This window comes from Sporosarcina sp. (assembly GCF_029257255.1).
Lineage (GTDB): Bacteria > Bacillota > Bacilli > Bacillales_A > Planococcaceae > Sporosarcina.
Genome location: NZ_JARICI010000011.1, coordinates 1 through 48019, shown reverse-complemented (window position 1 = coordinate 48019; position 48019 = coordinate 1). Strand labels below are relative to the sequence as shown.

56 protein-coding genes, 3 tRNA genes, 1 pseudogene and 1 riboswitch are annotated in these 48019 nt (G+C 42.1%); of the genes and pseudogenes, 16 read left to right on the top strand and 44 right to left on the bottom strand.

Annotated elements, in window-relative coordinates:
- Positions 1-267 precede the first annotated feature (267 nt).
- The 3 genes from Q1J64_RS03280 to Q1J64_RS03270 all read right to left on the bottom strand — a co-directional run bounded on the left by Q1J64_RS03280 (position 268) and on the right by Q1J64_RS03270 (position 2650).
- Positions 268-633, bottom strand: coding sequence for a DUF5412 family protein (locus Q1J64_RS03280; protein ID WP_301107666.1), 366 nt, complete (start codon positions 631-633; stop codon positions 268-270).
- Positions 634-1095: 462 nt separating this feature from the next.
- Positions 1096-2148, bottom strand: a complete 1053-nt coding sequence (locus Q1J64_RS03275; protein WP_301107665.1) for a hypothetical protein — start codon at positions 2146-2148, stop codon at positions 1096-1098.
- Positions 2129-2650 (bottom strand): RNA polymerase sigma factor, encoded by a 522-nt coding sequence (locus Q1J64_RS03270; protein WP_301107664.1) that lies wholly within the window; start codon positions 2648-2650, stop codon positions 2129-2131. The genes Q1J64_RS03275 and Q1J64_RS03270 overlap by 20 nt, the downstream gene beginning before the upstream one ends.
- 144 nt (positions 2651-2794) lie before the next feature.
- Here Q1J64_RS03270 and Q1J64_RS03265 point away from each other — a divergent pair, with 144 nt between their 5' ends.
- From Q1J64_RS03265 to Q1J64_RS03250, 4 genes are all read left to right on the top strand, one after another.
- On the top strand, positions 2795-3244 hold the full coding sequence (locus Q1J64_RS03265) for a hypothetical protein (protein ID WP_301107663.1): 450 nt from the start codon (positions 2795-2797) through the stop codon (positions 3242-3244).
- A 23-nt stretch (positions 3245-3267) separates the two neighbouring features.
- The gene (locus Q1J64_RS03260) at positions 3268-3669 is read left to right on the top strand and encodes a hypothetical protein (protein WP_301107662.1); all 402 of its coding nucleotides are present in this window, start codon (positions 3268-3270) and stop codon (positions 3667-3669) included.
- Between the two features lie 209 nt (positions 3670-3878).
- The gene (locus Q1J64_RS03255; RefSeq protein ID WP_301107661.1) at positions 3879-4157 is read left to right on the top strand and encodes a GNAT family N-acetyltransferase; all 279 of its coding nucleotides are present in this window, start codon (positions 3879-3881) and stop codon (positions 4155-4157) included.
- 4 nt (positions 4158-4161) lie between these two features.
- Positions 4162-5049, top strand: coding sequence for a DUF6843 domain-containing protein (locus tag Q1J64_RS03250; RefSeq protein WP_301107660.1), 888 nt, complete (start codon positions 4162-4164; stop codon positions 5047-5049).
- Between the two features lie 85 nt (positions 5050-5134).
- On the opposite strand, the gene Q1J64_RS03245 is transcribed toward Q1J64_RS03250, so the two are convergent.
- From Q1J64_RS03245 to Q1J64_RS03235, 3 genes are all read right to left on the bottom strand, one after another.
- Entirely contained in the window at positions 5135-6502 is a 1368-nt protein-coding gene (locus Q1J64_RS03245; protein WP_301107659.1) for a leucyl aminopeptidase family protein, read from the bottom strand.
- A 44-nt stretch (positions 6503-6546) separates the two neighbouring features.
- A complete protein-coding gene (locus Q1J64_RS03240; protein WP_301107658.1) occupies positions 6547-6702 on the bottom strand; it encodes a hypothetical protein in 156 nt (51 codons plus the stop codon).
- Between the two features lie 122 nt (positions 6703-6824).
- The gene (locus Q1J64_RS03235) at positions 6825-7061 is read right to left on the bottom strand and encodes a hypothetical protein (protein ID WP_301107657.1); all 237 of its coding nucleotides are present in this window, start codon (positions 7059-7061) and stop codon (positions 6825-6827) included.
- Between the two features lie 88 nt (positions 7062-7149).
- Between Q1J64_RS03235 and Q1J64_RS03230 the strand changes: the two genes are divergently transcribed.
- Complete coding sequence (locus Q1J64_RS03230) at positions 7150-7587, top strand: YaiI/YqxD family protein (RefSeq protein WP_301107656.1); 438 nt, start codon at positions 7150-7152, stop codon at positions 7585-7587.
- A gap of 284 nt (positions 7588-7871) precedes the next feature.
- On the opposite strand, the gene Q1J64_RS03225 is transcribed toward Q1J64_RS03230, so the two are convergent.
- The 3 genes from Q1J64_RS03225 to Q1J64_RS03215 all read right to left on the bottom strand — a co-directional run bounded on the left by Q1J64_RS03225 (position 7872) and on the right by Q1J64_RS03215 (position 9975).
- Positions 7872-8405: a GNAT family N-acetyltransferase gene (locus Q1J64_RS03225; protein ID WP_301107655.1), complete on the bottom strand. Its 534-nt coding sequence runs from the start codon at positions 8403-8405 to the stop codon at positions 7872-7874.
- 257 nt (positions 8406-8662) lie between these two features.
- A complete protein-coding gene (locus tag Q1J64_RS03220) occupies positions 8663-8962 on the bottom strand; it encodes a cupin domain-containing protein (RefSeq protein ID WP_301107654.1) in 300 nt (99 codons plus the stop codon).
- Positions 8962-9975, bottom strand: a complete 1014-nt coding sequence (locus tag Q1J64_RS03215; RefSeq protein WP_301107653.1) for an LLM class flavin-dependent oxidoreductase — start codon at positions 9973-9975, stop codon at positions 8962-8964. The genes Q1J64_RS03220 and Q1J64_RS03215 overlap by 1 nt, the downstream gene beginning before the upstream one ends.
- A gap of 92 nt (positions 9976-10067) precedes the next feature.
- On the opposite strand from Q1J64_RS03215, the gene Q1J64_RS03210 reads away from it, so the two are divergent.
- Positions 10068-11147 carry a type III polyketide synthase gene (locus tag Q1J64_RS03210; RefSeq protein ID WP_301107652.1) on the top strand — a complete coding sequence of 360 codons (1080 nt, stop codon included), beginning with the start codon at positions 10068-10070 and terminating at the stop codon, positions 11145-11147.
- A gap of 1 nt (position 11148) precedes the next feature.
- Entirely contained in the window at positions 11149-11679 is a 531-nt protein-coding gene (locus tag Q1J64_RS03205; RefSeq protein ID WP_301107651.1) for an isoprenylcysteine carboxyl methyltransferase family protein, read from the top strand.
- Between the two features lie 45 nt (positions 11680-11724).
- On the opposite strand, the gene Q1J64_RS03200 is transcribed toward Q1J64_RS03205, so the two are convergent.
- From Q1J64_RS03200 to Q1J64_RS03135, 14 genes and pseudogenes are all read right to left on the bottom strand, one after another.
- Positions 11725-11895 carry a DUF305 domain-containing protein gene (locus tag Q1J64_RS03200; RefSeq protein WP_367183435.1) on the bottom strand — a complete coding sequence of 57 codons (171 nt, stop codon included), beginning with the start codon at positions 11893-11895 and terminating at the stop codon, positions 11725-11727.
- 139 nt (positions 11896-12034) lie between these two features.
- Entirely contained in the window at positions 12035-13528 is a 1494-nt protein-coding gene (locus Q1J64_RS03195; protein ID WP_301107650.1) for a multicopper oxidase family protein, read from the bottom strand.
- 149 nt (positions 13529-13677) lie between these two features.
- Positions 13678-14412, bottom strand: coding sequence for an urease accessory protein UreH domain-containing protein (locus Q1J64_RS03190; protein ID WP_301107649.1), 735 nt, complete (start codon positions 14410-14412; stop codon positions 13678-13680).
- Between the two features lie 15 nt (positions 14413-14427).
- Positions 14428-15348 (bottom strand): F510_1955 family glycosylhydrolase, encoded by a 921-nt coding sequence (locus Q1J64_RS03185; protein ID WP_301107648.1) that lies wholly within the window; start codon positions 15346-15348, stop codon positions 14428-14430.
- A gap of 12 nt (positions 15349-15360) precedes the next feature.
- The gene (locus Q1J64_RS03180; protein ID WP_301107647.1) at positions 15361-16038 is read right to left on the bottom strand and encodes a response regulator transcription factor; all 678 of its coding nucleotides are present in this window, start codon (positions 16036-16038) and stop codon (positions 15361-15363) included.
- Between the two features lie 21 nt (positions 16039-16059).
- Entirely contained in the window at positions 16060-17412 is a 1353-nt protein-coding gene (locus Q1J64_RS03175; RefSeq protein WP_301107646.1) for a sensor histidine kinase, read from the bottom strand.
- A gap of 287 nt (positions 17413-17699) precedes the next feature.
- A pseudogene (gene arsC / locus Q1J64_RS03170) lies at positions 17700-18091 on the bottom strand (arsenate reductase (thioredoxin)).
- A 21-nt stretch (positions 18092-18112) separates the two neighbouring features.
- A complete protein-coding gene (locus tag Q1J64_RS03165; RefSeq protein ID WP_301107645.1) occupies positions 18113-19411 on the bottom strand; it encodes an arsenic transporter in 1299 nt (432 codons plus the stop codon).
- Positions 19412-19426: 15 nt separating this feature from the next.
- On the bottom strand, positions 19427-19774 hold the full coding sequence (locus tag Q1J64_RS03160; RefSeq protein WP_301107644.1) for an ArsR/SmtB family transcription factor: 348 nt from the start codon (positions 19772-19774) through the stop codon (positions 19427-19429).
- Between the two features lie 308 nt (positions 19775-20082).
- On the bottom strand, positions 20083-20385 hold the full coding sequence (locus Q1J64_RS03155) for an AraC family ligand binding domain-containing protein (protein ID WP_301107643.1): 303 nt from the start codon (positions 20383-20385) through the stop codon (positions 20083-20085).
- 35 nt (positions 20386-20420) lie between these two features.
- Positions 20421-21152, bottom strand: coding sequence for a thermonuclease family protein (locus Q1J64_RS03150; protein ID WP_301107642.1), 732 nt, complete (start codon positions 21150-21152; stop codon positions 20421-20423).
- An 18-nt stretch (positions 21153-21170) separates the two neighbouring features.
- Positions 21171-21512: a fluoride efflux transporter FluC gene (locus Q1J64_RS03145; RefSeq protein ID WP_301107641.1), complete on the bottom strand. Its 342-nt coding sequence runs from the start codon at positions 21510-21512 to the stop codon at positions 21171-21173.
- On the bottom strand, positions 21509-21886 hold the full coding sequence (locus tag Q1J64_RS03140; protein ID WP_301107640.1) for a fluoride efflux transporter FluC: 378 nt from the start codon (positions 21884-21886) through the stop codon (positions 21509-21511). The genes Q1J64_RS03145 and Q1J64_RS03140 overlap by 4 nt, the downstream gene beginning before the upstream one ends.
- Before the next feature lie 29 nt (positions 21887-21915).
- On the bottom strand, positions 21916-22704 hold the full coding sequence (locus Q1J64_RS03135; RefSeq protein ID WP_301107639.1) for an alpha/beta fold hydrolase: 789 nt from the start codon (positions 22702-22704) through the stop codon (positions 21916-21918).
- A 113-nt stretch (positions 22705-22817) separates the two neighbouring features.
- Between Q1J64_RS03135 and Q1J64_RS03130 the strand changes: the two genes are divergently transcribed.
- Entirely contained in the window at positions 22818-23333 is a 516-nt protein-coding gene (locus Q1J64_RS03130; protein ID WP_301107638.1) for a gamma carbonic anhydrase, read from the top strand.
- A 20-nt stretch (positions 23334-23353) separates the two neighbouring features.
- Here the strand turns inward: Q1J64_RS03130 and Q1J64_RS03125 are convergent, their stop codons facing one another.
- A complete protein-coding gene (locus tag Q1J64_RS03125) occupies positions 23354-23779 on the bottom strand; it encodes a YhfM domain-containing protein (protein WP_301107637.1) in 426 nt (141 codons plus the stop codon).
- Between the two features lie 188 nt (positions 23780-23967).
- Positions 23968-24825: a YitT family protein gene (locus Q1J64_RS03120; RefSeq protein WP_301107636.1), complete on the bottom strand. Its 858-nt coding sequence runs from the start codon at positions 24823-24825 to the stop codon at positions 23968-23970.
- Positions 24826-25112: 287 nt separating this feature from the next.
- Between Q1J64_RS03120 and Q1J64_RS03115 the strand changes: the two genes are divergently transcribed.
- Positions 25113-25277 carry a Fur-regulated basic protein FbpA gene (locus Q1J64_RS03115; RefSeq protein ID WP_301107635.1) on the top strand — a complete coding sequence of 55 codons (165 nt, stop codon included), beginning with the start codon at positions 25113-25115 and terminating at the stop codon, positions 25275-25277.
- Between the two features lie 58 nt (positions 25278-25335).
- Here Q1J64_RS03115 and Q1J64_RS03110 read toward each other — a convergent pair whose 3' ends face one another.
- From Q1J64_RS03110 to Q1J64_RS03100, 3 genes are all read right to left on the bottom strand, one after another.
- Entirely contained in the window at positions 25336-26499 is a 1164-nt protein-coding gene (locus tag Q1J64_RS03110) for an MFS transporter (RefSeq protein WP_301107634.1), read from the bottom strand.
- Positions 26496-27116, bottom strand: a complete 621-nt coding sequence (locus Q1J64_RS03105; RefSeq protein WP_301107633.1) for a TetR/AcrR family transcriptional regulator — start codon at positions 27114-27116, stop codon at positions 26496-26498. The genes Q1J64_RS03110 and Q1J64_RS03105 overlap by 4 nt, the downstream gene beginning before the upstream one ends.
- Positions 27117-27235: 119 nt before the next feature.
- On the bottom strand, positions 27236-27469 hold the full coding sequence (locus tag Q1J64_RS03100; protein WP_301107667.1) for a YkuS family protein: 234 nt from the start codon (positions 27467-27469) through the stop codon (positions 27236-27238).
- Positions 27470-27579: 110 nt separating this feature from the next.
- On the opposite strand from Q1J64_RS03100, the gene Q1J64_RS03095 reads away from it, so the two are divergent.
- Together Q1J64_RS03095 and Q1J64_RS03090 are read left to right on the top strand one after the other, a co-directional pair.
- A complete protein-coding gene (locus tag Q1J64_RS03095) occupies positions 27580-28164 on the top strand; it encodes a hypothetical protein (RefSeq protein ID WP_301107632.1) in 585 nt (194 codons plus the stop codon).
- A gap of 17 nt (positions 28165-28181) precedes the next feature.
- Positions 28182-28949: a DUF3891 family protein gene (locus tag Q1J64_RS03090; RefSeq protein WP_301107631.1), complete on the top strand. Its 768-nt coding sequence runs from the start codon at positions 28182-28184 to the stop codon at positions 28947-28949.
- Here Q1J64_RS03090 and Q1J64_RS03085 read toward each other — a convergent pair.
- On the bottom strand, positions 28938-30377 hold the full coding sequence (locus Q1J64_RS03085) for an amidase (RefSeq protein ID WP_301107630.1): 1440 nt from the start codon (positions 30375-30377) through the stop codon (positions 28938-28940). The genes Q1J64_RS03090 and Q1J64_RS03085 overlap by 12 nt on opposite strands.
- Before the next feature lie 111 nt (positions 30378-30488).
- Entirely contained in the window at positions 30489-31700 is a 1212-nt protein-coding gene (gene metK, locus Q1J64_RS03080; protein ID WP_301107629.1) for a methionine adenosyltransferase, read from the bottom strand.
- A 299-nt stretch (positions 31701-31999) separates the two neighbouring features.
- A riboswitch (SAM riboswitch) is annotated at positions 32000-32120 on the bottom strand.
- 170 nt (positions 32121-32290) lie between these two features.
- On the opposite strand from metK, the gene pckA reads away from it, so the two are divergent.
- Positions 32291-33877 carry a phosphoenolpyruvate carboxykinase (ATP) gene (gene pckA, locus Q1J64_RS03075; RefSeq protein WP_301107628.1) on the top strand — a complete coding sequence of 529 codons (1587 nt, stop codon included), beginning with the start codon at positions 32291-32293 and terminating at the stop codon, positions 33875-33877.
- A gap of 49 nt (positions 33878-33926) precedes the next feature.
- Here the strand turns inward: pckA and Q1J64_RS03070 are convergent, their stop codons facing one another.
- The 6 genes from Q1J64_RS03070 to Q1J64_RS03045 all read right to left on the bottom strand — a co-directional run bounded on the left by Q1J64_RS03070 (position 33927) and on the right by Q1J64_RS03045 (position 37778).
- Positions 33927-34718: an alpha/beta hydrolase family protein gene (locus Q1J64_RS03070; RefSeq protein WP_483315962.1), complete on the bottom strand. Its 792-nt coding sequence runs from the start codon at positions 34716-34718 to the stop codon at positions 33927-33929.
- Positions 34708-35175: an NUDIX hydrolase gene (locus Q1J64_RS03065; RefSeq protein WP_301107626.1), complete on the bottom strand. Its 468-nt coding sequence runs from the start codon at positions 35173-35175 to the stop codon at positions 34708-34710. Before Q1J64_RS03065 ends, Q1J64_RS03070 begins: the two co-directional genes overlap by 11 nt.
- Before the next feature lie 47 nt (positions 35176-35222).
- Positions 35223-35537: a transposase gene (locus Q1J64_RS03060; protein ID WP_301107625.1), complete on the bottom strand. Its 315-nt coding sequence runs from the start codon at positions 35535-35537 to the stop codon at positions 35223-35225.
- 110 nt (positions 35538-35647) lie between these two features.
- Positions 35648-36970, bottom strand: a complete 1323-nt coding sequence (locus Q1J64_RS03055) for an NAD-dependent malic enzyme (RefSeq protein WP_301107624.1) — start codon at positions 36968-36970, stop codon at positions 35648-35650.
- Positions 36971-37080: 110 nt separating this feature from the next.
- The gene (locus Q1J64_RS03050; RefSeq protein ID WP_301107623.1) at positions 37081-37263 is read right to left on the bottom strand and encodes a putative motility protein; all 183 of its coding nucleotides are present in this window, start codon (positions 37261-37263) and stop codon (positions 37081-37083) included.
- Positions 37264-37328: 65 nt separating this feature from the next.
- Positions 37329-37778 carry a Dps family protein gene (locus Q1J64_RS03045; protein ID WP_301107622.1) on the bottom strand — a complete coding sequence of 150 codons (450 nt, stop codon included), beginning with the start codon at positions 37776-37778 and terminating at the stop codon, positions 37329-37331.
- 95 nt (positions 37779-37873) lie between these two features.
- Between Q1J64_RS03045 and yidD the strand changes: the two genes are divergently transcribed.
- Both yidD and Q1J64_RS03035 read left to right on the top strand, forming a co-directional pair.
- Entirely contained in the window at positions 37874-38104 is a 231-nt protein-coding gene (gene yidD, locus Q1J64_RS03040; RefSeq protein WP_301107621.1) for a membrane protein insertion efficiency factor YidD, read from the top strand.
- A 208-nt stretch (positions 38105-38312) separates the two neighbouring features.
- The gene (locus Q1J64_RS03035; protein ID WP_301107620.1) at positions 38313-39290 is read left to right on the top strand and encodes a metal ABC transporter solute-binding protein, Zn/Mn family; all 978 of its coding nucleotides are present in this window, start codon (positions 38313-38315) and stop codon (positions 39288-39290) included.
- A 25-nt stretch (positions 39291-39315) separates the two neighbouring features.
- Here the strand turns inward: Q1J64_RS03035 and Q1J64_RS03030 are convergent, their stop codons facing one another.
- Genes Q1J64_RS03030 through Q1J64_RS03010 form a run of 5 tightly spaced genes read right to left on the bottom strand, consistent with a single transcriptional unit; the run spans position 39316 to position 45545 of the window.
- Complete coding sequence (locus tag Q1J64_RS03030) at positions 39316-40743, bottom strand: o-succinylbenzoate--CoA ligase (protein ID WP_301107619.1); 1428 nt, start codon at positions 40741-40743, stop codon at positions 39316-39318.
- Positions 40744-40803: 60 nt separating this feature from the next.
- Complete coding sequence (gene menB / locus Q1J64_RS03025) at positions 40804-41622, bottom strand: 1,4-dihydroxy-2-naphthoyl-CoA synthase (protein WP_153721739.1); 819 nt, start codon at positions 41620-41622, stop codon at positions 40804-40806.
- Between the two features lie 12 nt (positions 41623-41634).
- Complete coding sequence (menH, locus tag Q1J64_RS03020; protein ID WP_301107618.1) at positions 41635-42465, bottom strand: 2-succinyl-6-hydroxy-2,4-cyclohexadiene-1-carboxylate synthase; 831 nt, start codon at positions 42463-42465, stop codon at positions 41635-41637.
- On the bottom strand, positions 42455-44176 hold the full coding sequence (gene menD, locus Q1J64_RS03015) for a 2-succinyl-5-enolpyruvyl-6-hydroxy-3-cyclohexene-1-carboxylic-acid synthase (protein WP_301107617.1): 1722 nt from the start codon (positions 44174-44176) through the stop codon (positions 42455-42457). The genes menH and menD overlap by 11 nt, the downstream gene beginning before the upstream one ends.
- On the bottom strand, positions 44169-45545 hold the full coding sequence (locus tag Q1J64_RS03010) for an isochorismate synthase (RefSeq protein ID WP_301107616.1): 1377 nt from the start codon (positions 45543-45545) through the stop codon (positions 44169-44171). Before Q1J64_RS03010 ends, menD begins: the two co-directional genes overlap by 8 nt.
- 222 nt (positions 45546-45767) lie before the next feature.
- On the opposite strand from Q1J64_RS03010, the gene Q1J64_RS03005 reads away from it, so the two are divergent.
- Together Q1J64_RS03005 and Q1J64_RS03000 are read left to right on the top strand one after the other, a co-directional pair.
- A complete protein-coding gene (locus tag Q1J64_RS03005; protein WP_301107615.1) occupies positions 45768-46679 on the top strand; it encodes a 1,4-dihydroxy-2-naphthoate polyprenyltransferase in 912 nt (303 codons plus the stop codon).
- Positions 46680-46825: 146 nt separating this feature from the next.
- A complete protein-coding gene (locus Q1J64_RS03000) occupies positions 46826-47566 on the top strand; it encodes a TraR/DksA C4-type zinc finger protein (RefSeq protein WP_301107614.1) in 741 nt (246 codons plus the stop codon).
- Between the two features lie 123 nt (positions 47567-47689).
- Here the strand turns inward: Q1J64_RS03000 and Q1J64_RS02995 are convergent.
- From Q1J64_RS02995 to Q1J64_RS02985, 3 genes are all read right to left on the bottom strand, one after another.
- Positions 47690-47761, bottom strand: a tRNA-Glu gene (locus Q1J64_RS02995).
- Positions 47762-47769: 8 nt separating this feature from the next.
- A tRNA-Ser gene (locus Q1J64_RS02990) sits at positions 47770-47860 on the bottom strand.
- A 7-nt stretch (positions 47861-47867) separates the two neighbouring features.
- A tRNA-Asn gene (locus Q1J64_RS02985) sits at positions 47868-47942 on the bottom strand.
- Positions 47943-48019 lie beyond the last annotated feature (77 nt).

Below are 48019 nucleotides of genomic sequence, written 5' to 3'. Positions count from 1 at the left end.
CAATAATTTTAGCAGTAGATGTAGAAGTTAGTATTGTCTCAATAAAATCAATTTCTGTATGAGATAACCCTTTATCTCCCATCCATTTACTAGCAGTTTTGTGCGTCATATCATCGCCTCTTTTTGGATGTAGATCTTAATCAATGTGGCCCGAATATAGAAATAGAGTACAAATCCTTTTTACAGAATTGCACCCGATTACGGAAGTTCAATAAGAACCCTTTATTTCTATTCATCATTCGATCCTCTACAATTGTTTGGATTTTTTTATTTCTTCCTAAAATCATAGGTATCGTCAATAGCAATTTCTATATCATTAACAACAATATTTTCATTATTTACCCATCGTACTTCTTTAACATTTGGCATCACTAGAAAAATGTTCTTTCTTAAACCAGTGTTAGTATCTTCAAGCACTCCCACATAGGTTAAATCGTTACCGAATATTAGCCCACCGTTAAAATAAACCGTTATAATTTTCTCTCCGTCTGGTGAGATGTAAGTTCCTTCTTCATTTTCCTCATTCACTTCAATGCTACTTAGTTTTGGGTTTAATAACTGATAAATAAATATTATGCCAAACAAAATTGTGACTGCAAAGACCATTAGTAAAAGCTTTATTAACTTACTCATTCTTCTCAAACCTTTCCATAAAATCATTCTTACTTATAATATTTTATGGACGAAATCGGTGCAAAGAAGTTCGAATTTTCTTTTCACTTAGAATAATTAGGTTTTTAATATTCCTTATTCGATTATTTTGACCGTTTATTGAATAAGCACTCTACTCACAATCAATTTTAACACAAAATCCTTTTCTTACATAAAGTATCCATTTATTTCAGGTACATCTTTTATACAATGACCATTCAGTTAAATAAGTAACAATGTCCTTAACAAAGTCAAATAAAATGTATGTGAAGGTGTAAATCACTCACCGATAGTAGTGCGAATTCCTTCTGATAAGTGTCTTACACATGGATAGCACAATAAAATAAGGGACACCGATTCATATGCGAATTGTGTCCCCGAATGCTGTGTTATTTCATGTTTTCTCCCGGTCAACCTACCTCGTTAACAAATTCTAACGGTTAATCAGTTTTTTATTTCAACTACTAATTCTTCACTCACATTCACTAATTGTATCGAATAGTTGTCGTCCACAATAAGCTCTTGTATCTCCGGCAACGCCAAATACTTACGAATCGCTAGTTCAATTTCTTCCAATGTTTCGTTAGACGTCTGCTGCTCCAGTTCGGTTTCGATATACACATAGGAACGCCCTTCTTTTACCTTATATGATATCCCCGCCATTTTATAAATGGATCTTCCTTCCAGCGCCGCATTTATGTCTGATACAATATAAGCCCAGCGATTATCCTGCTGACGATGTTTTAGATTGAATGGAGTCACTTCAATTTTTTTCACCTTCAACTTTTGTGTCTTAATTTCATTTTCGATATCTGCGACAATTTCGTCATTCTCTTTAATATGATCGGGCATCTCCAGTGTGACAGCATTTGAAAATAACGTGGTTTTCAATCCTGCCAGTTCATAATCTGCTTCTTTCGCATATCCATACGATGTAAATACCTCTTTGACAATTTCGCGTACCTGATCATAAAGATCAGTATTTTTAGCGAAACGATCCGGTAAAACTTCATCATTTGCTTTCAGAATTTTTATTGTGTAACTGTCATAACCATTTTCATAGAGAAAGTTCATGATTATCGGTTCCAGTTGCTGTTCCGCCTGATGCAATGACAATTCATTTAGCACCAATGAAATTTCAATTGTATCAGGAGAAGGCAATACCCCTACAGAACTCACCTCATACCCTTCCCCTTCCACTAACTTATACAAACGAGATGTTAGACTAGAGGTATCTTCACTGTCTGAAATACTTGGTGTAATCGATATCGGATAAATTTTAGCAGTCAAATTCGCCATTGTAGCCGAATAGAATGGGGACATGATGAAGACAGCCATGCATATTGCTGCTGCAGCCCATAGATACGGTTTCGGTTTATGCTGTTTGCGACTATGTACGCTATTCATAATTTTATTTCGTAACTCACTTTTAGATGGCTCCGTTATTTTAAGTTCTTCCTGCAGGTCACTAAGTTTTTCATCCAATAAATCTTTCATATGAAAATCCCCCCTTCACCAGTTCAGCCTTCAACTCTGTTAATGCCCTTTTCAATGTCATTTTGACTTTACTTTCAGACCATCTTAAAATGTCCGCTGTTTCTGCTGTAGAAAATTCTTTTAGTTTCCGCAATATGATGACATGCCGGTAAGATGGCTTTAATTGTTGAATAGTCCGATACAGCTGTTCCGTTTGATCATGCATGGCTGCAATCTGTTCAGGCAACGGCCTATAATCTTTCTCCGACATCGTTAATCCTAGGTAATATTGCAACGGATGCTTTTTTCTAAAATGATCCTGTGTCACATTGTAGGCAATCGAGAACAGCCATGTTTTCACAGACGATCTGTTTTCGAATGAATGATGATTCTTATAAGCTTTTAGAAATGTTTCCTGTGTTAAATCCTCTGCTTGCTGATAATCTCTCACCATCAAGAGTATGTAGCTTAAAATGGATTCCCCGTATTCATCAAACCATATACTCAGCACTTCTTCTTCCAAGATGTTCACCTCTTTCTTACTACTTAGACGTAAACAAAAAAAGATCCGTCACGTTTTTCACTACACATTTTCCTGACGTGGAAATAAATTTCTTTTGCTATAGTTTTACGATAAACTAAACAAAAGCGTTTGAGGAGATGAAATATGAATGCTGCGTTGAAATTATGTATCGCAATTATATGTGCATTCCTTTTAACCGCATGTTTTGGGGAGAATTATGACTTTTCACCACCTACTGTTCTAGTAATGGATCCGAGCAGTTTAGAAGATGAAGAATTGACCGAAACGAATATTGATTGGGATTCTGATGAGCATTATAAAAAGACGACCGATGATTACGTTACGTTCGCCAACAGTCTGGAAGCCCTGCAGTATGAAGCGGAACAGCAACTAACTATTGAATTCGACAGCCAGGATTTTGCTATTAGTGAACTGCTAGTGTCTGTCTGGAAAAATGGCGAAAAGACCGAATTGGAATTGCGTGATGACCGCAGCTTCCATTTGCCGGCAGAACCAGGTGAATATATATTGGAAGTAGAATTGGTATCCGATACAGGGGAAGCACAATACGTAGGGAATATTTTATTGAAATAATTTTTCTATGAGGAGTGATTGTTTTGAAGAAATATCTTTTGGTATGGTTGACAATGTGTCTGTTGTTCCTGGCAGGATGCACAGAAAAGCCCCAGGTAAAACAAGTAAAAGCGGATTACTTCGATATTGGCTTAGGACAGGAACTTTTTGAGGCGCGTGAAAATGTGCACCAGAAAACCATTCAGTCACTTGTCGATGCATATAACCAGATTGAGTATACCGGACAAACTGATGAACCGCTCGACAATGATCAATCGATCTTCATAAATTTCATTCATAATGACCAATTTTCAGGTCATATACAAATTGACAAGACGGGTAAGTTTACTTTAGGCGTCGCAGATGAAACGTACGAAATTGATCGTGAAAGTGACTTTTATGACAAGGCTCTTGTGGTTTACCAAGAGGTAAAAAAACAATACTAAATGCGTTTATTGCAGGAAGAGAGAATACTATTGATCAAACATATTGATATCACAAATAAAAAGTTGGCTGAAGATGTATTGCGTGTTCAGCTGGTTTCTTATCAAGTAGAGGCAGAGTTAATAGACAGCTATGAAATTCACCGTTAAAAGACACTGTTAATAAGCTAAGACAATGCGGGGAACAATTCTATGGCTATTACTCAGATGGAATGCTAGGCGGAGTTATTTCATTTAAAGTAGATCATGACTTACTGGATATTCATCGGTTGATGGTGCATCCTGATTATTTCAGACAAGGCATCGCTCAGATACTACTTGATTTTGTTGAAGCCGAAAATACAGATTGTGAAACATTGATCGTCTCGACAGGCTCACGTAATGCACCCGCTGTACGTTTTTACGAGAAGAACGGATTCGTTACAACTGACGAAATATCTTTGTCAGAAGGTATATTGATCACTTCATTCAAAAAACACCATAGGAGGTGAATGTATGAGAAAGTTTCTGGCAGCACTGTGCGCAGCCGTTGTTTTTGCCGCTATCTATTCTTCTATTTCTTATGTACCTGTTTCCCGACAAGAATCAAATGTGTATTATTTCGGATTCTTTGAGACTTTCGCTTTTGTATTATTGTATTCGGGACCCGTATATTTTCTATTAGGAATTCCTCTGTCGATAATGATTGAAAAGTTAGCGGAAAGCAGCAGTACTATTTTGAATAAAAGGCTTTATTTAAAAAAACTTGCATATTATGCAGTTGCAGGACTGATCGTAGGTGCAGCATTTATACTGATACTCATGCCTGTCTCCCACTCTGCAACATTTATTCTTTCCTATGCATTAATAGGTTTGCTGGCATCAATTATTTATTACCATTCCCTGTTGTTATTCGATCGGGGCAAACAGTTGCAAACAAAAGTGAGTTCTACAGAAACACCCTTTTTCAAACCGGCAGTCGCCGTTGCAACAGTCCTAGCCATCATCGGTGTGATCTATTTTTCGGTAAACTATCATCAAGATGGAGTAGATCAAACTTATATTTTGCCTGAAAACTTCACCGGATGTGTGACGATTTATTACAATAAGAAAGACGCGCCTCCGCTAGAAATAAAAGACAATGAAATCGTTTATTACGTTCCGGATGACGGAATAATTGAAACATCATCTCCCGCGGAGTTCGGATGGACCAATAAAAAATCCTCTGGCGCCTATCAATTAACAGCCTACTATGTAGACGAGGAAGGCAAGAAGATTAGAGAACTGAGCCATGAGGAGATGCCATACGGCGGAACTGGTTCTATGCAAGACGAAAAATCGTCACAAGATTATTCCTATCAGGCTTTTGGTACTGATGAAGCAGAGCACGGAACCTGCCCTTAATTTTCCCAATGAACTTCATAATACAATTAGGAACAAAAAAGGACCGTCGCGGATGTGTAGCTTACCGGACGGTCCTGAATTTATCTTATTTACTGACGGAAACTGTGTAATCCGCCAGCAATCGTGCACCATAGCCAGTTGCGGATTTCGTATAATAACCTTTTGATTTCTGCTTATCCATGACGCCTGCCATATCGACATGGAGCCAGTTTTTCTTTGGAGCGAATTTACGCAAGAACAGACCTGCTGTAATCGAACCTGCTACTGACATTGAGCTGATATTGTTGATGTCTGCATATGCGCTGTCGAGTGACTCTTCATATACGTCCACTAACGGAAGCGGCCAGATAAAGTCTCCGTTGTGATCACCGATTTTCTTCATTTTATACGCCAGATCCTCATCTCCGAAGACTCCGCCGACTTCTGTTCCAAGTGCGCTTACTACCGCACCTGTAAGTGTGGCGATATCGACTGTGTATTCAGCGCCTAATTCCTCTGCGCGAATCAATCCGTCAGCTAGAATTAAACGACCTTCTGCATCGGTATTCCCTACTTGTACGCTAATGCCGTTCTTATACTGAATCACTTCACCCGGCATGACTGCGTCCGGTCCCGGTGTATTTTCAACCATTGGAATTAATGCGACAACATTTACCTTCGCATCAGAATATGCAAGAAGTGACATCGCACCGCTGACAGCAGCCGAGCCGCCCATATCCATACGCATGTCGCTGTCGTCACGGCCGCCTTTTAAACTGATACCGCCTGAATCATATGTTACGCCTTTTCCTACTAAAGCAACCAGTGGTTTAGAAGCATCAGTCTGCAATGTCATTTCGACGAATGATGGCTCATACTTACTGCCGCGGCAAACCGTCAGAACGCCATTCATTTGACGTTCCTCAATTTCTTTCTTGCCAAGCACTTCTACTTTCACTTTCGTACCTTTGAAATAATCTTTCAGAACGTCAGGATATGTTTCAGGATTCAGGACGTCAGACAATTCATTCATCAGATCACGTGAAAATTTCATCGCTTCTGCACGAACAGATCCAGACTTCACGCTGTTTTGATCTGCACCCTTCACTTCCAGCTTCGTTACAGGATTTGCTTTTTTAGATTGATAGCGGTCGAAGTGATAAGCTCCGAGTTGCCAGCCTTCCACAAATGCTGTCACTGCTTCGTCAGCTGAAGACCATTTTTGACCTAATTGATCTGCTTTGATTGTTGCAGTTTCAACTTTACGTGCCGCTAAGTCGCGTGAAATTTCGCCCGCAATGCTGCGGATTTCTTCTAATGACTTATAGGTCTTATCTTTAATGACAACAACTTGTTTACCGTCGAGAATAAATGTAGAATGTCCTCCGGTTTGGTTGTCCGTAAATTGTTTCACCAGTTGATTTTTAGTGATCTGGCCATCGTTTGAGAATAAAATTTCTGCATTCATTTGCATGTGTTAGTTGCTCCCCTCACTATTTCGGTTTCCTAAATAGTTTATCACTTTTTATCGAAGAGTGCTAAAATTAGCGTTGCGATTGGGCCAAGCAATAAAGATATCAAGAACCAGTTCAGTCCACTTCGATTCTTTCCCTGTGCCAAGACCGCATTGATCAAAGCCAAAGTTCCCCACCCTACAAAATACCCTTCATTCATGATCATTCACTCCATTATTTTCTTATTATACTATTTATACGGAATCAAATTAAAAATAGTTTCATTTTCAGCACAAAAAAGGAACATCCAGGATGCTCCTCGTGACTACATTATTCGTTTCATTAGCTGTTAATAGAAGTCGGTGCATTGTCATCATTCGCATTTTCATAGTTCTGGTCGCCGACTTTCGCTCTGATTTCCTCTTCTGTTAAAGGCGGTGGAATTTCATGCTCAGCCAGTGCTCTTGTTTCAGCCGGTACTTCGGTATTTTCCATTGCAGCATTTCGCGCATCGACTGCACGACCATATTGCTCACGCTGTTCGGCAGTCGTCCTGTCGTTTTTCGGTAAATCAGCCATTATGTCACCTCAGTCTCCTGTTTTCACTTACCATACCCGAAATTTGCTATACTAAACCTACTAAGATGAATGGAGAGGAGACGAAATCGTGACGACAATTTTAGTGGACGCTGACGGCTGTCCAGTTATTAACGAAACCATTGCGATTGCAAATGAATTCGAAATGCCATGCGTACTGATCTGCGATACAGCGCATGAAATGCATCGGGACGGTGCAGAGACAATTACCGTATCTAAAGGCGCTGATGCAGTAGATTTTGTACTTGTGAACCGAATTAAAAAAGGGGATATTGTCGTAACGCAGGATTATGGACTAGCAGCAATGGCATTAGCAAAACAAGGCCTGCCAATCGACCAAAACGGCAGATGGTATACGAATGATAATATCGACCAATTACTTTATGCAAGACACCAGGCACAGAAGATCCGGCGTGCTGGTGGTCGTTTGCGCGGTCCGAAGAAACGCACGGCTGAGCAATCGGAAGGATTTATTGAAAGTCTGCGAAAGCTGTGCAGCACACTTTAATAATTTCGTGCATACAGGTCTTGTATGCACGCGCTACATCATAAAGGCAGCAATATAAATATAGACAAAGTAGACGACAGGGACGAAAGTGATCACTAATCCTATCATTTTTGTTCTTTCGTTAAACTGCAGAACAAAGCCAAACGCCCAGACTGCTATCCAAATGAGAAAGATCAGTTTGTTTGTCGATCCTTCTCCTATCCCACTGATCCCATAAGCGACTAAGCTATTTAAAACAGTAAAACAACCCGTAAGTATATTGAGGATTATGATTGCAGTCTTTTTCATTGGCCTTCCTTCAAGAGAGAATAGATATACGTATCGTGAGCCTGCCCATTCTGATACATATAATTCCGCAAGATCCCTTCCCTTTCAAATCCTAATTTCATTAATAAATGATTCGAAGCATCATTTTTCAGGAATACGACCGCAGCTATCCTCGTCAATTCCATAACATCAAATCCATAGGAAGCCGCTGCACTTACTGCTTCAGAAGCATATCCTTTCCCCCAATATTGAGGATGAAGCTCATAGCCGATTTCTGCCCGTCTATGTCTCGATGACATCTGATGGAAGCCAATCGTTCCAATCAATTCATTTGTCTCTTTGGATTCTATTCCCCAGCGAATCCCTTTCTTTTCTTCATAGCTCGCCGCAAAAATCCCAATCAAATCTTCTGCCTGCTTTACACTAGTAAATGCATCTTGACCATAATACTGATTTACTTCGTCTTTTGAAAAATAAGCATAGATTTGTTCAGCATCATCCAACTGTATTTTTCTCAAACGCAGTCTGTCCGTTTCAAGTTGTGGAAACATTTATTAGCCCCCTTATAAGTACATGAACTACTTATTCTATTTTCACAGCGTTATTCCTTTAATTTTACTTTCAATATTAGATGAGTAAAATAATTTGCTTCTTCCTTAGGCACGTTGACGTAAGCTAATTTGCTGCTATGCTAAAAACTAAATTCATCATATATAACTCTGAATTTCTTCCATACAAAAAGCCAATCACGACTATACGCAATTGGCCTGTAATTTACTCAATCTGTATTCACAGCAAAAGCCGTTACTTACTTTTGAATCTTCATTACGACTACATCCGAATCTTCCAATGCATGAAGACTGTGCTTTTCTAGCGGCGCCATATGCAGAATATTCTCAGGTGTCACTTCTACTTGTTCACCCTCTACAGTAAAGCGTACTTTACCTCTTCTGACGATAATGAAAACTTCTCTGTCTGCATCATGCTCAGCAATTTCTTGGCCTTTGCGCAGCTGAATATTTAGCACATCAGCATTTTCTACACTTGCGATCTTTCCTACATGCTTTTCCTTCTCCGCCAATTGAAGCTTCGTGTCATTCAATTTCATTACAATTCTCCTTTCAGAATTTCATTCGCAATCAGTTCATACGACTTCAGCTTATCATGAAAGTCGTAGGTAATCGAAACAAGCATAATTTCTTCCGCTTGAAAATCTTCCGCCAGCTGTTCTAGCTGCTGACGAACAGATTCCGGTGTCCCGACAATCATCCGTTCACGGTTCAGTTGGACGAGTTCCCATTCTAGCTGACTGTATGAATACGCTGCCGCCTGCTCTGGACTCGGCGTGCCGTCAACCGGCATTCCCTGCTGCTGCTTAATTAATAACAAATCTAATGAAGACGCTACACGGTCTGCTTCTTCTTCTGATTCTGCACATATACAGAACACCGCCACGCCTTGCTGGGACTTCGAATTATAAACCGATAGCTGAAAACGATCCGCATAATGTCTCGCTGCATTCTTACCGCCTTCATTGTTAATAAATTGAGCAAACATATAGGGCAGTCCCTTTTCTGCTGCCAGTCTGGCGGAACCTTCACTCGTACCTAAAATCCACACAGGCGGCGCGCTCTCCGTAACCGGCGTAGCCTTCAAACCTTCATACAGATGATCTTCAGGCAATGTGTCATTGAGATACATCAGCAATTCATCGACTTGATTCGGAAATTGATCTTTGTTCTGGTACTTTCCGTTATTCAGCGCATACGTAGCACGCGGCATACCCGCTGGCGCACGCCCCATTCCCGCATCAATCCGTCCCGGAAATAATGCTTCCAGCACTTTAAAGTTTTCTGCCACTTTATAAGGGGAATAGTGAGGTAACATGACTCCGCCGGACCCGATTCGAATTGTAGAAGTCACAGTGGCCAAATGTGCCATCAATACTTCAGGAGATGACCCTGCCAACGTGACTGCATCATGATGTTCCGACACCCAGAATCGCGTATACCCCCATCCCTCCGCTTTTTCTGCCAGGATGGCGGTTTGTTGAAGTGCTTCACGTGCATCGCTTCCTGATGTAATAGGAGATTGATCTAGTATACTTAATTTATACTTCAAGACAAGTCCTCCTTCCCTGTTGCATATAGTTTACAAGAAGCCGTTGCATAACTCACGACTCGAGCTCACTACTATTTTTACGGAGGTTGCCTATGCCAACTATTCATTCTGTCAGTACAGTCAGTCCGCCTGTTGAGATCAAACAGGTAGACGCCATGTCTTTCGCGCGTTCCTTATTTTCGGATTCATTCAAAGATATCGACCGCCTGTTAAAAGTATTCCGAAACGGCGAAATCGAGACCCGGCAAGTATGCATGCCAATTGAATGGTATGCGGGAACACATGATTTTGAAACAAAAAACGATTTATACATCAAACACACAGTAGAATTAAGCAAAACAGCGGTCGAACAGTGCCTGAATGATACTTCAACGCTGGAACGCTCTGTGGACCCGGCAGAGATTGACGCTATTTTTTTCATTTCCAGCAGTGGTATTGCCACACCTAGTATTGATGCACGCCTTATTAATCAATTACCGTTTCGTCATGATGTCAAACGTATTCCCATTTGGGGACTTGGCTGTGCGGGTGGCGCAGCCGGTATGAGCCGTGCGTTTGATTACTGTAAAGCCTATCCTGAATCAAACGTTCTCGTGATAGCCGCCGAACTTTGCAGTCTGACGTTCCAGCGAAATGATGTGTCAAAAAGTAATTTAGTCGGCGTATCGCTATTTTCAGACGGTGTCGCCTGTGCTCTTATTTCAGGAGAGCAGTCAACAATTAAAAGCACGAGACCCATGCCTGCAATTCGTGCCACTTCTTCACGCTTCATGCCTGATTCAGAAGATGTCATGGGTTGGAACATCAAAAATGACGGCCTTCACGTGGTATTTTCCAAAAGCATCCCGACAGTCATCACAAATTGGCTTGGGCCATTTGTGCATCAGTTTGTCAAAGAACAGGAACTAACGATGTCTGATATGGATCATTTTGTTGCCCATCCGGGTGGCAAAAAAGTGCTGCAGGCATACGAAAAGGCACTTACGATGGAAGAAAATCAAACCGCCGTCTCGAAAAAAGTGCTGCAGCACCACGGCAATATGTCTTCCCCAACCATTTTGTTTGTGCTGAAAGAATTTATTGATCAGCAGCCGGCTGCGGGTGAATACGGTTTAATGGCGGCACTTGGTCCGGGATTCTGCGGGGAACTTCTACTGCTGGAGTGGCAGTGAGATGAACAGTTTATTTCTGTTTGTTTTCACAATCGTTGTCATTCAACGATTGGTTGAACTCGTCATCGCGCAGCGCAATGAAAATTGGATACGCAGTCAGGGCGCAATTGAGGTCGGCGCTTCACATTATAAATGGATGGTCCTGATGCACACTGCGTTTTTTGTTTCACTACTTACGGAAGTACTGTTTTTCAATCGGTATCTTCCTGCTTTATGGAGTGTCCTTCTAGCAATCTTTCTTGTGATGCAAGTACTGCGTGTTTGGTGTCTTTCATCGCTGGGAAGGTTCTGGAACACAAAAATTCTGATCTTGCCGGGTGCAGACGTTCAGAAAAAGGGACCTTACAAATGGATCCGTCACCCAAACTACGTCATTGTGACAACAGAGCTGCTTGTACTCCCCCTTATGTTCAGCGCCTATTTCACTGCAGGCCTATTCTGCATTTTGAATATATGGATGTTGTCAGTCAGGATTCCTGCAGAGGAAAAGGCTTTGCGGGAACTTACGAATTATAATGAGGTGTTTCGGTAAACGAAAAGGCCATTCGCAAAGAATGGCCTTTTACTAGAATACGACTTATTTTTCATCTTCCCTCTCCAAATCCTTAATTAGCTGTTTCATCTCTTTAATTTCTCTTTTCTGCGCCTCAATAATTCCATCTGCCAGATCTCTGACACGGGGATCCGTAATATTTGCTCGCTCACTCGTCAATATAGCAATAGAATGATGAGGAATCATCGCTTTCATCCAAGAGGTCTCATCTACAGTTGTCTGACTGCGCACTAAAAATAGAGATAATGCAAAAACGAGTACACTTGCGCCTAGAATACAGCTAATGTGCTTTATCGCCCATTAGCTGTTCGTTTTGCAACAAGTACTGCAAAGCTTATTCCACTTTAATCTGTCCCATCATACCATTATCTTCGTGCTCAAGAATATGACAGTGATACATGTACACACCTTTATGTTTAAATTGTATGGCGATTTTTACTTTCTCATCTGGTGCTACTGAAATACTGTCCTTCCATCCAAGCTCATTTTCTGGAGGGGCTTCTCCATTCCTGGATATGATTTTAAATTGTGTACCGTGAATATGGAATGGGTGAATCATGCCTCCCATCATGTCAGGTTTATTATAAATCTCCCACACTTCCGTAACTCCTTGCTTTTGCGTGAGATCAATTCGATCCGGATTAAATTTCTTTCCATTTATCGTAACCATATCCATCATACCAAAAAGCTCTATTTTTTTAGTGACAGGTAAAGCTTTTTCTTCTTCTGTAAGCGCAAACTGATTCATGCTTTCAGGAACCTCTGTATCTGCCTCAACTTCTCCAGAAAACACGAAAGGTAACAGAACACTGCCCTCATCATCCACTAATTCAAAATCATTTTCTGTATTCAGCTTTGAAAAATCAATTATTATTTCCGCTCTCTCTGAAGGAGTAAGCGTAACTTCTGTCAGTGAAACTGGTGCATTCAAAAAGCCGCCATCTGTTGCTACTTGAACAAAAGAGTCCCCTGTGTTCAATTTAAATTTGTAATTCCTTGCGTTAGATCCGTTCAAAAGACGAAGACGTATTTTTTCCTTCTTTACTGTCAGCTTCGGATTTACCGTCCCATTAATTAAGAGAGTATCTCCGATTGTTCCGTCATCATTCCTGGCTGTGCTGTAATTTAACTGGTTTGCATCATCAAACGACCGGTCTTGAAATATCAAAGGGATATCGTTTTGTCCGTACTCATCCGGCAATCTCAAATCTGTAGAATTCTGATCTTCAATATAGATCAAGCCCGCCATCCCTTTATAAACCTGTTCCGCCGTCTTCCCCTCTGGATGAGGATGAAACCATAATGTCGATGCTTCCTGATCGACTTTAAATTCAATTACTTTTTCTTCACCTGGCTTAAGGACAGCATGCGGACCGCCATCTCCTTCTCCTGGCACCTCTAATCCATGCCAATGAAACGTCGTATCTTCATCTAATTCATTGATCGTTCTGATCTTAACAGTCTCGCCTCGTTCAAAACGCAGCATGGGCCCTAAAAAAGAACCATTGTACCCGAACGTTTCAGATTCAGCTCCTTCAATTATTTCAGTCTTGCCTTCTTGCGCACGAACTGTATAAAGCGCTTCGGAATCCGCATTACGTTCCAGAACTGGGGGTAATTTCAATTCATTTGTTCCTGTGGAATCATTTAACCGAACTTCTTGATCATGGCTCATATGACCTTCCATCATGTCTGAGTGATCCATGCCTTCCATCATATGATGTTTAGGTGATTCTTCCACCGCTTTGTCAGGAGCAGAATTATTCGTACTGCATCCGCCAATTACGAATAGGCTCAACGCAAGTATCGGTAGCTTAATTCTTCTCATTTTCAATCCCTCTCTTCTTGAGTATCTCGTTATTAGTGTAACAAGAAAATATGAAAAAATTATGCACTTCATTTCGAGAATTATTAAACATTTCGCACGATAACAAAACAACATGATTAAAGCTGCCCTCAAAGCCATTTTCCAAAAATTTAAATTCCCCAATACGTCACAGTATCTGCTATACCAATTACAATTAGAAGAACTCCTGCTACTCGCTGAACAATCCTTCCCACCTTCATGCTCGCCTTCATAATCAAACGCTTTCCATCAAAAAACCAAATTAATAGAAATAAAAGGATCAGCGGTATCGAAGTAGCAATTCCAAAAATGACAGGTAAAATTAAACCGTATGATGAAGTAACTACCATAGGCATCAGCCAAAGAAAGTACAGAACAAACATGGTAGGACAAAACGCTAAAGAAAAACTTGCCCCTAGCATAAATGAACCAACTTTTCCTTTTTGTAATGGCTTCGGAACGTATCTTGTAAGTCTTTGCAGTAATCGAAGCTTGAGAATACCTAATAACACCAGACCAGAGAAGATAATGATTGGTCCAATCATTTTACGGAAAAGAGGAAAATACCCTGTGATAGCGGACTCAAATGATTCACCGAAAATCCAGGTAAGAAGCCCGATAGAACCAAACACTGCAACTTTTCCTGCGATAAAAGAACTAATCTCTCCTATAGTGTTCTTCTTTTGAATCGATCGATTTCCATATAAAGTGATCGCGCTCATATTACCTGTCAGCTGACAAGGTGCCACGGCTCCGATCAATCCCAATAAAAATGCGGCAATCCAAGAATGATTTCCAAATGAATCAATTAAAACAGATACCGGCTCAGTAATTGCTGTACTGATTACCGACATTAATTCATACATCTACTCACTCCATTTTCACTTTAGCAATTCACCTTTGTCTGCAAGTTTAATCCATTCAGATCCTTTATCGCTCGTTAGATACAAATCATTTGTATGTGTAGCAAAAACCAATTCTTTCTCATCATCTGGATTACTAGCGATGTAAACAATCGGATCCACGTTCTCATTTGGTAAAGGAATATCTATAACTTGATCACCAGTAAATGAAAACGATTTTAGCTGCACTTTTTCATCAACAACACTGGAATAGTATCCTCCATCGTTCGTCAACGTCACGTAAGGAACCATTATTTCCTCACCGAACGGCTCAAATGTGTTGCCGTAATCTTTCGAAAGAAACATCCCTTGCTCACTACCGATTACAAGCATTTCTTCCTGTTTAGGATGAACTGCAATATTGGAAATAAACTCCGAGTCAAATCCGCTCATTGCAGACTTTTCCCACGCTTCACCTTCATCGAGAGAATAATGGAGTCCAGCAGACATCTCATTTATAGGCATTTCATTTAATACATAAATAGCGTTGGATTCATAACCAGCTCCAAGATAATGAAAATCAATCTCTCCATAGAATGCCAACTGATCGAAACTAGCCCCTTTGTTGTTACTCTTGACCAAACCTAGGGGATTTTTATAGTCTGATCCAGGCGCAGGATGTCCGCTGGAGAAAAATCCTTCACGAGTGGCCTGAAAGCCCATATAATCATGCTTTTCACTAACAGCCTCTTTCCATCCCTCTTCATAGCTATAGAGTCCGTCATGAGTGGCTATCACAATGCCTGGTCCCCCGCTCACATAACCTAATCCATGCATATGTTCAAACTTCTGATTTTTGACCTCTTGGAATGAATACTCTTCCTCCTCTTGATTGCCACACCCAGCTATCATCCCCGTAGCCGCTAGTAATGCAAATACAAGTCCTCTTTTTTTCATCATAATCCTGCTCCTCTACATCCACTTATATCCGATACCCCAAACTGTTTTGAGAATTTCCTCTACCGGAAAGCCATTTGTTTTTAATTTGTCTCTTAAATTCCGAATATGAGAATCGATTGTCCTAATATCCGTATAGGTATTAAAATCCCATGCAACATGCAATAATTCTTCTCTAGTGAAAGTCTTTTTAGGTCGAGTAATCAAAGCTTCTACTAAATAAAACTCTTTTAATGTCAGCTGTATATGTAACTCGAAGTATTGCAAAGAATAGGTTTCACGATCCAAAATAAAGTCGCCGTTTACAATCGCATGATTTTCATTTTCTTCGTTCGGCATTCGACGCAACATCGCATGTACTCTTGCTACCAGTTCTCTCTCATCAAAAGGCTTTGTAATGTAATCATCAGCACCGGTTTCCAAACCTTTTACAAGGTCCGGTTTAGTAGATCTTGCTGTCAGCATAATAATCGGAACATCCGTAAACTGACGGGCTTTTTCACAAACTTCCCACCCATTCATGCCGGGCATCATCACGTCTAATAAAACTAAGCTAATTTTTCCTGTACGGATAATATCTAACGCTTTCTCGCCATCTGTTTCTTTAATACATCTATAGCCATGCGGAATGAGGAAAAGCTCAATGAGATCCAGCATCCTCTGTTCATCATCAACAAGTAAAATTGTTCGCATACTACTATCCGTCCTCCTTGTTCACAAAATAACTATAAATGTACTGCCTTGTCCTACTGTACTTTTCACTTCGATTTCCCCACCATGAGCGTCGACAAGTTCTTTCACCACAGCGAGTCCTATTCCCGAACCTCCTGATGTACGAGAACGTGATTTTTCTACACGGTACAATTTATCAAAAATCAATTCGATTTCTTCTTCTGGTATCCCGATTCCAACATCGGTAACTGCTATAAGAGCATTTTCCCTCTCCTTGCGTGCTGTAAGAGTTACGGTTGTATTTTCAGTGGAGTATTTTAATGCATTGTCCAGCAGATTAAGAATGATTTGCTCCAGTCGTAATGGGTCTGCGTGAATTTCAAGATCCTCCTCGCAATCAAAATCCAACTTCAAATTTTTATAATCAAAAGATGGTTTGACCAGTTTACAGACACTTTCCAGAAATGGTTTTGCTTCAAAATACTCTTTTGAAACCGTAAAAGCAGGTTCATCCATTTTCGCCAAATCCAAAAGATTCCTCACTAGCTCTTTCATCTTTTCAGATTCTTCTTCTATGATTTCAAGATAATGTATACGTTCGGTTTCATCAATTTCTTTTCTCATCGCTACTTTGGAATAACCAATTAAATATGTCAAAGGTGTGCTCAATTCATGTGCGATGGATGCAAAGAACTCATTGCGCTCATTTTTCAGACGTTCCAAATCTTTTGCAAGACTTTGAATCGATACAGAGAGTTCACCTAACTCGTCTTTTCCTATAAAAGGAAGACGGACATCAAATTCACCTTTACTCAATTGCTCAGTTGCCTCTTTCATTCGTATCAATGGTCGTGTCAGGAATTTTGAGAGAATAACATAAGCAATTAATAAAGCCACTGCACTCGTCACACCTGCTAATCCAAAATGCATATTTAGTTTACTGACCAATTGCTCAATTGGCTTGGTGCTCTGAAACATTACAAGATATCCTGCGGTTTCAGCATCTACTTGATAGGGATGTGCGCTAATGATATAAGGAGAAGTCTTCCAATCAGAAACAACGATTTCATCCGTATCTACTTCAACTTCATCTAACGGCGGAAGATTCTCCACTGAACTTTTATCAGAACTAAGAATCACGTTACCCCGGCTATCCATAATGACGACACCGCGTTCTTCATCTTTTTCCATCAACACAATATGTTTTAATGTGGTATCTGAATAGTTTTCCAAAAGTACGTCCCGATGGTTGGAGCCCGTAGCCATCAACCTGGAGAATTCTTCATCTATCCTTGAATGAATAATTGCTTGGTGAAGATAAATCATTAAAGATGCTTCCATTATTAGCACGGCAATAAAAAAATAAGATGTTAATTTCGTTGAGATTTTATTCAATGAATCTCCCTCTCCTCCTGTAAGTGATTATAAAGAACATATATGAAGAAAATATGCAGAACCTTTAATTCCAGTATACTTTGTTTTCAATTATGTCTTCTTGATGATTGTGAATTCCTAATGCATTTTAGAAGTTTATTGAAATAAAAAACTGTCCGTTACAGTCATTGTATATGACCATAACGGACAGTTTGTTGTTAACTGCTGTATTAATTTTAAATGGTCTTACAGCATATCGTCATTTCGCATGTAAGACGGCTATGACAAGAATCATCTACACGTTTTACTTATTCTCCTGTGTTAGCAAAATGTTCAATTCTCGCACCCATTTCATCGCGTACACGCTCAAAGACTGCCCACTTCTCTTGCTCTGTTCCTTGAGCTTTAGCAGGGTCATCAAAACCCCAGTGAGCACGTTTGATATGAGGTGGCGTTACCGGGCATTTGTCAGCAGCATCCCCGCAAAGTGTGACGACAAAATCAGCATTACGTAAGATTTGTAAATCAATAACATCAGAAGTTTGATTTGAAATATCAACACCAGCTTCATTCATCACTTTAACAGCATTTGGATTGAGGCCATGTGCTTCAATTCCTGAGTTCTCTTGCCACAACCTTCAGCCATTTGGCTACGGCAGGAGTTACCTGTACATAAGAAATAGAGTATCTTTTTAGACAAAATGAAAATCCCCTTTACTGCTTATTGGATAAACGACAACCATGCATATAGCCCGATTAGTGTAATGAGAAGCGTCGGGACGGTTAAAAGTATACCGATTTTAAAATAACTACCCCAAGATATTTTTACGCCTTTTTGAGAAAGCACATGCAGCCATAACAAAGTAGCTAATGAACCAATCGGAGTAATTTTCGGACCTAAATCTGATCCGATGACATTTGCATATATCAACGCCTCACGAATAGGCTCTGTAGTATTCGTTCCAGATATTGCTAATGCGTTAATCATGACTGTCGGCATATTATTCATAATGGAAGACAAGATCGCCGCGATAAAGCCCATCGAAATCGTAGCCACAAAAAGTCCTTGATTAGCAGCTGCCTGAATGACATCACCCAAAACAGCCGTTAAACCGACATTACGTAATCCGTAAACGACAACATACATGCCGACAGAAAAGAATACGATAGCCCAAGGAGCACCCTTTAGCACTTGCTTCGTTTGTACAGCAGGACTCTTTTGCGCCATAATCATAAAAAATATAGCTGTAATTCCGGCAATAATCGAGACAGGAAGGCCTGTAAATCCGCTGGAGAAATACCCTATGAGCAGAATACTTAATATCACCCAGGCAAGTCGAAACATCTTCATGTCTTTGATTGCTTCCCTTGGTTGTTTTAAATCGGATACGTCATAGTTTTTAGGTATGCTTTTGCGGAAGAACAGCAGGAGTACTACAATACTCGCCGCCAAGGAAAATAGATTTGGGACAATCATCCGGGAAGCATATTCGACAAAGCCGATCCCGAAGAAGTCTGCAGAAACAATATTGACTAAGTTACTAACTACTAATGGCAGCGAGGTGGTATCTGCAATAAAGCCGCTGGCAATAATGAATGGAAAAATCATTTTTTCATTGAAATGTAAATTGCGTACCATAGCCAGTACAATGGGAGTCAAAATTAGGGCTGCTCCGTCATTTGCGAACAGCGCGGCAACTACAGCTCCCAGGATACTGACGTAAATAAACATACGAAGCCCGCTACCTTTGGCTAATCTCGCCATATGCAGTGCAGACCACTCGAAAAATCCAATTTCATCTAAAATTAATGAAATAATTATGATAGCGATAAAAGCAAGTGTTGCATTCCAGACAATCCCTGTCACATCGATGACGTCCTGAAAATTGACAACCCCAGCTAACAAAGCAACCAGCGCACCAATACATGCAGACCATCCAATTGATAAGTTTTTAGGCTGCCATATAACGAAAACCAGTGTAATAATGAAAATTAATGATGCGATAATGACTGAAACCAAATGAATCCCCCCTCTTTACTCACAACAAACTCGAAGTCCTTGTGATGTCAATTCAGTGATTGAGTCCGTCTGTTCCGGAAGATGTTCAAGAACGCTTTTGATAAATGGATACTCTTCATGTTTTTCATTAATGGAGAAGAAAATCCATTGTCCTCTACGTTCTTCTTTCACTAAATTAATGTCTCTAAGTTTACGCAAATGCTGGCTGATCGCCGGCTGACTCATTTTAAAAATCTCCACAAATTCACACACACAGCATTCGTGGGACTTGAGCAATTTCAACATCGTCAAACGAGTTGGATCACCGAGTAATTTTAATAGTTGTGATGCACGATCAATAGTAATCGTTTCTTTCCTATCCATTTCTTATCCCTCCAAATCCTTATTACTATATAAGCATATGCTTATATAGTCAAGGGGATTATTTGTGGTTTTATTAAATAAAACTAGCTCATCACCAAAACATGAACTTGAAGTACACTTAATAAGCAGTTTGGGATTCGCGTTGCAGACGGTACGCTTTCCGAAGTCGACCGTCTGCAACGCAAATCCTACCTACTTTTTACAAAGAATGTGGCTTTCACATTAATCTGCCTTTACTTACAGATGGAGAGAATTCTTATTCATATGGATCGTAATGCTTTAATTTTTCAGTTGAAAGAATCGTGGAATCATTTACTATCCATCTTATAAGGAATGCCGACAAAGTGTAATTCGCTTTTTGGCAGCATGAAGAAAGGAATATCTACAATTAAAAATTCGTTACGTATAACTGAATGAAACGTATGATTGCAACCAGGAGGGATAAAGAATACGGTTTGCTGATCGACTTGGAGGTTCTGTGCTTCTGTCTTTATAGAAAGTTCACCTTCTAAAGGCAATAATAACTGAGCATAATCATGAGAATGCGTGTCTGAAGCAGCTGCATACGTTCTTCGTTCACCTTTAATCTCATTTCGAATCTCCCTTGTCATCCCTCCCTGTTTGAATCAAAATTACCTACATACATTTATTTACAAGCCCTGCCATCATGATTTCTGTCTAAATGATTGGCATAAGCAGGATGCCCTTTTTTGACACCGTCCGGGTATTTCTTTCTCAGTTCCGTACAGTTTTTAAAATTCTCCACTTTACCGGATACCGGCTGCTTCACTTTTCCAACTGGATGGGCGTCACTGTCAAATCCACGGTCTGTGGCGTAATCTTCCAGTGTCCAAATCCCGATGCCAGATTTTTTCGCCTGTTTTTCAGCTTTCTCAAACTCATCTAAGTAACGGGTATTCGGCGGATAGACATAAGCCACTCTCGCCAGCCCTTCTTTCAACAACTGTTCCTGCACACTTTTTCCGTCTATGTAGATATACGCAAGTAACCTGCCATACTTATCATATTTCTCTCCGATATCGAACTCAATTTCCAACTGCCCTTTTTGCAGTAACTCTTGGTTGCGCACTTTGGCTTCCTGACCAAATGGCTGTTTACCGAGACGTGGATGATTTGTTTCCGGTGTATCAATCAATAAGTAGCGTACATTTTTTTCTTCGCCTTCATACATAATCTTGATTGTATCTCCGTCAATCGTCTTGACCAATTCAACCGGAATCAACCCGTCACGACTCGGTTCTTTATCTTCATCACCCATCAATTCCGGATAATAATATGCCAGTATTGCAATGGTAAGCGCAATCAGAAATGAACTGAACCATTTTTTCGTTTTCTTATTGTTCTTTCTATTACTCATCGATTCAAATCCTCTTTTCTACAGACTGTAGCCAATATACACCAAGCTTAGTCCGAGTCCAAACGTCAGCAGCGTATAGCCGACTGCACGTTCTTTTTGTCCTTCAATCCAATACGTCCAAATCTCTTTCATCAGCGTTGAGTATGTCGTTAGCGCTCCCGCCACTCCCGTCGCCCAAAACAATGTCCACGGCAACGACAGCTCCATGCCGGTAATCCAGCCAATGAAAAAACTTCCAGCACTGTTGATGAGCAATGTACCGAAAGGCAAATTGCTTCTGTTCAAAAGCCTAGAAATTTCAAAGCGCATCATCGCACCGATCAATCCGCCGCAGCCAACCGCGATCATCTGCCAAATCATTGGGCAGTCACCTTCTTCGCTAATGAAAAGCCAAGCGCAGCCATAGCCAACCCGCCCAGTAAACTCATCCACACATAAGTGCCTGCGATCAAGACCAAACGATCCTCAAGTAGCATGATCGTTTCCAAACTCACTGCCGAAAATGTTGTGAATGCGCCAAGAAATCCGACTGTCACCACAGTCACCAATAAAGGTGAAAGACGGCCGCTAAGTCTCGCCCGCTCCACCAAAAAACAAAGCAGCAACGTTCCGATCATATTAACGGTAAATGTCGCAAAAGGAAACCCGCCGCTTGTCAGAAATAACAGACCGACCAGTAAGCGCACGACTGCTCCTGCCGCTCCTGCTATCCCTATATAAAGCCTTTCCTTCATTTGCCCACATCCCCGTCATAGCTCTATATTCATTCGATCACATAGCCTAGCGATCGAAGAACATTATTCATGAATGAACGCGTATAAAGATAGACTTCTTCCCGTTCAGGCTCTTGCATAACATCATGATACAATTCTTTCCATCGCTTATACTGAAGCTCGGACAAATTTTGTGCCTGTACCCAACTGTATGAGTAGCTTGGATCGGTAATTTCATCCGCTTCACCCGTATGCAAAAGAAACGGCATATCTTGTATAGTAGAGTCTTTTTGCACGACACTTTTCATCAGAAGCTCTAGTTCACGGTACCAGCCAGCTGTGATAAGCGATACATACAGCGGATCTTCTTCATACTGCTCCAAGAATGCAGGGTTTCTAGACAGCAAAGAAGGCTTCATTTCGTGATTGAGCTTCATAGAATGCGCCAGCTTTGTCAGCATTTTCGCGAGTAGCGGCGGATGATGTTCTAAATGAAGCCATGGGGAGGAACAGATAATGCCTGCACATTCCACCTGTTCCGTCTGCAACAGCCTCAACAAAAATGTTGCACCTAAACCATGACCGTATAAAAATACCGGCAGATTTCCATCCAAACCTGTCTGAATCAATCTTTTGATAAACCTGCGATATTCTTTAAATGTTTCTGAATGAACTTTTACTCCTTCTTTGCCGTGACCAGGTAGATCTCCTGTTACCACATGAAAACCATCGCTTCTAAATCGCTGAATGAGCCAAGCGTATCGGCGATGATGCTCATATGCATTGTGGACAATGACCACTGTTGCTTTCGGTTGCCCTTCTGCTTCCCATTTCCACATGGACATCACTCCTTTAGCTTTCTTATACATGGAATGCCCTTCTTTTCTTTCGGAAAAACCAAATGTTTGATAGGATAAATTATACATGATTTTTAGGGAAAGAGGAGATTAGATTGATTTATCCGTATGAAGGTAAAATGCCGGAGATCGACCCATCTGTTTATATCGCGGATTATGTAACGATTACAGGTGATGTCACGATTGGTCCTGAGTCGACTATTTGGTTCAATACGGTAATCCGGGGTGATGTTTCTCCGACGATCATCGGCCGAAAAGTGAATGTGCAGGATTTTTGCTGTCTTCATCAGAGCCCGCAATTCCCATTGATTTTAGAAGATGAAGTGACAATTGGTCACAAAGCTATGCTGCATAGCTGCACTATTAAAACAGGCGCGCTAGTAGGCATGGGGGCGACTGTACTTGACGGAGCAGAGGTTGGAGAAGGTGCATTTATCGGCGCAGGAAGTCTCGTGACACCAGGCAAGAAAATCCCCCCAAACACATTAGCACTAGGCTCCCCTGCGCGTGTCGTCCGTGAACTGACCGATGAAGACCGTGCAGATATGACCCGTATCGTGAATGAATACGCGCGCAAAGGTCAGCTGTATAAGGAAGTTCAGGCTAAATAACAGTGAAAGCACCGGCTCCTTTAGGAGTTAGGTGCTTTTTTTAACAGATCATTCAATTTCTTCGACATTTGAGGAGTTGCAGCATAAACATCTTCATCTGCAATATACAAAAACGTAACTGCCTCTCCTGCCCACATATGAATTCCGTGAGTCGGCAGCTCTCCATCATTGGAATTGTATGTTACTTGCAAATCATAGTCAGGATCCGACGATATTTCAGCTGAAGACTGTACAGCTGTAGTAATAGCTTCTCTAAACAACTCTAGATCTTCTGCCGAATCAAATGAAAGAAACGTCTCTTCATTCATCCCGCCATAGTTTTCAAAATATGAAACCTTCACTTCACGTAGTGGCTCATCTAACAAATCCATCTGCTCACCAAGGGAAGTACACCCTACTACCCCCATAGCGATTAGTAAAACAAACATACCTATTCTCCATCTCAAATCTATCCCTCCGATTAACCTTTTGTATACGTTATCTCCACTAATTATGACTCTTCCATTACGAAATTGTTCCAGATTTGGTTTGTTACCTTTATGGATTCCTATATCAAAATCATTTAATAAACCCTTCCATCTATATGATTCTAAGCTGTAAAAAAAAGCCAAGCAGACGCTTGACTTTTCATTCGTTATACAAGTTTTTCGCCTTCTCTTCTAAAGAAGCCAAAGATGCCAACTGTCTGAACGATATTGGTGAATGCCTGTGGATCGGTTTCATTAATAATCCGCTCCAAGTCATACAGCTCATAGCGTGTAATGACGACGTACAGCATACTTTTATCTTCCTTTGAATACGCACCTTTTGCAGGTAGGATCGTAATACCGCGTACCATTTGTTTGTGAATAGCCTGCTGCAGTTCATCCGGCTGCCTTGTAATGATCATCGCCGTGACTTTTTCGTGGCGTGTATGAATCATGTCTATGACAGATGTCGTAACGTATAAAGCAACCATTGTGTACAATGCATTTTCTGGCTCATACAGAATTCCTGCAAAGACAATCAGTATGCCATTCAATATGAGGAAGAAAATTCCGATCGGTTTATCCTGCATACGCGACAGGATCATCGCAACGATATCCATCCCACCGGTAGATGCACCCAATTTTAAGGATATCCCCACGCCTACTCCTCCCAATACTCCGCCAAACACTGCATTGAGCATGATGTCGTCTGAAAGAGAAGTCAATGGGAGTATTTCCAAAAATACCGTTATAAAAGCAACAGAGACAATACTGTAGATGGTAAAGCCCTTGCCTACTTTGAACCAGCCTAAAATAAAAACTGGAATATTAAATAACAGCAACAGGACCCCCGTACCGACTGTAATATTCAGCTGGTCCGTAAGAACACTGGAAACCAATTGTGCTGCCCCTGCAAACCCGCTGGCATAGACATTGGCGTTGATGAGAAAGAAATTTAATGATATAGCCATTAATAATGACCCGAGAATAACAACTATAATTCGTTTTGCTTCAATAAAAAACATATTGACCCCCCATGATGACTTACATTTTCTCGCATGAAATTGATTATAGCTATTCTTTCCTCACATTCATAGCTATAAACAAAAAAAATCTTAATAAGCCATCCTCCGTCTGCTGTGATCACCGTACCATTGACGTACTTGGAATCATCTGTAAATGAATACCGTCGGAAACACTAACAAACGATGTTTTTATTAGGAATATTCACACTATTATAACTTAGGCGTTGAAGTTTAAATAGGACAGAAAGCGGCTATAGTTAGGAGGGGAATCAAGGAGGAACAGTACGATGAAGACAACAGAAAATATTGTAGAAATAAAACGTGATGAAGTGATTGAAGAGTTGGTCTCAAATGGGGTATTTAAGATCGACGGTAAACAGTTGTATGAGCTGTCACTTCAGTCATTGATGAAAGAATATCAAACAGTGGACACTCCTGAAACACAAATGTAATCCAATAAAAATAGACGTCACCGATTTATTCGGCGACGTCTATTGTTTTTTCGTTCTGTTACGCCTCTTCTATCGAAGGCTTTGCACTTCTCATTATACGGTACAAGATCATCAATACTACTGCGATTCCCAACCCTATACCTACTACAGTATATTGGAAACGGATTGTAGAGAAACCTGCTAAACTGGCAATACCATCCAAGACAAGTGGCGAACTGAACTGTCCGACATAAATAGAGCTTGAAACGGCAGCAATCACTTTGTCACTGTGTAAAGGATTCACTAAGCCCAGTGCTTTGACGTTGATGATCGGAAATAAAATCCCCTGTCCGAAACCAACCATACATGTACAAGCCAATATAACCGGAACTGAATGACTCAAGGATAAGCCGGTAAACGCAACACCCATAACCAGTAAGCTGATTGGAATAATATATGACTTCAACACATCCTGCAGCTGAATCAACGTCAGGCTTGTGATCATTCCGCCGACTGTCGTAAATGAAATGACGGTACCGGCCAGTTCTGAACCGCCTATATTGCTTTGTTCAAGATATAATGCCATATTCGTAGCAACTGAATAATAGACGAGCATGATACCGGCCGAAGCTAACGCATAGCCATATACCGCTTTTGGCAATTTATATTTAGAAGTATCTTTATCTTTTTTACGGGGCTGATCTTTCGGTAAAAAGAAAAACACCATGATAAAGATTACTATACCCATTAGATAGACATTAAAAGGCGCCCGCCAGCTGATCGCTGCCAAATAACCTGCCAGCATCATCGTCACAATTCCGCCAAAGTTACTGAAAGCGGAGTTATACCCCATCATTTTGACCTGTTCTCTACCATTGAAGTGGTCACTGATCAGCGTAATCGCAAGCGGCATGACTAAACCGACACCTGCACCCAATATAAAACGGAAAGCAAGAAGCATCTCAATTGTATTTGTAAATTGCGCGCCTACCCCGGCAATTACATAGATTGATAACCCGAGCAGTACAATAGTGCGTTTTGAGATTTTACTAGTCAGGTAACTCGAGATAAAAGTAAATGGAATAATAAATAATGAAGGTGCAGTCAAAATCAGCTTGATCATGACCGGATCAGCATCCGGGAAGTTCGAGGCAATTAATCCAAGAGCAGGAGAAATCGCTGCTCCGGCCATAACAGTCGCCATTGAAATCGCAATAATCGTTGGTTTCAGCATTCGGTTCATGCGTCTTCCCCCCGGGCTTCATGTCGTTTCAGCTGACGAAGCACCTTATCTACAGACAACTCGATCGGCACCATTTTACGCGCATTGGATAACAGTAAGCCGTGAACTAAAGATAAATGATAAATCGCAAGTTCTTCAGGTTCCCCTTCAATGAAATCACCGGTCAGCTGGCCTCTTTCAATAATCTGAGAAATCCGAATCACCATTAAACGATATCTTTCCACTATGTTTTCTTTTGTTTCTACAGGTAAATAATCGGAATATAGAGCCTGCATGATGAGAATATGACGATAAACTCCATCTCTCAACGGTGCGGAATGTGTGACATCTGTCAGCCATTCCAATTGCTTCAGCGGACTTTCGGATTGTTCTTCTGCTTCATCAATCATTTCAATCATCGTCTCCAGCAATTCTACGAGAACGGTAACGTATAATTCTTCTTTTGATTTGAAATAATGATAGAACAAACCATGACTTAGCTCTGCCTTGTTCGTAATCTCACTAATTTTAGTTGCCGCAAAACCTTTCATACCAAATAATTCGATTGCCGCATCCTTTAGCTGATGTTGCCGAACATCACGGATTTCTTTAAACTTTTCACTTGTTCTAGGGGACATAATCGATGCTTCAACTCATTTCTAATTATTGATTGACTCACAAGTCAATGTTGAATAGTGTACTGTTTAAGTTCGATTCTGTCAATAAAAAAACGGCTCACCAATTGGAGAACCGCCTTTCAGCTATATTTACGATGCAATCTCTTTTCCACATCATTGACGATATCCTGTACCGAATCGCCTTCAATACTTACCACCGGGAAGTCGAATTGATCTATATTTACGTCACTCAATGCTCTTACAACACCCATATCATAATCCTTCAATTCTTGATCACTATCGAACATTTTGACTTCATGTCCTTTTTCCTCGAGTACCTGTTTTATATCATCAAATGGTTTTTCTACCGCTATTTTAGCCTGATTGTATTCCTCCTGTTTTTATTGTCAAAATGATTTATTTTAGCAATAAAGGGTATTTTAAATTAACTGTATCATTTATTCAGTAAGGGAGATGAGTATTTTTGTTTGGATTAAAGGATCTTTTCTTTCTAATCATCTCGATCTTCATTATACTGCCCGTGACCACTTTCATCCGCGAAGCCGGCTATTTTATTATAAGCAGTTTTTTTAGAGCAAAAAACCCACGGCTTACGATTGGGTCAGGTCCCAGACTTTTTAAACTGGGATTTTTAGATATTAGAAGGTATTACCACGTACACAGCTGGTTTTCATATGATTCAATTAAATCCAAAGGCAAGTTTGCCTATATCTGTATATATGCCGGACCGATTTTAACCAACCTGATCATAGCTCTTACATTGAATGCGCTGCTTGCGAATGGATACTTGGAAGATACCCAAAAATTTTGGAATCTGTTTATCTTTTATTCGCTATATTTTGCACTCTATGATTTAATTCCTATGAATACAGTGAACGGCAAACCAAATAACGGAATGATTATTTATGAACTGATTCGTTACGGCAAACGAATAGACTACAATGCAGAGCCAATAATCGTCGGTACTACTGAAGCCGAAAAAGAATACAGAGAAGAAATAAAAGAATTCAAGAAAATAAAAGAAAAAATACAAAAGAAACATAAATAAAGAAAGGATGACGCAGAATGATCGTACGTGAACGTGAAGAACATTTTGTCATGATTGAACAGCATCAACACGGACATCTGGCGAGAGATATTATGGCACATTGGAAAAAAGAGTTGTTTCCGGGATTGAAATGGCGTGAAAGGGTTCTGACAGCTATAGAAAACCACGATATTGGGTGGCGGGCTTTTGACCGTCAGCCATTTTTCCATGATAAAAAATCGGCTCCTTTTCGTTTTACAGACTTTCCTTCCCTTCCAAAACTCATCCTGTATAAACAAGGTATTGACCAAGTCGAAAAGATAGATACTTATGCCGCCATGCTGTGTAGCAATCATTATGAGCAATTTATAAATGGAAATGATGAACCCAAGGCACAGCAATTTATTGCAGAAGAGCATAGTAGGAGAAAAGAACTTTCCAAACAAGTAGAAGGTTTTGACTGGCAGTTATTTGAACAGCATTACGCACTGCTCCAGCTGGGTGATAATTTTTCACTTTACTGCTGTATTAATGAACCGGATGCTGATAAGGCGAATGAACATTTATTTTTCCGCAATGGGATCCCTTCGCCCAATGTCCTGTCAGGTCTGCCAAACGGACGTTTCGGTATACATTTCGTAGACAGCAGGACGATCAAGGTCAAGGATTTTCCATTTACAGATTCATTTACTGTCCAGATTATACAAAAGGTTGTCAGCAAAAAAGAAATTGCAGAAAATGGACTGCAATCCGCCTATGATCATTCAGCAAATGAAACAGTTACGTTGCACTTCTCATGTAAATGACGGAATAACACGTTGGTAGCCTTTATATTCTTTTTCAAGCCGTTCACCCAGCTTGAAGAGCGCATCTTCATTGCCGACTTTACTCACTAATTGCACAGCGATGGGCATGCCTTCCCTGTCCGCACCGACTGGAATCGTCAAAGCAGGCAAGCCCCAGACGTTCGCGTACGCTACATAAGGAATGTATCGCGTGTAGGTCTTGCGGATAGAAAACAACTCTTTATAGACTGTGCCATGCGCCGGAGCAGCAGAGTGATAGACGGGCAGAACCAAAATACGTTTGTCTAAATAGCGGCCGAGCAGAGCATCTCCTTTTTCGATAATTGCATTTATTCCCTTCACACGTTCATCGGAAGGCTTAAAGAGCGATGCCCCGATCAATGCCCAAGACAGATAGCGGTGTACTTCTGTCTGTTTCCCTACTTTATCCAATAAAAACTCACGCAGCGGCTGGGCGGACCTATTGCCGAACGCTTCAGACGCTGCTCCATTCGCTCCGTCTATTGACATAATTTCCTGCCAGAGTACTGCAGTTTTATTGAAGTGGGGCGGAATATCATTCACTACCAGCAGACCTTCTGACAAAAAGTCACGAACAGCCTGCAGAAAGCCTTCTGTTTGTGTGGATAGTGGCAAATTCATTTTGGGCATAAAGGTAATCGCGAAGTCTTCCAGCCGCTTTTCTTCCAGCGGTTCATTTGCAATGATTTCGTATATACTTTTGGCGTCCTGTACAGATTTGGTAATTGGACCAATGCCCAGCATTCTTTGCTGCAATGAATGCTCTTCTGCAGGATAGCTGCCGCGAGAAGAGACTTGACCATCCCCTGATTTAAATCCGACGACTCCGTTGAAATGACTCGGAAAACGAATCGAACCACCAATATCCGAGCCAATTCCTGCTGCCGCTGCACCCAATGCGATGGCTGCTCCTTCTCCACCGCTCGATCCGCCCACTGTTCTTGACAGATCTCGAGGATTATTCGTTCTGCCATACAGCGCATTATCAGTTTCCTGGCAAAAGCAGAGTGCCGGCGTATTGGTCTTGCCAATTATAATGGCACCTTCAGCTTTCAGCTTACTGACGATTTCTGCATCTGTCTGAGATATTAAACCTTTTCTATAAGGCAGCCCGCCTGTCGTCTGCATCCCTTCCACATCAAATGATTCCTTCATGCTAATCGGTACTCCAAACAGTTTGCCTTGCGCATTTCCTTCTTTCCTTAGCTGATCTGCTTGGTCTGCCTCTTGCAATGCCAGGCTAAATCGCTCTTCCACTAAAAAATTTACAGCTGGATTAGTCGCTCTGCAATGTTCAATATAGGCTTCTGCCGCCTGTTTGGAAGTAATACGTCCACTATCCAGTGCTGCCTTCAACTGTGTTGCATCCATATCAAGCACATACGTTGTTTCCTGTATAGTTGTCATTCTTCTATTCCTCCCACTTTCTGAATCTTCTATATATTAGACTATACTATTTGAACACAGAAAAAAAGCAGAAAGAAGAATTTCTCCTCTTTCTGCTTAAATAGAACTCTTTTATTGTTGAACCCCTGATTTACTCGCAAGCTCTTTCAATGCTTCGACTTTATCTGTCTTTTCCCATGGCAAGTCAATATCCGTACGGCCGAAATGACCATAAGCTGCCGTTTGCTGATAGATCGGACGGCGAAGATCCAGCATTTTGATAATGCCCGCCGGACGTAGATCAAATAATTCACGAACAAACTCAACCAGTTTCGACTCAGCCAGGCTGCCCGTCTCAAATGTATTGATTGAAATAGACACTGGACTCGCTACACCAATAGCGTAGGCAATCTGCACTTCACAATGCTCTGCCAATCCGGCTGCTACGATATTTTTCGCTACATAACGCGCTGCGTAGGAAGCTGAGCGGTCTACTTTCGTAGCATCCTTACCAGAGAAAGCACCGCCGCCGTGACGTGCATAACCACCGTACGTATCGACGATGATTTTACGTCCCGTCAAGCCTGCATCCCCTTGAGGACCACCGACTACAAAACTGCCTGTCGGATTAATGAAGTATTTCGTGTTTTCATCTAATAAATGTTTAGGAACCACCGCGTTGATGACCACTTCTTTTACATCTTTTTCAATCTGTTCAAGCGTTGCTTCCGGGTGATGCTGTGTAGAAATAACAATTGTGTCAATCCGCACAGGTTTATTATTCTCATCATACTCTACAGTTACCTGCGTTTTTCCGTCAGGACGCAAATAGGAAATTAACTCTTCTTTTCGCGCTTCTGTCAGACGGCGTGCCAGCTTATGTGAAAGACTGATCGGCAACGGCATTAACTCATCTGTTTCTGTGCAGGCATAACCGAACATCAACCCTTGGTCACCCGCGCCGATTTCATCCAACTCTTCATCTGACATTGAACCTTCACGCGCTTCAAGTGCTACGTTGACACTGGCCGCAATTTCCGGTGACTGTTCGTCAATAGATGTCAAAACTGCTGACGTTTCATAATCAAATCCGTATTTCGCACGAGTATAGCCAATTTCTTTCACTGTATCGCGCACAACTTTCGGGATATCCACATACGTTGTCGTAGTAATTTCTCCCATGACTAAAACAAGACCTGTTGTGATGCTCGTTTCACACGCTACACGCGCGTTTGGATCTTCGGTTAAAATCGCATCCAGGATGGCATCTGATATTTGGTCGCACATCTTGTCAGGATGGCCTTCAGTAACTGATTCTGATGTAAACAGTCGACGGTTTGTCATTTTGTTTCCCCCTATTAAGCAACATGATACGGTACTCTCATAAGTCCCTGGTAAAGTTCCACGCCTGAAATGACGTCAATCATATACCATAAGGATTCAGGGCTAGTTTATATTCCGCACCGGCGGAATTACATCTAGATTTTGAATCGCCTTTGCGATTAACTCCTTACAAAATCCATGACATCCGCCGGAGGCTATATTGATTTCAACAGGTTTTCCTGTTGAAATCAATATAAAAAGCCCTCTACTCAAGTTATATCCATGAGTAAAAGGCATGATTTCACGCGCAGCACCTTTCACTCTTATCGTCCAAGGAATTCAACCTTGCTTCAGGTTTGGCACCTTCGCGCAAGACAAAAAGTCTTTTGCAGGTTGCCGGGTTTCACAGGGCCTGTACCCTCCACCAACTCGGGATAAGAGTATCCGTTCATGTCACATAGTATAAAAAAGTTTGGTTTTTGTCAAATTTTTTATATCAAATCACTTGAGTTTTTAATTAGTATAGATTATTATTCTTAATGTGTTATACTATTTACGAATTAAGATGTGCTACTCAAATAAAACGACTACGCAAAGGACGGTATGTAATTATGATATCTGCAAAAATTGATGATAGCTTGAAAGGCCTTCTATCAGGAAGCAACGTGACGATCCAAGCGTCTGTGGCGGAATTAACGGAAAAAGCAATTGCTAATAATGAAGCTGAACTTTCAGCAGACGGCGCTTTAACAGCACGTACAGGGAAATATACAGGACGTTCTCCTAAAGATAAATTTATCGTCGAAGATGCAGTGTCTAAAGACAAAGTAGACTGGGGCAGCACGAACCGCCCGATTTCTTCAGAAGCATTTGATTCATTATACACGAAAGTCGTCGATCATTTACAGCAAAAAGATGAACTCTTCGTATTTAAAGGATTTGCAGGTGCTGATAAGGACTCCCAGCTGTCTATTCAAGTCGTAAACGAACTGGCTTGGCAAAACTTATTTGTCCACCAGCTGTTCATCCGTCCAACTGCTGAAGAATTACAGACTCACGAATCACAGTTCACGATTTTGGCTGCTCCTTCATTTAAAGCAGATCCAGAAGTGGACGGCACGAATTCAGAGACTTTCATCATCTTGTCTCTTGAGAAGCGTATCGTTTTGATCGGCGGCACAGAATATGCCGGCGAAATGAAAAAATCGATCTTCTCTGTTATGAACTTCTTGCTTCCTGAAAATGACATTTTATCTATGCACTGTTCAGCAAACGTTGGAGAAGAAGGCGACGTAGCACTATTCTTCGGTTTGTCCGGAACAGGTAAAACAACTCTTTCCGCTGATGCAGACCGTAAATTAATCGGTGATGATGAGCACGGCTGGTCTGACAACGGCGTATTTAATATCGAAGGCGGATGCTATGCGAAATGCATCAACCTTTCTAAAGAAAAGGAACCCGAAATTTTCGGTGCGATCCGTTTCGGTTCCGTACTGGAGAACGTAGTATTGGATGAAGAGACACGTATTCCTGATTATGATGATAAATCACTGACTGAAAATACACGTGCAGCATACCCGATTGAAAATATTGATAATATCGTGACACCTTCTGTAGCGGGTCATCCGAAAAACATCATATTCTTGACGGCTGATGCTTCCGGGGTATTGCCTCCCATCTCAATCTTAACTAAAGAACAGGCAATGTACCATTTCTTGAGCGGATTCACTTCTAAGCTGGCTGGAACGGAGCGCGGAATTACTGCTCCAGAACCAACTTTCTCAACTTGCTTCGGTTCTCCTTTCCTACCGCTTCCTGCTGCAACTTATGCAGAAATGCTTGGAAAGAAAATTGACGAGCACGGTGCGAAAGTATTCCTCGTCAACACTGGTTGGACAGGTGGCATTTTCGGAGTGGGCTCACGTATGAACCTTGGCTACACTCGCACAATGGTCCGTGCAGCAATTGCCGGTAAATTGGATAACGTCGAAACGAAAAAGAATGAAATCTTTGGATTGAATATGCCTCTTGAAATAGAAGGCGTACCGACTAACGTCCTTCACCCGCGTTATGCTTGGGAAGATCCTGAAGAATATGATAAAGAAGCAAATCGTCTGGCTGCTGCCTTCCGTGAGAACTTCAAGAAGTTCGATCACGTCTCGGAAGAAATTGCGATTAAAGGCGGACCAATTGCGTAATAGACATACAAAAATCCTTGCAGATATCCATCTGCAAGGATTTTTTTCATTAGTGGCCCTGTCTTTTCATCCAGCCTACCGCATCTTTCACAAGCTGTCTGTTCATTTCAGGAGGTATATAATGTGTATAACCCTCTAAATACCACGTTTCATACACTTTATTGGCATCACGCAAAGCATTCTCCAACAACAAAGCCTGCTCAAATGAAACATTCGAATCCATCGTCCCATGAATAATTAATGTTGGTATTTCGATATCTTGAATGCGAAAAAGCGCAGTCCGTTCACGATAGGCATCAGGCTGATTATTCGGGGTTCCGCCAATTACCCTCTTCATCATCCTCCGCATATCTTCCCGTTCTTTATAGGTGAATACAACGTCTGATATGCCTGCCCATGTAACCATTGATGTCAGATCTTCACGTAAAATGGCAGTCCATAATGCCATGATGCCTCCCCGCGAAAAAGAAAACAGATGTATTCGCTCTGAATCGACTGCCTGTTGCTGTTTCAGAACTTCTACTCCCGCCACGGCGTCATTGCGATCGTCACCTGCGAATTCATCCTTCCCTTCTCCTCCTCGATTTCCTCGGTAATAAGGAGCGAACACGACCAAGCCGTGAGAAGCAAATTGAGCAATACGAGCCGGGCGAACCATTCCGACATGTTGAATGCCCCCGCGCAGATAGAGCAACCCATCATAACGCCCTTCTGCTTTAGGCGTTGCAAGCATTCCTTTCACTTGAAGCCCGTCAGACCAATATGTCACTTCTTGCAGACGAACTTTGGGATTTGGCGATGGATATTCTTTACAATAGATAATTTCACCGTCAGCCTTCACTGGCATTGGCTTCCACCCACTTCCTCAGCTCACCCATTCCACGGTCTTTCATATGAAAACTGAGATTTGAACAGGCATCCAATTCAGCATCCGTCATCCAGATAAGTCCTTCCGTTTCGAGTAATTTGTGATGGTGATCGATTCCGACGATATCACCAGTAAATACCGCTTTGCAAAACGGGGGTGCGGTAAAGACAACATATTCGGCAAACGACCGGACATTTTCAATCGTTACTCCCGTTTCTTCAAACGTTTCCCGGATAGCCGCTTGTTCTATCGATTCGCCGGGTTCTGCTTTCCCACCAGGAAACTCAAATCCCCGTATACGATGTTTCGTCAATAGCCAGCGTCCTTCATACTTTATGACAACTAATACATGACGAGATTCAATTTGGTGTTGATTCGGGCCGAATGTCAGCTCCACATCGGCACCTTGTAAGTCTTCAAATTTCAGCATATAGCTCACGTCCTTTCCCTTAGTGTAGCGGAAAGTCGCATGCCGAATCAACGAAAGAACGGCAGCTTCTCAATAAAACGTTTGGATTCTTCATCAGTATATTCATGAATTAGTGCATAGACTTTCATCATTCGCTTATCAATATCGTGATTATCTTTGTCATAGTGATATTGAATATAGGGCAAGTGTGATCGTAGAAAGTTACGGAATTCCAAGCGTTCCATCTGTGCAAATAATCGTTCGAAAACAGGGTATGCTTCTTTTGTGACCTCTACTTTATATTCCCAAGGTGAAGAATATGGATCCAACAGAACTTGCTTGTGACTCATTGAAACATACATCGTATATTTTTGATCAGGCATGACCATCCTACTTTCTTTTTTACGTAGTATGGACGTTTTTGATAAAAATATCCCGAAAAAGAAAATGTAAAAGCCTAGTAACCAATAAATGATTAATAGGCTTGAACTATCTATTTAGCTTGTTCTTCATAAACGACACGTTCAACCGCCAATGCCACATTCACATGCACATTTGGATCTAACGGATGCGGTACGAGATCATCACGCTTCGTACTTTCGACAATCGCAAGAGCTGCTGCAATGAGCATCGGGTACGTAATCTCCTTAGCGTTTGCGTTTAGTGCACCTCGGAAAATTCCAGGGAAACCAAGAACGTTATTGACTAAACGTCCATCCGCCGCGTACGCTGCGCCTGCTTCGAGTGCTACATCCGGCATAATTTCTGCATTTGGATTCGATAATGCCAGTATGATCTGCCCTTTGCGGACCATTTCCGGCTTAATCAAATTCGCTACTCCTGTTGTGGCGATAACCAAATCACAAGTTGCCATGATTTCTTCCATCGATTGAGCAACGATGCCACCAAACTCTTCCAGCATAGCTGTCGCCTTAGGATTTAAATCAATGCCCTTTAATTCTTCAACGCCGTACGCGATAAACATTCTGCTGATTGCAAGACCTGCTGCACCAAGGCCGATCTGACCGATTTTTGAGTCCGCCAGATCAACACCGACATGCTTGCACGCTGTTAATGCTGCCGCCAGCGCAACGACTGCAGTCCCGTGCTGATCATCGTGCATGACTGGAATCGACAATTCTTTTTTCAGCCGATCTTCAATTTCAAAACAATGAGGAGCTCCGATATCTTCTAATAAGATCGCACCAAATCCCTGGTGGATATGCTTGATCGTCTCTACTACTTCGTCAGGATTGCTCGTATCCAATAATATCGGAATACCGCTGATACCTACGAACTGGTCAAACAGTACAGCTTTCCCTTCCATAACAGGCATCCCCGCCACAGGACCAATATTGCCAAGACCTAAAATTGCGGTTCCGTCTGTAACAATTGCGACGGTATTAGAAATTCCCGTAAAATAATTTGCCTGTTCAGGATCTTCCTCAATTGTTTTACAGACACTCGCTACACCCGGTGTATACACTCTGCGTAAATCTGCAAGTGAACGGATCGGATGGCTTGCTTTCATATGAATCTTACCGCCCTCATGTGCTTGCAGGACGTCGTCTGTTACGGCATGAACTTTAATGCCGTTTTTCAAATCTTCAATCGCTGCTACGATTTCATCCAAATGTTCTTTGTTGTTACACAGCAGCGCTATTTCTCGAATGGTAGAAACCGTGCCAACCTTAATTGTCTGGATGTCACCAATATCTCCGTTCAACTGCCCGATTGCCATCGTTACTTTACCTAAATTACCCGGTTTGGACGGTGTTTCAACAATTATATTTCTTAAGAACTGGCCTTGCGCCATAATCGCAAACCTCCTACTACAGTATGTATTATTTATACTACACAGTGTTACTGTGTGATTCCATCGAAAAAAAGACACATCTCTAATCATACGAGATGTGTCTTCGGCAATCAAGCCTTGATATCAACTGATGCACCTTTATGCGGGTGCACAGCGACGGGCTGACTGTCCAGATTATTCAGCATTTCTGCAACCGCAGAAGTTTCCATCGAAAGAGCTTTAGACATTACACTCATTTGAACGGTTGATTGCAAGCTTCTCAACTGACTGGACATGATTGAATTGATATCCATTTCGTTCACTCCTTCCTGCTATTCACTTCTTAGTATCGGCTGTTTCCCTGCTGAATGAAGGATTTTCATTCATTTGTTTCTCCGAGGAACGCATTCAGCATCCACTGGTGCTTTTCAATACTTTGATAAATAGCATTCAGCACATCTTCAGTCATATCATCGCTGGCTTTCGCAGCAAGATCCATTCCTTTTTTCAATGATTTCATAATCTTATCGAAATCATCAACCAATGCCTGAACCATTTCATTGGCTTTTTCCGTTCCTTTGGCTTCACTAACAACTGAACTTTCTATGTGCTGCGCTAATGTAGCAGTCGGTTCTCCGCCCAACGTCAGTACACGTTCAGCGATTTCATCCATATGCGCTGTCGCTTCGTTGTACAGCTCTTCAAATTTCGCATGCAGTGTAAAGAACTGAGGTCCTTTTACATACCAATGATAATTATGCAGCTTTGCATACATCACGGACCATGTAGATACTTGCTTGTTTAACTCTTGAATTAATTCTTTAGACATAAAAAACACTCCTCTGATTGTTGTAAGCTTCTCTCTTTTAATTTACCACTTAAGTAGGTAAACTAAACCTACTTATATTGAAAGGTGAAGCAATTATGCTAAAAAAAACATTTGTGTCTATCATTCGGTTTTATCAGAAATTTATTTCTCCATTAACTCCGCCTTCTTGCCGCTTTTATCCCACCTGCTCGCACTATGGTGTCGAGGCAATCGAAACACACGGCGCCATTAAAGGAAGTTGGCTTGCTGTCAGAAGAATATTGAAATGTCACCCCTTCCATGAAGGTGGCTTTGACCCGGTGCCTCCCAAAAAAACGCAGGAATAGTACTAACAATCACGCCTCGGCGTGATTGCCTCTAATTTGTAAACACACCCTGAACAGAAAGACAACTCGCATTCAACCCTCCACTTATAGAAGTGAGGTTTCTGCTGAATACAAATAAATATTGTTGCATTCAAGAAAAGAATCTTGTATGATAAGGAAGTTATCTAAATAGTAATCATTCCGATTACGAACCCGGAGGCTTTCATAAATGAAAAATCGTTATCTTTTATTAGCAGCTGCCATACTTTTGGTATTAAGCGGATGCAGCAACAAGGCAACCGATGAAACTGAATCCCCTTCATCCGAAAAATTAAGTGTGTATACGACTGTATATCCGTTGCAATATTTCACTGAGCGGATCGGCGGTGATGTGGTAGATGTACAATCGATCTACCCGCCTGGAACCGATGAGCATGTATTCGAGCCGACGCAAAAAGATATGATGGCTCTGTCAAAAGCAGATCTTTTCTTCTACATTGGACTGGGTCTTGAGGGCTTTGTTCAGAAAACCGAGAAGACCCTGAAAAATGAGCAGGTACATTTTGTTCCTGTCGGAGATGCCATTGATCCGGAAGAATTTGAAGAGGGACATTCACATGAGCATGAGCACGAGCAGGAAATACACGGTGAAGAGGAAGAAGAACATCATCATGATGAGTCTGCAGTAGATCCACATGTTTGGATTTCCCCTTACCTCAGCACGTTGCTTGCTGAAAAAATCAAGGATGAGCTTTCCGATGAACTGCCTGAACATGCAGCGCAATTTGAAAAGAACTACAACGAGCTGTATGACGAGCTGGAAGCACTTGACAGACAGTACAAGACGATGGCTGATGAAGCACCGAATAAAACCTTTTTCGTCTCGCATGCGGCATTTGGCTATTTAGCGAATACGTACGGCCTGGAGCAACTTGCAATTTCAGGTTTGGATTCACAAAACGAGCCATCACAGAAGCAGCTAGCTTCCCTTGTTCATGAAGCAAAAGAGCAAGATATCCATTACATTTTATTCGAACAGAATGTCAGTTCTAAATTAGCAGAAGTCATTCAAAAAGAATTGAATGCCGAAACACTAACGCTTCATAATTTAAGCGTACTGACGGATGAAGAAATTAAAAATAAAGACGATTACTTCTCCCTGATGGAGCGTAATCTTCAAGTACTAAAAAAAGCTTTACAAAACTGACAGCGGACCTCAATCCGCTGTTTTTCTATAGCCTTTTTTTCAATTCAAAGCGCATTAATTTATTGGAAGCATTCCGCGGAAGCTGATCAGTGAATCTAATTTCTTTCGGCAGCTTATAACGCGCCAGATGCTCTTGGCAATAGGAAAGCAGTTCTGTTTCTGTAACTTCTTCGGCTATGACAAAGGCAATCGGAACCTGGCCCCATCGCTCATCTTGTTTTGCACAGACTCCCGCTTCCCGAACAGCAGGATGCGCGAGAAGAACATTTTCAATTTCGGCAGGATAGATATTCTCTCCGCCTGAAATGATCAGGTCAGCCCGACGGTCAACGATAAATAAGTAGCCGTCTTCATCCAGATAGCCCGCATCCCCTGTAGCAAGCCAGCCTTCTTCTGTAAGCGGCGAACGACTGCTTTGACTGCCGATATATCCTGGAGTTACATGCGGACCTTTTATGAGTACCTCACCCACTTCTCCTGCCTCTTTACTGCCTTGAATAGCAATTTGATTAAAGAATAATGGTTTTCCGGCAGAACCCAATTTACGCATGGCCTCTGTTTTTCCCAGTGTTGCTGTTTGTGAACAAGTTTCCGTCATGCCGTATGTCTGCAATATCGGCAAACCGCAAGACGCTGCACGCTTCAGATAATCGAGCGGTACCGGACCGCCACCCACGAGCATCGTACGGAAGGAAGGATGAGCTATGTTATTCTCTTCTTCCATGACTCGTACAATTTGATCCAATGTCAGCGCAACTACGGACATCGACGTAACCGTTCCTGCAGTAATTTGTTTTGCTGCTTCTTTCGCATCGAACTTCTCATAAAGACGCATTTCCATTCCATAAATAACAGAGCGTATGACTATGGAAAGACCGCTAATATGAAATAACGGCATCATACAAAGCCACGAATCCTGATCTGTCAGCCCTAAATTTAAAGCAGATGCGAGTGCACTTGACGTATGATTTCCCGCTGTCTGCCGGACTCCTTTAGGCAGACCTGTCGTCCCCGACGTATACATAATAGAAAGTGTACGGTTTTCTTCCCACTGCTCAAGCATTGTAAATTCTTTTGCCGGCATTTGGCGGACAGCCGAATACTGCAGACATTCAATGCCACTAAAACAAAAAGTAGCCGCAATTCGATCATCGACTATGACAATGCTTGGTTCTGCGTCACTCACCTGCCACGCCAGCTCTTGTTTAGTTAGACGGTTATTGAGGAAGACGACTTCTGTACTCAATAACCACGAGGCGTGGATGAACAGAACGGTCTCTTCATTGGAAAGACTCAGCAACGCAATACGGTCGCCTGCTTTTACTCCTTTATGATGCAGTTGCTGTGCTATTTCAAGTGAAGCTTCATACACTTCACGAAATGATTTTCCTGGAAGTGCTGATTGTTCAGGCGTCAGCTTCGCCCGCTGAAGCAGCCAGTTTGGAATTATCATCAATAATGCCCCTTTCATGTAAATGAAAAAGCTGCCCATGATAGGCAGCTTTCAAGTTGTTTACGGGAAACGTGGGAACTGATCGAAGTCCGGTTTGCGCTTTTCTTTAAATGCATCGCGGCCTTCTTTTGCTTCATCCGTTGTGTAATAAAGAAGTGTAGCGTCGCCAGCCATTTGCTGAAGTCCAGCCAGTCCATCTGTGTCTGCATTCATTGCAGCTTTCAGGAAACGCAAGGCAGTCGGGCTCTTGCTCAACATTTCTTCACACCATTGAACTGTTTCATCTTCCAGCTGATCGTAAGGTACTACCGTATTTACTAACCCCATATCCAATGCTTCTTGTGCATCGTACTGACGGCACAAGTACCAGATTTCGCGGGCTTTTTTATGTCCAACAATTCGAGCCAGATAGCCTGAACCGTAACCTGCGTCGAATGAACCGACAGTCGGTCCCGTCTGGCCAAAACGTGCGTTATCTGCAGCAATCGTCAAATCACAAACTACATGAAGTACATGGCCGCCGCCAATTGCATAGCCTGCAACCATCGCAACAACCGGTTTTGGAATCACACGGATTAAACGCTGAAGATCCAGTACGTTCAAACGTGGAATATCATCATCCCCGACATATCCGCCGTGTCCGCGCACTGATTGGTCGCCTCCTGAACAGAAAGCCTTTTCTCCTTCACCAGTTAAGACGATAACTCCAATACGCTGATCATCGCGTGCGCGTGAGAAAGCATCGATCATTTCCATTACTGTTTTCGGACGGAATGCATTGCGCACTTCCGGTCGGTTGATGGTAATTTTTGCAATACCATTGTACATTTCATATTTAATATCATCATATGTACGAAGTGTTTCCCATTGACGTGTCATTCAAACTCCTCCTCAATTTTTAAACTGTTTTAAAAAGCTCCTTATCATTGTAGCAAACTGTCGCGGTTTTTCCACGTGAATTGCATGTCCTGCATCTTTAATCGTTTCATGCAGTACATTTGGCAGTAAACATGTCATTTCCCGGGCAATATTCTGAAACTTCATGTCTTCACTGCCTGTTAACAGCAATACTGGAAAGCTAAAGTTTTTTAGCTCCTCCCAGTAAGACGGCTGACTGCCTGTGCCAATCCCTCTTAAACTGTTGGCCAGGCCAATGGATTTCTGGTTCAAACGTTCATTCCTCACCGCAAGCCGCCGTTCTTCAGACAATTTCTTTTGCGAATCAAACAGCGGAATCGCTTCCCAGAATTCGACAAATTTCTCGATACCTTCGTTCTCTATCCGATTCGCCAGCTTGGCATCAGACTCCCTGCGTGCTGCCCGCTCTTCTTCTGTACGCAGTCCGGGTGAACTGCTTTCAAGTATCAAGCCTGCGATTTCTTCAGGATACGCATTAGCATATCCCGCAGCAACACGGCCCCCCATTGAATAACCAAGCAGTACGGGCTGTGTGACCTGCAATTTCCTCAGTAGATTATGCAGATCAGCTGTCTGCTCTTCCATTTTGTAGCGATCTGTCCCCTCAGGAGATGCCGTCCTGCCATGACCGATCAACTCAATAGCGATGACATAGTAATCCTTTGAGAGCTGCTGGATCGTTTCTGTCCACGTATTTGCTGAACCTGTAAATCCATGCAGTAAAACAACTGCCTGTGACTGTTTCTCTCCATAGCATTCCACATACGTCGAAAGACCTCGTATTTCTATCATATCAGACTTCAATACCTTCAACTCTTTTCGCAATTTCACGCCAGATAGCTCTGTGCGCTTCCACATTATCCTCACGGCGTGTGAAAACTTCAATAATGCGTAAGTCTGCTCGTTTTTCTTTGGTCAGTGCATCTTCGAATGCTTCTACTGTGGAAACTGCATCATACTGCGCTTCATACATAGCTGCAATATGGTTAAATGTCAGGTTCGTCGGTGTGCCGAACAATTCTTCATAATGGTCCTCTACCGATGCCTGCGGTAAGTAGGAAAAGATTCCGCCGCCATTATTATTAATAATGACGATCGTTATATCGGTCTGCTGTAGACGCGAAATGATTAAACCGTTCATATCGTGCAAAAATGCCAAATCACCTATCAATAAATACGTATGTCGTTTGCGTGCCTGCTGCACACCAAGTGCTGTCGAAACCACGCCATCAATACCATTCGTTCCCCGATTGCAAAACAGCGCGATATCTTTCTCTGTTTTCTGGAAAAATGTATCGAGATCACGTATCGGCATACTGCTGCTGCAGACAACATCCGATTTATTTGGCAGATTTGCTATGAACTGACGGACGACATGACCTTCATCACCTTTGAAATGTTCGTCTTCCCCAAGTATATCACTGGATATTTTATTCGCTTTCATCCAGAGAGCCGTAAATTCGGACATTTCGAACTGAAGATTCCACAGATTCCAGACACTTACTGCAGACGTTTGCAGATGATGTGTTGTCAATGCCAATGGATCACGGTAATTTGGAGACTCATCCACTACAATATAAGTTTCTGGACGAGTTTTCTTCAAGAACAAAGTCAATGATTTTGATATTGGCTGTGGCCCGAAACGAATCACACAATCAGGCTGTACACGCCCGCTGAATTCCTCGCTTTTCAGCAATGCGTCATATTGATCTATACATAAATCGGCGCAGTCAGCAGGTATCTCTGCACGCAGATTTGATAACGGATCGCATAACACCGGCCACTGCAGTCTTTTTGCAAATTGCCAAAATTGATCTTTATGTAAAGTGGGCGGCTGCTCACCTGCTATGATGATTCCCCGCTTCGATTCCTTGACCGACTGCATCAGCAAGTCTTTCATTGGCTGAGACAATTGAACTTCTGCCGGTAGTTGCTGCTGGAACCTACTAGACAACTGCTGTTCGTCAAAATCTATCAACAAAGGCTCTCTGAACGGCACATTAAAATGAACAGGTCCTTGCGGTGCTGTCATGGCGGTAGACAGAAGGCGCACTGCACGCTGTTCCATATAATCTAGAATTTCCGGACGGTCTTCCGGCACTGGAAAGTCGACACTGTCTTTGACGTGTTCCCCATACATGCGGATTTGATCGATCGCTTGCGGCGCTCCCACTTCACGCAGCTCATGCGGGCGGTCTGCTGTGATGACAATCAGCGGCAGACGTGCATAATAAGCCTCTGTGATGGCAGGATGATAATTCGATGCTGCTGTCCCCGATGTACATAAAAGGACAGCCGGCTGCCCTGTCGCTTTGACCAGACCAAGCGCATAAAAGGCAGCAGACCGTTCATCTGTATGAATATACGTTTCCATATCCTTCGATTTAGAAAAAGCATAAGCAAGCGGCGTGGACCGGGACCCTGGACTGATGACTGCCCGGTTGGCTCCCTGGCGTATAAGTGTATCTGTTAAACGAAGTACATAATTCGTTAAAGCAGCTTTATGATTATTCATGTAAACTTCCTCCAAGGGCACGCAGGACAGGACGGAATTTCACCCATGTTTCCGCGTATTCTTCATCCGGTTTCGAATCTGCGACAATACCTCCACCAGCATATAAATAAGCTTCGTTTCCTGTCAGCAGACCTGAACGGATCGCGACAGCAAATTCGCCGTTGCCAGCCGCATCCGTCCAGCCAATCGGACCTGCATAAAATCCTCTGTCCATCCGTTCTTCTTCACGAATGATTTCAAGAGCAGTCTTCCGCGGCACACCGCCTAGTGCAGGTGTCGGATGCAGCGCTTCAACTAAACGGAAAATATCCATATCTTCCGCCAGTTTTCCTTCTACAGGTGTAAACAAATGCTGAATATCACGAACCTTCAATAATTTTGGTGTTTTATTCACTTGTAATGAAGTGCAGAATTCAGTAAAAACCTCTGTGATCATATCGACTACATACTGATGTTCTTCACGATTCTTCTTATCACGCAGTAATTGTTCGCCTAACTGCTGGTCTGCCTTCGCCGATTTCCCACGATGAATAGATCCGGCCACACAAGCAGAATAGGCTTGTCCATTCTTGATTTCGACCAACCTCTCCGGTGTCGCTCCGAAAAACATGTCTTCTCCTATTTGCAGCCCGAAATGATAGCTTGCCTGCTGTTCATTCGTGATCGCATTCAATGCAGCTGTTTTCTGAAACTCTTCTTCAAAAGTCAGCTTAATTTCACGGGCAATGACAACTTTTTCAGCTATCTGTTGGTTGATCTGCGACGTAACTTTCTCGACAGCCTGCATATATCGCTCCGTTGCAATCTCTGTCTGAGAAACAAGAGCGGGCTTACTTTGTATAGTAAACTCTTCTACTTCAGCGATATGCGTTAATCGATCGCGTTCCTGGCGAAGAGCTTCAAATTCAGCAGCGGCTTCCATTTCTTCTGTCACATAGTTTATTGACACATACGTTTTACCATTTTCCATTTTCAGCTGAAATAAAGGAACCGTGAAATAAGCTGCCGGGAATGCCTGCCACTCCTCATCTTGTCTAGTTTCTGGATCGAATGAAAAACCTCCGAATAAAACAGGGTCCATATCCTTTTCTTCTTTGATCAGCCCTTCGCAAAGTGCCTTCCATTGTGAAGATATCGACTGGAAACGCTCTGTTTCTGCCGTCAGTACAGCTGCCTGTCCAATACCGACAAGCTTGACCGTATTATCTGCATTTTGCCACAAAAAGCGATGATCGCCATAATCTGAACGACCCGCTTCAAAGAAGGCTAGCGGACTTAGGGTCTCCACTTCTATTGTTTCCGTAAAGAATCGAGCGTTAGCACCTATAGGTATGGCATTCTTCACTCGATCGGTCAATTTCCGGTTCATCCTTCTCTCTCCTTATCATCAATCATTATGTTATCGAAAATTTTCGTCCAGACTTGTAAACGCTGAACAATAAGTACCTTTATTCTATCACATTGAACACATGACGTAATATGATAAGGTCTTCCAGTTGAAGACAGTATATGACAAACGATTTTCGCCTTACCCAACCAGTTGTTTTTGCGGTATAATAGCACGTATGACTATAGTTAGGAGAGATCACACGTGCAACACTCAATAGAATCAGATACAGGATGGCGGGTTTGGTGGCAGTTGACCCGGCCTCATACTTTAACCGCCGCCTTTGCACCCGTCTTTTTAGGAACGATGATCGCACTGCAATATGGTTCGCTTCACTTCCCGCTGTTTATAGCCATGCTGACAGCAAGTCTGTTCTTACAGATGGCGACAAACATGTTCAATGAATACTACGACTTCAAACGTGGACTCGATGACGAGCATTCCATAGGGATTGGCGGTACCATCGTACGTAACGGCGTCAAACCGAAGACCGTCTTACATCTCGCCTTGCTTTTGTACGGTCTGTCCGTACTACTCGGCATCTATATCTGTATGGAGACCTCTTGGCTTCTCGCAGTCGTAGGTTCAATCGCAATGCTGATTGGCTATCTTTACACTGGAGGACCCTATCCGATCGCCTATACACCGTTTGGAGAGCTCGTTTCAGGTTTCGTTATGGGAATGCTATTAATTTTAATTGCCTTTTTCATTCAGACCGGCACTGTTACAGGAGATGCTATTCTGCTTTCTGTACCGAGTATGCTCTTAGTGGGAGCCATTATGTTGGCAAACAACATTCGCGATATCGTAGGCGATACAAAAGGCGGACGTAAAACGCTGGCTATCTTAACTGGCCGTTCAACTGCCGTGAAGATTCTCGCGTCATTCTTTATCATTTCTTATATCTGGGTCATCATACTCGTCATAACTGGACATGTCTCGGCCTGGGCACTGCTCGTTCTCTTGAGCATTCCGAAACCGTTGCATGCGGTGAAGACATTTACTCAATACGAACAACCGATCCAGGTCATGCCCGCAATGAAAGACACTGGAGTGACCAATACCCTCTTTGGACTTCTTTTAGGCATCGGCATTTTGATCGCCCATTTCATCTGAATAATTTAACCCGGAAACGTCTACACTGAAAAATGTAGGCGTTTTTTCTTTGGAAAGGTTTACGGATCCTCTTAAACAGGGAATGACTGAAATAACAAGCTTTCTTTTACTTCAACATATATCGAGAGAGCCATACAGAAAGGGTTGTGAGTATATTGTTAACTAAAGAACAGATAAAAAACTTGGAAAAAGAACTGCATGCTATGGAAGAGCGTTTGACTGAAACGGAAGAAGAAACACAAATAAAAGAATCGGCACAAGAAGAAGTCGGCGAATTATCCATGTATGATAATCACCCTGCAGATATGGGTACCGAATTATATGAAAGGGAAAAAGACTTGGCCTTGAATACACATGCTGACGACGAACTGAAGAAAGTGCAGCACGCACTTCAGGCGATCAAGGAAGGGACGTACGGTACATGTGAGACATGTGGTAAGGAGATTCAATTCGAGCGCCTAGAAGCCATTCCGTACACGACAGTATGTATTGAAGATGCAGAAAAAGCCGTACCCGACGATCGCCCCGTCGAAGATGACGTCTTAATTATGGCGGAGCCTAACTCTTTTGCTGAGCGAAGATCGGGAGCAGCCAGAGATTATGAAGATAGCTTCCAAGAAATTGCGAAGTCAGGAACATCCGAGACTCCATCAGACTTTGCGGGCAATGAAAACAGAGATTATGATGATTTGTATACCACTGAAGACGATGAGGATGCAGAGGAATATGAAGAGTTTGCTGTATCTGATATTACAGGAGAGCCTGCTGGTTTCGTTCGAACTGAAGGTGCAGAAGAATATATGGAAGAGCTGGACGAAGAAGGTCTTGAGTCCCCTCTTGGTGAAATTCCCTATCATAAAGGCGACAGTTATATTGAAGATAAATAATATAAAAACACGGAAGTATCGAATGATCTGCAGTTGCTCGATACTTCCGTGCTATTTATTGTTATGAAATTTAATATAGAAAAAAAGACACTGTACATTTGAATGTACAGTGTCTCTTCAGTATGACCCCTACGGGATTCGAACCCGTGATACCGCCGTGAAAGGGCGGTGTCTTAACCGCTTGACCAAGGGGCCAAAAATTATGGCGGAGAAGGAGGGATTCGAACCCTCGCACCGCTTTCGCGATCTACACCCTTAGCAGGGGCGCCTCTTGAGCCACTTGAGTACTTCCCCATAAAAATGGCTCCGCAGGTAAGACTCGAACTTACGACCGATCGGTTAACAGCCGATTGCTCTACCACTGAGCTACTGCGGAATGGTGGGCCTAAGTGGACTCGAACCACCGACCTCACGCTTATCAGGCGTGCGCTCTAACCAGCTGAGCTATAGGCC

Excerpts from the sequence above, each read along its gene's own strand:
- Q1J64_RS03280 (WP_301107666.1), bottom strand. The coding sequence starts at position 633 with ATGAGTAAGTTAATAAAGCTTTTACTAATGGTCTTTGCAGTCACAATT.
- Q1J64_RS03275 (WP_301107665.1), bottom strand. The coding sequence starts at position 2,148 with ATGAAAGATTTATTGGATGAAAAACTTAGTGACCTGCAGGAAGAACTT.
- Q1J64_RS03265 (WP_301107663.1), top strand. The coding sequence starts at position 2,795 with ATGAATGCTGCGTTGAAATTATGTATCGCAATTATATGTGCATTCCTT.
- Q1J64_RS03255 (WP_301107661.1), top strand. The coding sequence starts at position 3,879 with ATGCTAGGCGGAGTTATTTCATTTAAAGTAGATCATGACTTACTGGAT.
- Q1J64_RS03250 (WP_301107660.1), top strand. The coding sequence starts at position 4,162 with ATGAGAAAGTTTCTGGCAGCACTGTGCGCAGCCGTTGTTTTTGCCGCT.
- Q1J64_RS03245 (WP_301107659.1), bottom strand. The coding sequence starts at position 6,502 with ATGCAAATGAATGCAGAAATTTTATTCTCAAACGATGGCCAGATCACT.
- Q1J64_RS03240 (WP_301107658.1), bottom strand. The coding sequence starts at position 6,702 with ATGAATGAAGGGTATTTTGTAGGGTGGGGAACTTTGGCTTTGATCAAT.
- Q1J64_RS03235 (WP_301107657.1), bottom strand. The coding sequence starts at position 7,061 with ATGGCTGATTTACCGAAAAACGACAGGACGACTGCCGAACAGCGTGAG.
- Q1J64_RS03225 (WP_301107655.1), bottom strand. The coding sequence starts at position 8,405 with ATGTTTCCACAACTTGAAACGGACAGACTGCGTTTGAGAAAAATACAG.
- Q1J64_RS03220 (WP_301107654.1), bottom strand. The coding sequence starts at position 8,962 with ATGAAATTGAATGACACGAAGCTTCAATTGGCGGAGAAGGAAAAGCAT.
- Q1J64_RS03210 (WP_301107652.1), top strand. The coding sequence starts at position 10,068 with ATGCCAACTATTCATTCTGTCAGTACAGTCAGTCCGCCTGTTGAGATC.
- Q1J64_RS03205 (WP_301107651.1), top strand. The coding sequence starts at position 11,149 with ATGAACAGTTTATTTCTGTTTGTTTTCACAATCGTTGTCATTCAACGA.
- Q1J64_RS03200 (WP_367183435.1), bottom strand. The coding sequence starts at position 11,895 with ATGAAAGCGATGATTCCTCATCATTCTATTGCTATATTGACGAGTGAG.
- Q1J64_RS03195 (WP_301107650.1), bottom strand. The coding sequence starts at position 13,528 with ATGAGAAGAATTAAGCTACCGATACTTGCGTTGAGCCTATTCGTAATT.
- Q1J64_RS03190 (WP_301107649.1), bottom strand. The coding sequence starts at position 14,412 with ATGTATGAATTAATGTCGGTAATCAGTACAGCAATTACTGAGCCGGTA.
- Q1J64_RS03185 (WP_301107648.1), bottom strand. The coding sequence starts at position 15,348 with ATGATGAAAAAAAGAGGACTTGTATTTGCATTACTAGCGGCTACGGGG.
- Q1J64_RS03180 (WP_301107647.1), bottom strand. The coding sequence starts at position 16,038 with ATGCGAACAATTTTACTTGTTGATGATGAACAGAGGATGCTGGATCTC.
- Q1J64_RS03160 (WP_301107644.1), bottom strand. The coding sequence starts at position 19,774 with ATGGATAGGAAAGAAACGATTACTATTGATCGTGCATCACAACTATTA.
- Q1J64_RS03155 (WP_301107643.1), bottom strand. The coding sequence starts at position 20,385 with ATGACAAGGGAGATTCGAAATGAGATTAAAGGTGAACGAAGAACGTAT.
- Q1J64_RS03150 (WP_301107642.1), bottom strand. The coding sequence starts at position 21,152 with ATGAGTAATAGAAAGAACAATAAGAAAACGAAAAAATGGTTCAGTTCA.
- Q1J64_RS03145 (WP_301107641.1), bottom strand. The coding sequence starts at position 21,512 with ATGATTTGGCAGATGATCGCGGTTGGCTGCGGCGGATTGATCGGTGCG.
- Q1J64_RS03140 (WP_301107640.1), bottom strand. The coding sequence starts at position 21,886 with ATGAAGGAAAGGCTTTATATAGGGATAGCAGGAGCGGCAGGAGCAGTC.
- Q1J64_RS03135 (WP_301107639.1), bottom strand. The coding sequence starts at position 22,704 with ATGTGGAAATGGGAAGCAGAAGGGCAACCGAAAGCAACAGTGGTCATT.
- Q1J64_RS03120 (WP_301107636.1), bottom strand. The coding sequence starts at position 24,825 with ATGTTTTTTATTGAAGCAAAACGAATTATAGTTGTTATTCTCGGGTCA.
- Q1J64_RS03115 (WP_301107635.1), top strand. The coding sequence starts at position 25,113 with ATGAAGACAACAGAAAATATTGTAGAAATAAAACGTGATGAAGTGATT.
- Q1J64_RS03110 (WP_301107634.1), bottom strand. The coding sequence starts at position 26,499 with ATGAACCGAATGCTGAAACCAACGATTATTGCGATTTCAATGGCGACT.
- Q1J64_RS03105 (WP_301107633.1), bottom strand. The coding sequence starts at position 27,116 with ATGTCCCCTAGAACAAGTGAAAAGTTTAAAGAAATCCGTGATGTTCGG.
- Q1J64_RS03090 (WP_301107631.1), top strand. The coding sequence starts at position 28,182 with ATGATCGTACGTGAACGTGAAGAACATTTTGTCATGATTGAACAGCAT.
- Q1J64_RS03085 (WP_301107630.1), bottom strand. The coding sequence starts at position 30,377 with ATGACAACTATACAGGAAACAACGTATGTGCTTGATATGGATGCAACA.
- metK (WP_301107629.1), bottom strand. The coding sequence starts at position 31,700 with ATGACAAACCGTCGACTGTTTACATCAGAATCAGTTACTGAAGGCCAT.
- pckA (WP_301107628.1), top strand. The coding sequence starts at position 32,291 with ATGATATCTGCAAAAATTGATGATAGCTTGAAAGGCCTTCTATCAGGA.
- Q1J64_RS03065 (WP_301107626.1), bottom strand. The coding sequence starts at position 35,175 with ATGCTGAAATTTGAAGACTTACAAGGTGCCGATGTGGAGCTGACATTC.
- Q1J64_RS03060 (WP_301107625.1), bottom strand. The coding sequence starts at position 35,537 with ATGCCTGATCAAAAATATACGATGTATGTTTCAATGAGTCACAAGCAA.
- Q1J64_RS03055 (WP_301107624.1), bottom strand. The coding sequence starts at position 36,970 with ATGGCGCAAGGCCAGTTCTTAAGAAATATAATTGTTGAAACACCGTCC.
- Q1J64_RS03050 (WP_301107623.1), bottom strand. The coding sequence starts at position 37,263 with ATGGATATCAATTCAATCATGTCCAGTCAGTTGAGAAGCTTGCAATCA.
- Q1J64_RS03045 (WP_301107622.1), bottom strand. The coding sequence starts at position 37,778 with ATGTCTAAAGAATTAATTCAAGAGTTAAACAAGCAAGTATCTACATGG.
- yidD (WP_301107621.1), top strand. The coding sequence starts at position 37,874 with ATGCTAAAAAAAACATTTGTGTCTATCATTCGGTTTTATCAGAAATTT.
- Q1J64_RS03035 (WP_301107620.1), top strand. The coding sequence starts at position 38,313 with ATGAAAAATCGTTATCTTTTATTAGCAGCTGCCATACTTTTGGTATTA.
- Q1J64_RS03030 (WP_301107619.1), bottom strand. The coding sequence starts at position 40,743 with ATGATAATTCCAAACTGGCTGCTTCAGCGGGCGAAGCTGACGCCTGAA.
- menB (WP_153721739.1), bottom strand. The coding sequence starts at position 41,622 with ATGACACGTCAATGGGAAACACTTCGTACATATGATGATATTAAATAT.
- menD (WP_301107617.1), bottom strand. The coding sequence starts at position 44,176 with ATGAATAATCATAAAGCTGCTTTAACGAATTATGTACTTCGTTTAACA.
- Q1J64_RS03010 (WP_301107616.1), bottom strand. The coding sequence starts at position 45,545 with ATGAACCGGAAATTGACCGATCGAGTGAAGAATGCCATACCTATAGGT.